At 66.6% G+C, this 49,784-nt stretch carries 43 protein-coding genes and 1 tRNA gene; 33 read left to right on the forward strand and 11 right to left on the reverse strand.

From position 1 onward, the window contains the following. The 18 genes from AB7P10_RS18525 to tolA all read left to right on the forward strand — a co-directional run. Positions 1–3,417, forward strand: a 3,417-nt coding sequence (locus tag AB7P10_RS18525) for a pilus assembly protein (protein WP_428295319.1), incomplete at its 5' end; no start/stop codon positions are given. Between the two features lie 5 nt (positions 3,418–3,422). Next, entirely contained in the window at positions 3,423–3,902 is a 480-nt protein-coding gene (locus tag AB7P10_RS18530; protein ID WP_428295320.1) for a type IV pilin protein, read from the forward strand. After that, positions 3,902–5,065 carry a bifunctional diaminohydroxyphosphoribosylaminopyrimidine deaminase/5-amino-6-(5-phosphoribosylamino)uracil reductase RibD gene (gene ribD / locus AB7P10_RS18535; RefSeq protein WP_428295321.1) on the forward strand — a complete coding sequence of 388 codons (1,164 nt, stop codon included), beginning with the start codon at positions 3,902–3,904 and terminating at the stop codon, positions 5,063–5,065. The genes AB7P10_RS18530 and ribD overlap by 1 nt, the downstream gene beginning before the upstream one ends. 200 nt (positions 5,066–5,265) lie before the next feature. Continuing rightward, positions 5,266–5,832, forward strand: a complete 567-nt coding sequence (locus tag AB7P10_RS18540) for a GspH/FimT family pseudopilin (RefSeq protein WP_428295322.1) — start codon at positions 5,266–5,268, stop codon at positions 5,830–5,832. After that, on the forward strand, positions 5,829–6,452 hold the full coding sequence (pilV, locus tag AB7P10_RS18545) for a type IV pilus modification protein PilV (protein ID WP_428295323.1): 624 nt from the start codon (positions 5,829–5,831) through the stop codon (positions 6,450–6,452). Before AB7P10_RS18540 ends, pilV begins: the two co-directional genes overlap by 4 nt. Next, complete coding sequence (locus AB7P10_RS18550) at positions 6,449–7,225, forward strand: prepilin-type N-terminal cleavage/methylation domain-containing protein (protein WP_428295324.1); 777 nt, start codon at positions 6,449–6,451, stop codon at positions 7,223–7,225. Before pilV ends, AB7P10_RS18550 begins: the two co-directional genes overlap by 4 nt. After that, the gene (locus tag AB7P10_RS18555; protein WP_428295325.1) at positions 7,222–7,935 is read left to right on the forward strand and encodes a pilus assembly PilX family protein; all 714 of its coding nucleotides are present in this window, start codon (positions 7,222–7,224) and stop codon (positions 7,933–7,935) included. Before AB7P10_RS18550 ends, AB7P10_RS18555 begins: the two co-directional genes overlap by 4 nt. Then, positions 7,932–11,276: a pilus assembly protein gene (locus AB7P10_RS18560; RefSeq protein WP_428295326.1), complete on the forward strand. Its 3,345-nt coding sequence runs from the start codon at positions 7,932–7,934 to the stop codon at positions 11,274–11,276. The genes AB7P10_RS18555 and AB7P10_RS18560 overlap by 4 nt, the downstream gene beginning before the upstream one ends. Then, entirely contained in the window at positions 11,276–11,704 is a 429-nt protein-coding gene (locus AB7P10_RS18565; protein WP_428295327.1) for a type IV pilin protein, read from the forward strand. The genes AB7P10_RS18560 and AB7P10_RS18565 overlap by 1 nt, the downstream gene beginning before the upstream one ends. 60 nt (positions 11,705–11,764) lie before the next feature. Further along, positions 11,765–12,409, forward strand: a complete 645-nt coding sequence (locus AB7P10_RS18570; protein WP_428295328.1) for a riboflavin synthase — start codon at positions 11,765–11,767, stop codon at positions 12,407–12,409. After that, entirely contained in the window at positions 12,406–13,536 is a 1,131-nt protein-coding gene (ribBA, locus tag AB7P10_RS18575; RefSeq protein ID WP_428295329.1) for a bifunctional 3,4-dihydroxy-2-butanone-4-phosphate synthase/GTP cyclohydrolase II, read from the forward strand. The genes AB7P10_RS18570 and ribBA overlap by 4 nt, the downstream gene beginning before the upstream one ends. A 45-nt stretch (positions 13,537–13,581) precedes the next feature. Beyond that, positions 13,582–14,046 (forward strand): 6,7-dimethyl-8-ribityllumazine synthase, encoded by a 465-nt coding sequence (gene ribH, locus AB7P10_RS18580; protein ID WP_428295330.1) that lies wholly within the window; start codon positions 13,582–13,584, stop codon positions 14,044–14,046. Positions 14,047–14,048: 2 nt separating this feature from the next. Then, complete coding sequence (gene nusB, locus AB7P10_RS18585; RefSeq protein ID WP_428295331.1) at positions 14,049–14,561, forward strand: transcription antitermination factor NusB; 513 nt, start codon at positions 14,049–14,051, stop codon at positions 14,559–14,561. Then, on the forward strand, positions 14,558–15,778 hold the full coding sequence (locus AB7P10_RS18590) for a pyridoxal phosphate-dependent aminotransferase (protein WP_428295332.1): 1,221 nt from the start codon (positions 14,558–14,560) through the stop codon (positions 15,776–15,778). Before nusB ends, AB7P10_RS18590 begins: the two co-directional genes overlap by 4 nt. Continuing rightward, entirely contained in the window at positions 15,775–16,245 is a 471-nt protein-coding gene (locus AB7P10_RS18595; protein WP_428295333.1) for a YbgC/FadM family acyl-CoA thioesterase, read from the forward strand. The genes AB7P10_RS18590 and AB7P10_RS18595 overlap by 4 nt, the downstream gene beginning before the upstream one ends. 58 nt (positions 16,246–16,303) lie before the next feature. Beyond that, a complete protein-coding gene (gene tolQ, locus AB7P10_RS18600; RefSeq protein WP_428295334.1) occupies positions 16,304–17,002 on the forward strand; it encodes a protein TolQ in 699 nt (232 codons plus the stop codon). A 2-nt stretch (positions 17,003–17,004) separates the two neighbouring features. After that, the gene (locus AB7P10_RS18605; protein ID WP_428295335.1) at positions 17,005–17,448 is read left to right on the forward strand and encodes an ExbD/TolR family protein; all 444 of its coding nucleotides are present in this window, start codon (positions 17,005–17,007) and stop codon (positions 17,446–17,448) included. Between the two features lie 17 nt (positions 17,449–17,465). Then, the gene (tolA, locus tag AB7P10_RS18610; protein WP_428295336.1) at positions 17,466–18,404 is read left to right on the forward strand and encodes a cell envelope integrity protein TolA; all 939 of its coding nucleotides are present in this window, start codon (positions 17,466–17,468) and stop codon (positions 18,402–18,404) included. 121 nt (positions 18,405–18,525) lie between these two features. Here tolA and dnaE read toward each other — a convergent pair whose 3' ends face one another. The 5 genes from dnaE to AB7P10_RS18635 all read right to left on the reverse strand — a co-directional run bounded on the left by dnaE (position 18,526) and on the right by AB7P10_RS18635 (position 24,739). After that, entirely contained in the window at positions 18,526–22,095 is a 3,570-nt protein-coding gene (gene dnaE, locus AB7P10_RS18615) for a DNA polymerase III subunit alpha (protein ID WP_428295337.1), read from the reverse strand. A 37-nt stretch (positions 22,096–22,132) separates the two neighbouring features. Beyond that, positions 22,133–22,846, reverse strand: a complete 714-nt coding sequence (locus AB7P10_RS18620; protein ID WP_428295338.1) for a DUF599 domain-containing protein — start codon at positions 22,844–22,846, stop codon at positions 22,133–22,135. Positions 22,847–22,956: 110 nt separating this feature from the next. After that, positions 22,957–23,511, reverse strand: coding sequence for a flavodoxin family protein (locus AB7P10_RS18625; protein WP_428295339.1), 555 nt, complete (start codon positions 23,509–23,511; stop codon positions 22,957–22,959). A 66-nt stretch (positions 23,512–23,577) separates the two neighbouring features. After that, the gene (locus tag AB7P10_RS18630) at positions 23,578–23,985 is read right to left on the reverse strand and encodes a DoxX family protein (protein WP_428295340.1); all 408 of its coding nucleotides are present in this window, start codon (positions 23,983–23,985) and stop codon (positions 23,578–23,580) included. A gap of 52 nt (positions 23,986–24,037) precedes the next feature. Next, positions 24,038–24,739 carry a pirin family protein gene (locus tag AB7P10_RS18635; protein ID WP_428295341.1) on the reverse strand — a complete coding sequence of 234 codons (702 nt, stop codon included), beginning with the start codon at positions 24,737–24,739 and terminating at the stop codon, positions 24,038–24,040. A gap of 152 nt (positions 24,740–24,891) precedes the next feature. Here AB7P10_RS18635 and AB7P10_RS18640 point away from each other — a divergent pair, with 152 nt between their 5' ends. The 5 genes from AB7P10_RS18640 (at position 24,892) to AB7P10_RS18660 (ending at position 29,770) form a co-directional block, all read left to right on the forward strand. Further along, positions 24,892–25,839 (forward strand): LysR family transcriptional regulator, encoded by a 948-nt coding sequence (locus tag AB7P10_RS18640; RefSeq protein ID WP_428295342.1) that lies wholly within the window; start codon positions 24,892–24,894, stop codon positions 25,837–25,839. Between the two features lie 201 nt (positions 25,840–26,040). Then, positions 26,041–27,168 carry an NAD(P)/FAD-dependent oxidoreductase gene (locus tag AB7P10_RS18645; RefSeq protein ID WP_428295343.1) on the forward strand — a complete coding sequence of 376 codons (1,128 nt, stop codon included), beginning with the start codon at positions 26,041–26,043 and terminating at the stop codon, positions 27,166–27,168. Positions 27,169–27,187: 19 nt separating this feature from the next. Further along, positions 27,188–28,066 carry a tRNA glutamyl-Q(34) synthetase GluQRS gene (gene gluQRS, locus AB7P10_RS18650; protein ID WP_428295344.1) on the forward strand — a complete coding sequence of 293 codons (879 nt, stop codon included), beginning with the start codon at positions 27,188–27,190 and terminating at the stop codon, positions 28,064–28,066. A 35-nt stretch (positions 28,067–28,101) separates the two neighbouring features. Continuing rightward, on the forward strand, positions 28,102–28,830 hold the full coding sequence (gene trmB, locus AB7P10_RS18655; protein ID WP_428295345.1) for a tRNA (guanosine(46)-N7)-methyltransferase TrmB: 729 nt from the start codon (positions 28,102–28,104) through the stop codon (positions 28,828–28,830). A 10-nt stretch (positions 28,831–28,840) separates the two neighbouring features. After that, positions 28,841–29,770 carry a pseudouridine synthase gene (locus AB7P10_RS18660; protein WP_428295346.1) on the forward strand — a complete coding sequence of 310 codons (930 nt, stop codon included), beginning with the start codon at positions 28,841–28,843 and terminating at the stop codon, positions 29,768–29,770. 37 nt (positions 29,771–29,807) lie between these two features. On the opposite strand, the gene AB7P10_RS18665 is transcribed toward AB7P10_RS18660, so the two are convergent. The 3 genes from AB7P10_RS18665 to alaS all read right to left on the reverse strand — a co-directional run bounded on the left by AB7P10_RS18665 (position 29,808) and on the right by alaS (position 34,228). Continuing rightward, the gene (locus AB7P10_RS18665) at positions 29,808–30,932 is read right to left on the reverse strand and encodes a transglutaminase-like domain-containing protein (protein WP_428295347.1); all 1,125 of its coding nucleotides are present in this window, start codon (positions 30,930–30,932) and stop codon (positions 29,808–29,810) included. A gap of 135 nt (positions 30,933–31,067) precedes the next feature. Then, positions 31,068–31,598, reverse strand: coding sequence for a TlpA disulfide reductase family protein (locus AB7P10_RS18670; protein ID WP_428295348.1), 531 nt, complete (start codon positions 31,596–31,598; stop codon positions 31,068–31,070). Between the two features lie 8 nt (positions 31,599–31,606). Then, positions 31,607–34,228, reverse strand: a complete 2,622-nt coding sequence (gene alaS, locus AB7P10_RS18675) for an alanine--tRNA ligase (RefSeq protein WP_428295349.1) — start codon at positions 34,226–34,228, stop codon at positions 31,607–31,609. A 273-nt stretch (positions 34,229–34,501) separates the two neighbouring features. Between alaS and AB7P10_RS18680 the strand changes: the two genes are divergently transcribed. The 4 genes from AB7P10_RS18680 to AB7P10_RS18695 all read left to right on the forward strand — a co-directional run bounded on the left by AB7P10_RS18680 (position 34,502) and on the right by AB7P10_RS18695 (position 39,376). Further along, entirely contained in the window at positions 34,502–35,980 is a 1,479-nt protein-coding gene (locus tag AB7P10_RS18680) for an NAD-dependent succinate-semialdehyde dehydrogenase (RefSeq protein ID WP_428295350.1), read from the forward strand. Positions 35,981–35,988: 8 nt separating this feature from the next. Further along, a complete protein-coding gene (locus AB7P10_RS18685; protein WP_428295351.1) occupies positions 35,989–37,593 on the forward strand; it encodes a gamma-glutamyltransferase family protein in 1,605 nt (534 codons plus the stop codon). A gap of 255 nt (positions 37,594–37,848) precedes the next feature. After that, positions 37,849–38,790, forward strand: coding sequence for a hypothetical protein (locus tag AB7P10_RS18690; protein ID WP_428295352.1), 942 nt, complete (start codon positions 37,849–37,851; stop codon positions 38,788–38,790). 4 nt (positions 38,791–38,794) lie between these two features. Beyond that, a complete protein-coding gene (locus AB7P10_RS18695) occupies positions 38,795–39,376 on the forward strand; it encodes a hypothetical protein (RefSeq protein WP_428295353.1) in 582 nt (193 codons plus the stop codon). Positions 39,377–39,529: 153 nt separating this feature from the next. Here the strand turns inward: AB7P10_RS18695 and AB7P10_RS18700 are convergent. From AB7P10_RS18700 to AB7P10_RS18710, 3 genes are all read right to left on the reverse strand, one after another. Continuing rightward, a tRNA-Gly gene (locus AB7P10_RS18700) sits at positions 39,530–39,603 on the reverse strand. Positions 39,604–39,646: 43 nt separating this feature from the next. Further along, a complete protein-coding gene (locus tag AB7P10_RS18705; protein WP_428295354.1) occupies positions 39,647–42,748 on the reverse strand; it encodes an FAD-binding and (Fe-S)-binding domain-containing protein in 3,102 nt (1,033 codons plus the stop codon). Beyond that, positions 42,745–43,446 carry a GntR family transcriptional regulator gene (locus AB7P10_RS18710; RefSeq protein WP_428295355.1) on the reverse strand — a complete coding sequence of 234 codons (702 nt, stop codon included), beginning with the start codon at positions 43,444–43,446 and terminating at the stop codon, positions 42,745–42,747. Before AB7P10_RS18710 ends, AB7P10_RS18705 begins: the two co-directional genes overlap by 4 nt. Before the next feature lie 119 nt (positions 43,447–43,565). On the opposite strand from AB7P10_RS18710, the gene AB7P10_RS18715 reads away from it, so the two are divergent. From AB7P10_RS18715 to AB7P10_RS18740, 6 genes are all read left to right on the forward strand, one after another. After that, complete coding sequence (locus tag AB7P10_RS18715; RefSeq protein WP_428295356.1) at positions 43,566–44,777, forward strand: pyridoxal-phosphate-dependent aminotransferase family protein; 1,212 nt, start codon at positions 43,566–43,568, stop codon at positions 44,775–44,777. A gap of 80 nt (positions 44,778–44,857) precedes the next feature. Beyond that, positions 44,858–45,883 carry a TRAP transporter substrate-binding protein gene (locus AB7P10_RS18720; protein WP_428295357.1) on the forward strand — a complete coding sequence of 342 codons (1,026 nt, stop codon included), beginning with the start codon at positions 44,858–44,860 and terminating at the stop codon, positions 45,881–45,883. Positions 45,884–45,964: 81 nt separating this feature from the next. Further along, positions 45,965–46,501 (forward strand): TRAP transporter small permease, encoded by a 537-nt coding sequence (locus AB7P10_RS18725; RefSeq protein ID WP_428295358.1) that lies wholly within the window; start codon positions 45,965–45,967, stop codon positions 46,499–46,501. After that, the gene (locus tag AB7P10_RS18730) at positions 46,498–47,781 is read left to right on the forward strand and encodes a TRAP transporter large permease (RefSeq protein ID WP_428295359.1); all 1,284 of its coding nucleotides are present in this window, start codon (positions 46,498–46,500) and stop codon (positions 47,779–47,781) included. The genes AB7P10_RS18725 and AB7P10_RS18730 overlap by 4 nt, the downstream gene beginning before the upstream one ends. Beyond that, on the forward strand, positions 47,778–48,566 hold the full coding sequence (locus AB7P10_RS18735) for an enoyl-CoA hydratase/isomerase family protein (RefSeq protein ID WP_428295360.1): 789 nt from the start codon (positions 47,778–47,780) through the stop codon (positions 48,564–48,566). The genes AB7P10_RS18730 and AB7P10_RS18735 overlap by 4 nt, the downstream gene beginning before the upstream one ends. A 2-nt stretch (positions 48,567–48,568) precedes the next feature. Further along, positions 48,569–49,783: a CaiB/BaiF CoA transferase family protein gene (locus AB7P10_RS18740; protein WP_428295361.1), complete on the forward strand. Its 1,215-nt coding sequence runs from the start codon at positions 48,569–48,571 to the stop codon at positions 49,781–49,783. Position 49,784 lies beyond the last annotated feature (1 nt).

The raw sequence follows: 49,784 nt of genomic DNA on the forward strand, positions 1-49,784 counted from the left end.
CTGGACCAGTTCCGCTCGGTCATGACCGGAGGCACGCGCGACAACTTCGCCAGCAAGAACGCCAGCCACCCCGGAGACACGACCGCCCGCACGGTGCTGATCCGATCGTTCAGCGACCGCAACAGCTACAACCCGATCAAGCGCATCCGCACCACCGACCCCATCCCCAGCACCTTGCGAAGCGCAACGGCCAAGTACGTGCGCTCGGGTGGCTACGGCTCCAAGTTCCTGGTGTCCAACAGCAACAACTTCGCCGACCTGGACGCCGCGCAGCAGCGCGCCACCTGCGCCAGCACCACCCTGCCCAGCACGGGCGTCTGCTTCAACATCCGCGTGTCTGCCTGCGTGTCTTCCGCCGCGCAAGGCGTGACCGGAAACACCCGCGAGGCCAACTGCCAGGCCAGGTACTCCGGCGTGGCAAAACCGGAGGGCCTGATCCAGGAATACGCGAACACGTTGCGCTTCGCCGCCTTCGGCTACCTCAACCAGACCGGCAACGACCGCAATGGCGGCGTGCTGCGTTCCGCCATGAAGAGCGTGGGCCCGGTGGCCGCCACCAGCACCGGCGTGATCCCCAACCCCAATGCCGAATGGAACACCACCACCGGCGTCATCCTGGCCAACCCCGACCCGACCGATGCGACCGCCAGCAGCGTCAGCAACTCGGGCCTGATGAACTACCTGAACAAGTTCGGCTACGCCGCAGGCTACAAGGGCAACGACCCGGTGAGCGAGTTGTACTACGCCGCGCAGCGCTACATGCGAGGCTATGCGCTGCCCGACTCCTACACCAACAACCTGACCGACGCCTACAAGGACGGCTTCCCGGTCATCACCGGCTCGGCGCATGCGCGCGGTGGCAGCCGCGATCCGATGATCAACACCTGCCAGCGCAACTTCCTGCTGGGTATCGGTGACATCTACACCCACCAGGACGGTCAGTTGCCAGGCAGAACCGGCGGGCCGTCAGACCCGGACAGTCTGAACGTCGAAACGCTGTGGACCACCCTCACCACACAGGAGGGCAGCACCTCGTGGACGGGGGGTTCCAGCGGCGGCACGCCCTACATGGCAGCCCTGGCGCACTGGGCCAACACCAACGACATCCGCAGCGACAAGACGGGCACGCAGACCATGGCCACCTACTGGGTCGACGTGCTCGAAAACGGCAACGGCGTCGGCGGTATGCCAGGATCAGGAACCCTGCGCACCCAGTACTGGCTGGCGGCCAAGTACGGCGGTTTCGACACCGACCCCGACACCACCAATGCGCCTGGAACCGACCCCAACATCCGGACGGATGCGACGCAGCCCTACGCCTGGGACAAGAACGGCGATGGCGTGCCCGACAACTGGTTTGCGGGCAGCACGCCCACCTCCTTGAAAGCCGGTCTCTCGGCCGCCTTCAGCAAGATCAATAGTGAAGCGGGCGCGGCTTCCGCGTCCAGTGCCGCAGTGACGTCCAGCCGCCAGACCTCCAACAGCGAAATCATCTACGCCGGCTACAACGCCAGAGAATGGACCGGCAGCGTTCGATCCTGCACACCCGCGCAGACCGCCGCCGAGTGCGCCAGCAATCCGACCTGGAACGCGTCGAACTGGCTGGATCGGGACTCGACTGTGGTGCCCACGGCCAACAAGCTGACGACGGCCACACGAAAGATCTTCACCTCGTTCCGCAATGCCACCACCCCCTTTGCGTTCTCATCCATGGCGTTCAAGTGGAACAGCCTGAATGCCACACAACAAGGTGTGCTGAATGCAGATGGCAACGGAGAGAATCGCGTCGAGTTCCTGCGCGGCAGCAGAACGCACGAGAGCACGCTGTTCCGCACCCGCCCCAGCAACCTGCTGGGCGACGTGGTCAACTCCGGCGTGACCTATCTCGCTGGCGCCGGGCCTGCTCTGACGGGCGCGAACTTCCCTGGCCATGCGACCTACCGCAACACCACCCGCACCCGCCCGGCGGTGGTCTACGTGGGCGGCAATGACGGCATGCTGCATGCCTTGTCCGGCACCGATGGCAGGGAGTTGTTCGGCTACATCCCCGGCAGCTTGCTCGGCAAACTCAATGGCCTGTCCGACTTCAATTTCAGGCACCAGTATTTTGTGGACAGCACGCCAATGGTGGGCGACTTCGAGAGGACCGGCTCCACGGCCGCCGCGCCCAACTGGGGCACGATGCTGGTGGGTGGACTGGGCGGCGGCGGCAAAGGCTACTACGCACTCGACATCAGCAGCCAGAGCACCTTCTCCACCAGCTCCGAGGCCGCCCTCGCGGCTGCCCTGCCCATGTGGGAATTCACGAGCGTTCAGGACCCGGACTTGGGCTTCACTTTCAACGAACCGTCGATCCACCCCGTCACGGGTTCGTACCGGCAAATCGCCAAGATGGCCGATGCCACCGTGGCCACCGGCGTGTGGCGCGTGGTAGTGGGCAACGGGTACGGGGCATCGGGCATGAGCGCGGCCACAAGCGGTCGCGCCGTGCTCTTCATGCTCAATGCCAACACCGGCGCGGCCGAAACCAAGCTGACCGCCGACACTACCGGTGCCAATGGCCTGTCAACGCCGACACCCGTGGACACCGACCGCGACGGCTTGATGGACACGGTGTATGCTGGCGACCTCAAAGGCAACCTGCACAAGTTCCAGTTCTCCAAGGCCGACGGCGCCGACTTCGTGCTCGCCAGGCCCGCCGAGACCGGCGGCGCGTGGCGCTATCTGGGCAGGGTGTACTCCATCCCGCAGGGCACCTCGCCCGCCACCGCCGAGGCCATCACCACGGCGCCATCCGTGGTCCCCTCCTGCGAGGGAGTGGGCTTCAACGTGCTGTTCGGCAGCGGCAAACTCAGCGAAGACGCCGACTATGGTGACAACACCGCCCGGGGCTTCTACAACGTGGTGGACAGATCGCCATCTTCGTCGCTGACCGTCCCCACCAGTGACGTCGAGCCCATTGGAGCGTTCACCGAGGCCGCGATCGGCAGCACCGGCCTGATCGGCCGCAGCTGGACCACGCCCAATTTGAGCGGCAAGCGCGGCTGGCGCATGAGTTTCTCCAATGGCGAGCGCGTGCTCACCAACTCCACGCTGCCACCCGACACCGGCGCCGTGCTTTTCGCCACCACGAGGCCCACCGGCGATGTCTGTACCCCCGGCAACTCGGGTTTCCTGATGGCGGTCAACATCTGCTCCGGCAGAACCGGCGACCTGCTCGTCAACGGTGTCGCGGTTGGCGGTCTGGCCATCGACTCGTCTGGCATCGTGAAGGTGAGCAACACCTACACCAACCAGAACAACCAGCAAACCGTGGTGTGCAACCAGGACGGCTGCAAGGGCGTCAATGCTCCTACACTGCTGGGCACCAGCGCCCCCCGCGGCCGCTACACCTGGCGCGAACTCCTGACCAAATGAATGCCATGAACCACTCCGCCCACACCACCAACCGAGGTTTCACCCTGATCGAGGTCATGATCGTGGTGGCCGTGATCGGCGTCCTCTCCGCGATTGCCTACCCCAGCTACACCGCCTATGTGCTGCGCAGCCACCGGGCGGAGGCCAAGAACTACCTGCAATCGGTGGCGCAGCGGCTGGAGCAGAACTACTCGCTCTCGGGCAGCTACAACGCCAACCAGGCGGGTGGCGCGATCAACAACGCCTTCATCGCAGCGGCGGGTTTCAACGTCGTGCCCGCGGGTGGGCCGGCGCGCTACAACATCAGTTTTGCGGCGGGACAGCCCACGGCTGGTGGCTATGTTCTGCAGGCTGTCCCGACCGGCGCACAGGCCAACGACACCTGCGGCACGTTGCTGCTCAACCAGCAGAACATCAAGGGTGCCGGCAACCCGGCGGTGCTGAACAACCGGGCCCAACTCACGCTGGATTGCTGGGGTCGCTGATGCCCGGCTCCGGCCGGACGGATGCGATGCAGGCCGCGCTGGCGCAGGCCCGCCGGTCACTGCGCCTGTCCAATCCCAACCCGCGCGTCGGCTGCGTCATCACGTCAGCAGACGGCCGTGTCATCGGCGAGGGCCATACCCAGCAGGCCGGCGGCCCTCATGCCGAAGTCATGGCCTTGGGCGACGCGCAATCGCGTGCCGAGTCGGTGGTCGGCGCGACGGTGTTCGTCACCCTTGAACCCTGTTCCCACCACGGTCGCACGCCGCCCTGCTGCGACGCGCTGATCGCGGCCGGTGTAGGCAAGGTGGTTGTCGCGCTGGGCGACCCCAACCCCCAGGTTTCGGGCCGGGGACTGCAGCGCCTGCGCGATGCGGGCATTGATGTCGAGCTGCTGCCGCCGGATCACGAACTCGCGCGGGCCTCGCACGATCTCAACATTGGCTTCTTCAGCCGCATGGTCCGCAAGACGCCCTGGGTGCGGATGAAGATTGCCGCATCGCTGGACGGCACCACCGCGCTTCACAACGGCACGAGTCAGTGGATCACCGGCGAGGCCGCTCGCACCGACGGGCACGCATGGCGCGCCCGGGCCTGTGCCGTGCTCACGGGCATTGGCACGGTGCTGGAGGACGATCCCATGCTGGACGTGCGCTTGGTCGAGACGCCGCGCCAGCCCCATCTGGTCGTGGTGGACAGCCGCCTCGAGACGCCGCTGAATGCCCGGCTCTTCAGCCCGCCAGCAGGCCATATGAAGCGGCAGATCTGGATCTGCCATGCGCTGCAGGACGCGGACCGGCAGGCTGCACTCCAGGCGCGCGGCGCGCAACTGATTCACCTGCCCGGTGTGAATGACAAGGTTGATCTGGCCGCCATGCTCGTGGAACTGGGTCGAAGGGAGGTCAATGAGTTGCACGTCGAGGCCGGTCACAAACTCAATGCCTCGTTCCTGCGCGAGGGCCTGGTCGACGAACTGCTGATTTATCTGGCGCCAGAGCTGCTGGGCCAGGGTGCGGGCATGACATGCCTGGGGCCCCTGCAACGGTTGGAGGATGGCCTGAAGTTGCGCTTCACCAGCTCCGGCCCCATCGGCGACGATCTGCGCATCACGGCCCAGGTGTTGGGGCCCAACAACCTGAATCGCTTTCCCCCGAGCACCGCTTGATGCCTTCGGGAGCGATGCCCGACGAAATGGCGCGACAAGACCGTGTATTTCTCACACCCATCGTTCAGCGAGCTTCACGTTTCGCCGCAAATTTCTCGTCAATACTGCCAATGAAGTAGTAAAACCACCTATCTTTTTAGAACTACATCCCGTCTGAATTAATACCAAATAGATACTTCGGCCGATAGACTGCCGAAGTCATGAATACCCTCCCACGTCCCCGGCGATCACCCCCCCCCAAGCGAGCGGGCTTTACGCTCATCGAACTGCTGGTGGCCCTGAGCGTGCTGGCCGTGCTCGCCGCCATCGCCGCCCCCAGCTTTGCCGACATCACGCGACGCATGCGCGTGGATACGGTGCGCGAACAGTTCATCGGCTCGATGAATCTCGCGCGCACCGAGGCCATCAGGCACGGTCGCAACGTCGTCATGCGGCGCATCGAGCCCTGTGCCGCCGCCAGCGCCGCCACCCAGTGGTACTGCGGCTGGCAGGTCTTCGTCGACCTTGATCAAAGCGACACGATGGACGCGGGCGAACCCCTGCTGCGCGAGGTGCGCGGCGATTCCAACGTCTTGATCCAGCGCACCAACCCCGTCGGAGGCGCATTCGTCCAGTTCACGCGGTTCGGCGTGCCCGACCAGAGCGGCATGAGCTTTCAGATCTTCCCTGCAGGCCAGGAAGCCAATGACCCCACCAACGCCCAGCGCGTCTGCCTGTCGGGCGCTGGTCGCATTCGAACCCAGAAGGACACGGTGGCATGCACATGAGCACGCACACCGCTTCCAAGGCGGAAGGATTCGAGCAGACTCGGTCACGGCGGGTGCAGCGCGGCGCCACCATGCTGGAGGCGCTGGTGTCCCTGCTGGTGCTGGCGCTGGGCGTTCTGGGGCTGGCGCGTCTGCAGGTGGCCACGTTAATGGAATCGCGTACGGCCAACGCCCGTTCGCTGGCAGTACAGGCCGCCAGCGACCTGTTCGACCGCATGCAGGTCAATCGGGCAGCCCGCTTCACGCCGCAGGCTTTCTCTGACTATGAATCTGCTTGGGGCATGCCTGCGAACGGGGCACCGAACTGCCGACAAAACCCATGCTCGGGCGCCGCCATGGCTGCGTACGACATCTGGCAATGGAAGCAAACGCTGGCGCAGCAACTGCCCAATGGCGACGCGACCGTGTTCCGCTCCGACACCGACCCCTCCCAGTTGGGCGTTCTGCTGGCATGGTCCGCCATCCAGGCCAAGAATCAGGCCGGCGCCAGCAATGCGGACGCGTTGCTGTACGCCGCCGCAGACGCACTGGTGGACGCCGCAGGCAATGCAGGCACGGGAGTGGGCGCGGCCGACTGCCCGGCGCAACGCATCTGCCACCTCGTCTACATCCGCCCATGACAACACACCGAGTGCGCGCCGTCCGTGCGTCCCAGCACCTGCAACAGGGTCTGACCTTGATCGAATTGATGATCGGCTTGCTCATCGGCATGCTGGTGTCTCTGGCGGCAGTGACCAGCCTCGGTTTCACCCGCCTGGCTTCGTCCACAGTGGGTGACAGCGCCCGCCTGCACGAAGACGCGTCGACCGCCTTTCGCATCATTGGCCACCACCTGCGCCAGGCGGGGGCGCAACGCTTGATGGATGCAGATGGAAGACGGGTGCACTTCAATGATGCGTATGTAGGGTACGGCAACGCCGCGGTTCCACACTCGATCGAAGGGGCCAACGCCATCAGCGGTACGGACACCCTAAGAGTCAGCCACGACATCGAGCCCTTGATCACGGCGACAGACTGCCTGGGCAATGCGCCCACCCAACAGCAGCAGGACAACGGTTTCACCACGCTCAGCAATGTCTTCTCGGTCAATGGCGGCAACCTGCAATGTGCTGGCTCGGCAACAAGCCTGCCAGCCGCCCTGATCCAGGGCGTGGAAGATTTCCAGGTGCGCTATGCGGTGCGCGACAGCGCCACCGACACCCTCCAGTACCAAGACGCGCCAGTCAACTGGAGCGAGGCCGAAGGCGTGATGGTCTGCCTGCAACTGGTCGGCGAACGCGGCGGCCAGCCCACTGAGCCAGTTCTCGGTTGCAACGGCCAACCCATCGCCCAGGACGGCCGCCTCCGTCGCACCTTCTGGCGCGTGTTTCAGCTCAGGAACGCCGACGCATGAAGCTCAAAGCCCACTCCCTTCGAGGTGCGCAGCGCGGCGTCTCACTCATTGTCGTCATGGTCGTGCTGGTGCTGGGCACGCTGCTCATGCTCGGCAGCACCCGTGTGGGCACGCTGCATGGAGCGCTGGTGGGCAGCGAAAGCGATACCCAGCTCGCCTTCGCCGCAGCGGAGGCCCTGATGCGCGATGCCGAACTTGACATCCTCGGTCAGCGCGCGGATGGAACCGCCTGCAGCAACGATCCGACCGTCGCCGTGGGCTGCCGCGCCCTGGCTGGGCCCTTTTTTCCGGAGAGCGACAACGACCTTGACCTGCTGGCCACCTCCGTGCTCAGTGGTTTCAGGGGTTGCCGGCAGGGCATCTGTCGGTCCGCAGATGTCAAAGCACTCGATTCCACAGCTTGGACGAGGGATCTCGCCGCCATGCAGGCCGTGGGTGCCACCTACGGGCAGTTCACCGGAACCGCCACGGCCGCCGCCAGCAACCCTCTTCTGAGCAACGCACCAGCGCGCGCATGGTACTGGGTGGAAGTGTTTCGCTACGACGATGCAAGCGACATCCTGACGGCCAGGGGCTCCCGACTGTCGCCCGACATGGTCCAGCATCCCTTTGTCTACCGCATCACAGCCTTCGTGCAAGGCAACAAGCCCGGAACACGCGTTCATCTGCGTTCGGTATTTGTCCCCTACCCCAACCCCACCTACCGGTGAGCAGAAACCTGCCCATGCAAACATCCTTTACCCCAGCTCTCGCGATGCTCATGGGCTTCGGCCTTTGCGCCAGCGCTCTCGCAGCGCCTCTGAGCCTGTCGCAAACCCCAAAAGGCGGTGCCAGCGAGCCTGCGCCCAACATCATTGTATCGGTCGACAACTCGTCGAGCATGGGCAGCACCGGCATCTCCCAACTCAAGACGGCTCTCAAGGCCACATTCTCGGAAGCCAACGTTCCGGACAACCGGATCCGGCTGGCCTGGCAATCCATGCACCATTGCCGCGGAATTCCCGGAGACAACTCGATCTGCAAAGGCTTCAACGGAATCCGCCCACTCGGCGGCGCGCATCGCGCCAACTTCATGAGCTGGGTCGACTCCCTGAAATATTCCAGCGGCACCCCATCGCACTTTGTGGTGGACAACGCCGGCAAGTACCTCAGCGAAACAGGCCTGGGCGCGAACAGCCCCTGGGCGGCGGTACCAGGCGTGCAGGAGGCGCCGGTGCTGTCTTGCCGCAAGGCCTACAACATCTTCATGACCGATGGCGAATGGGGCCATGCCTGGCACAAGGACGAGCTGGACACGTCAGGGCCGGACGGCAAACGCATCGTGCGCGGCGGCAACGCCGACGGCACAGCCACGACGCTTCCCGACGGCACCGCGTACACAGTCGACGCCGGCAACATGCAGACCCGCCTGTACCGGGACACTTGGGGCAATGCCGGCCTGAGCACACTGTCCGACCTCGCGTTCCACTACTGGTCGCGCGACCTGCAGCCCAGTATCCCGAACAACGTGGTGCCCACCCCCAGGCAACAGTTTCCAGCACAGAACTTCGGTACCGCTGCGGCCCCCGCCGTGCTCGATACCTACTGGAATCCGCGCAACAACCCCGCCACCTGGCAACACATGGTGAACTACACCATCGGATTCAAGAGCGCGGCGAGTTGGTCTGCGGCGAGCAACACGCCCACCTGGCAGGGTGACACCTTCACTGGGCTGGGCCCTCTGCTGCGCGCGGAGCACAACTGGGATACGCCCTTTTGCAATGCCCAGATCAACGGACCGGGCACTCTGCCTTGTGACGGTGACACCAATTATGAGGAGCGCGACCACGCCCGAAAGGCGGAGCTCTGGCACATGGCGCTCAACAGCCGTGGGCGTTTTATCCCCGCCCCCAATGCACAGTCCCTGGTGGACGCCTTCCAGGGCATCCTGAAGGAAATCATCAACGACAACCTGAGGGGTCTGGTCAGTATCGCCGTGAGTTCAACGCGGCTGCGGGCTGACGGATTGGCTTATCTCGCAGGGTTCGACAGCACGAAGTGGAGCGGACAGCTGAGCGCGCACAAGATCGATGCCAAAACCCATGTGATCAGCGCCACGCCCACGTGGGAGGCCAGTACGTCGCTGGACGCTCCTGGCTTGAACCTGTCCCAACGGCTCATCCTGTCCCATTCGGGTGAATCAGGGATTCCCTTCCTTTGGTCATCCCTGAGCACCGAGCAACAAAACGTGCTCAAAGGTTCCGACAGCGACACAGTCGGTCAATCACGCCTGGCCTACCTGCGCGGTGACCGCTCCAAGGAAGAAAGCCACGCGGGTGGCACCATGCGCGACCGCGCTTCGCGGCTGGGCGACATCGTGAACTCCAATATCTGGAACACGGGCAAACCAGCACGCCTGGCCTTCGAACACAACGGGCATGCTGAGTTCCGTAGCCAGCACGCCACGCGCGCGGACACGCTCTATGTTGGCGCCAACGACGGCATGCTGCACGCCTTCAATGCAGCCGACGGCGTGGAGCGCATGGCCTATGTACCACGCGGCGTGTACAGCAAGCTGCGCGCTTACACCCTGCCCGGCTATGCGCACCAGTACACGGTGGACGGGCACCCCTTCACTGGAGACGCGGACATTTCCGCCGGCGGCCCCAATGCACCTTCCGAGCAGCCCAACTGGCGCACCATCCTCGTTGGATCCACCGGCAGTGGAGCACGGGGCTACTTCGTGCTTGACGTGACCGACCCTACTCAGCTCAGCACCGCGTCCGTGCTAGTGGACCGCACCTTTCCATCCAACTCGACGGGAGCCTTCACTGGACACCAGGATGTTGGCCACATCGTCAGCCCACCAGTGGTCGACGACCCCCTAGAGGGACGAAGCGAACAAATCGTCAAGCTCAACAACAAGCGCTGGGCCGTGGTCATGGGCAACGGCGCCAACAGCTTCAACGAACGCCCTGTGCTGCTGATCCAGTACCTCGACGGCGACCGCGCAATGCTGCGCATCGTGGCCGACTCCACGCTCTCGCAGTCCAATGGCTTGTCGGCGCCGCGACCGGTTGACATCAATGGCGACGGCACCATGGACGTCGTCTACGCGGGCGACCTCCGCGGACAACTCTGGAAGTTCGACCTGACCAGCACCAACCAGGACGAGTGGGGCGTTAGCGACTGGGACGGTTCGGCCATGCCCTGCAAGAATGCGAACAATTGCAAGCCCTTCTACGTGGCCACCGACAACGCCACAACTCCCAATCGCCAGCCGATCACGTCGGCTCCTGTGTGGATGGCCCACCCCCTGGGTGGTGTTCAGGTGATGTTCGGCACAGGCCAGAACCTGCAGGACACCGACCCGCTGAACACCAACGTGCAAACGGTCTACGCCCTCTGGGACAAAAGCACCTACAGCAGGGAGAATGGTCTGGTCGCCGACGATGTCGGGGCCATCAATGCTTCCGCTGGCCGCAGCATGCTTGTGCAGCAGAGCTTCACAGGCGCTGTCACCCGCACAGACCCCGACACCGGCGCGGCACTGGCCACCGAGTACAGCAACTCCACTGCAAGTCCGGTGAACTATTCCCGCACAGATGCCTCGGCCAAGCGCGGCTGGTATCTGGACTTTCCGCTCAGCGGCGAGCGCGTTCTCACCACTCCTTTCCGATTGCCGGGCAACCTCGCCGCCATCTTCAGCACCGTGCCCACCAGTGGCACGGCGGGCGAAAGCTGCGACGAACTCGGCATCAACGACCCGAGTCGCCTGACCGTGCTCAACATGATCACCGGACGACCCTCGTATACGCCCGTGTTTTTCAGCGGTGACGCGACCATGGACATGCGCAGTGCAAGCAGCGTGAAAGTCGCGAGCCATGAAAGCGCCTGGCTGCAGGGGTCCAGGAAGAAGCTGCGATTCATGAATATCAACAACGCTACCGGCTCCAACGGTGACGAAAACGGGGACTCTGGCACACAGGGTGGTTCGAACAAGGTCACGGGGAAGAATCTGAACCTCGATTTCCCTCTCGGTGCACGAGCAGATTGGCGAGAGGTGCGTTGATGCGTCACCCCGAACCACATCAGAGAGGTTTCACCCTGATTGAAGTCATGATCGTGGTGGCGGTGGTAGCGCTGCTGGCCAGCATCGCACTGCCCAGCTACCAGGAGTACATACGGCGCACACACCGTGCCCATGCACAGGCGGCCCTGATACAGGCTGCGCAGTGGATGGAGCGCGCCGCCACGGTCAGGGGCTCTTATCCCTTGACAAACCAGATACCCGCCGAACTGCTGCAGGCGGAAGGTGGGCGCTACAACGTGGTCGCTGCGTCCAATGGCGTCACGTACACGTTGACGGCCATCCCGACTGCGGGGCAGGCAACGGACCCGTGTGCGGCGTACCGCATCAATGAAACGGGCCGGCGCAGCCAGGAAAACGTCAGTTCCCACACTCCCTCGTTGTCCGTGGACGCCTGCTGGGACCGTTGACCCGCACGGCGCGCAAGGCAGGAAAAAGCCTGCCCTGCCAAACCCTGCGAAAATAGCCGGATGTTTACCGGCATCATCACCGGCGTGGGGCGCATCGCCGCCCTCCACGACCTGGGAAGCTCTTTGAACCACGGCAAGCGCCTCACCTTGGAGGCGCCGCCGGGCTACCTCGACGACGTCGGTCTCGGTGACAGCATCGCCCTCAACGGTGCATGCATGACCGTCACTTCGCTGGATCTGCCTGCCCATCGCTTCACCATCGACATATCTGCCGAGTCCCTGGCCCGCACCACCGGTCTGGCGCAGATCGGCCAGCGCCTGAACCTGGAGAAGGCCCTGCGCGCCCACGACCGCCTGGGAGGACACATCGTCTCCGGTCATGTGGATGGCGTGGGCACCGTCACCCGTTTCGCCCGGGTGGGTGAAAGTTGGGAGTTGCGGGTGATGGCACCGCTCCAACTCAGCAAGTACCTGGCCTACAAGGGATCGATCACCGTCAATGGCGTCAGCCTCACCGTCAACGAGGTGGCAGACAACGCCACCGGCTGCGAATTCAGCATCAACCTCATACCCCACACGGTGCAGAACACCGCGCTGGGCACCCTGGCCGAAGGCAGCGCGGTCAATCTCGAAATCGATACCGTCGCGCGCTATGTCGAGCGCATGCTCGGCGGTGCTCCTCTCACTCGCAAGGAATCCGCATGAACGCCCCTGGAACCCTGGCCCCTGTCGCCATTTCGCCGGTGGAGGACATCGTTGCCGACATGCGCGCCGGGCGCATTGTGATCCTGGTCGATGAAGAAGACCGGGAAAACGAGGGCGACCTGGTGCTGGCCGCCGACCACGTCACGCCGGAGGCCATCAACTTCATGGCGCGTTTCGGCCGCGGCCTGATCTGCCTGACGCTCACACGCGAACGCTGCGAGCGCCTGCGCCTGCCGCCCATGGTGCCGCGCAATGGCACCAAGATGGGCACGGCGTTCACCGTCTCCATCGAAGCCGCTGAGGGCGTGACCACCGGCATCTCCGCGGGCGACCGCGCACGCACCGTGCAGGCGGCCGTGGCGCCCGACGCCCAGGCCAGCGACCTCGTACAGCCCGGCCACATCTTCCCGCTGCAGGCCGTCGATGGCGGCGTGCTCATGCGCGCGGGCCACACCGAAGCCGGCTGCGACCTGGCCGCCATGGCTGGCTGCAGCCCGGCCGCCGTGATCTGCGAGATCATGAAGGACGACGGCACCATGGCAAGGTTGCCCGACCTGCAGACCTTCGCTGCCGAACATGGCCTGAAGATCGGCACCATTGCCGACCTGATCGAACACCGCAGCCGGCATGAATGCCTGGTGCAGAAGCTCGGTACCCGCAGCCTGAACACCGCATTCGGCGAGTTTCAGGCCACCGCGTTCAAGGACCAGCCCAGCGGCGCCCTGCATCTCGCGCTCGTCAAGGGCCAGTGGGGGCCCGACGACAGTGTGGCCGTGCGCGTGCACGAACCGCTGTCGGTGCTCGATGCGCTGGAGGTGGGCCGATCCATGCACTCCTGGAGCCTGGAAGCCAGTCTGCGACACATCGCCCAGGCGGGCGCTGGCGTGGTCGTGCTGCTCAACTGCGGCGAGTCGGCCGAGCAGTTGCTGGCCCAGTTCGAGGGCACGGCACGCTCGGCGCAGGCGCCCGAGCGTGGCCGCATGGACCTGCGCACCTACGGCGTGGGCGCCCAGATCCTGCGCGATTGCGGCGTGCACCGCATGCAGCTCCTGGGCAAGCCCCGGCGCATGCCCAGCATGGCCGGCTATGGCCTCGAAATCACGGGCTACCTCGGCCACGACGACTGACCCATTTTTCCCCTACCTCTTTCACCCACAGAAACGGACCTCCTCATGTTCGGCGCAGACAAAGGCAGCCCCAGCGTGCTCGATGGCAAGAAGCTGAGCATCGGCATCGTCCAGGCCCGCTTCAACGAAGCCATCACCGACGCCCTCTTCAACGCATGCCTCACCGAGTTGCTGGCGCTGGGTGTGCAGGACAAGAACATTGCGCATGTCAAAGTGCCGGGCGCGCTTGAAGTCCCCGTGGCGCTGCAGGCCATGGCCGAGCGCGACGACTTCGACGCGCTGATTGCACTGGGCTGCATCATCCGCGGTGAAACCTACCACTTCGAACTGGTGGCCAACGAATCCGGCGCGGGCGTGACGCGCCTGGCGCTGGACTACCAGATCCCCATTGCCAACGCCATCCTCACCACCGAGAACCTGGAGCAGGCAGTGGCACGCCAGGTCGACAAGGGCCGCGACGCCGCCCGCGTCGCGGTGGAGATGGCGCACCTGCTTCAGGAAATCGGTTGATCATGCCCGCAGACACACCTTCTCCCAACCAGGCCAGATCCGGCGCAGCGCCGCGCAAGGCGGCCAACAAATCGGCCCGCACGCGCGCGCGCGAATTCGCGCTGCAGGCCCTCTACCAGCACCTGGTGGGACGCAACGCGGCGGTCGACATCGATGCGTTCACGCGCGATCTCGCCGGCTTCCACAAGGCCGACAGCGTGCACTTCGACGCCCTGCTGCACGGCTGCATTGCCGACGCCGCAGCGCTCGATGCGCTGATCACGCCGCGCCTGGACCGACCGCTGGCCGAACTCTCGCCCATCGAGCACGGTGTGCTCTGGATCGGCGCCTACGAATTCCAGCACTGTCTGGACGTGCCCTGGCGCGTGGTGCTCAACGAATGCATCGAGCTGACCAAGTCCTTTGGCGGCACCGATGGCCACAAGTACGTCAACGGCGTGCTGCACCAACTGGCCTCGCAACTGCGTCCGGCCGAGGTGGCCGCTGCCCCGGCGGTTCGCAAGTCCGCCCCATGAGGATTGCCCAGCGCGCCCAGCGCGTCGAGCCCTTCTACGTAATGGAGCTGGCCAAGGCCGCTGCCTCCATGGCCCAGGGTACGGGCGCGCAGGATCGGCCGATGATCTACCTCAACATTGGCGAGCCTGATTTCACGGCGCCGCCCCTGGTCACCGCAGCGGCCGTGCGCGCCATCGACGCCGGCCGCAGCCAGTACACGCAAGCGACCGGTCTGCCCGCGCTGCGCGAGGCTATCAGTGGCTGGTACGCCTCCCGCTTCGGCCTGGACATCGACCCGGCGCGCATCGTCGTCACCGCAGGAGCGTCGGCGGCCCTGCAACTGGCCTGTCTGGCGCTCATCGAAGCGGGCGACGAGGTGCTCATGCCCGACCCGTGCTACCCGTGCAACCGGCAGTTCGTGCAGGCTGCCGAGGGCCGCGCTGTGATGGTGCCCTCGGGACCAGAGCAGCGCTTCCAGCTCAGCGCCGAACAGGTCGAGGCGTCCTGGCGACCGGCCACCCGCGGTGTGCTGCTCGCATCGCCATCCAACCCGACGGGCACCAGCATCGCCCGCGACGAGCTCGAACGGATTGCGCGTTTCGTGCGCGCGCGTGGCGGCGTCACCCTGGTCGACGAGATCTACCTGGGCCTGAGCTTCGAAGCCGAGTTTGGCCACAGCGCGCTGGGCCTGCCCCATGGGCTGGGTGACGAGGTCATCAGCATCAACAGCTTTTCCAAGTACTTCAACATGACTGGCTGGCGGCTAGGCTGGCTGGTGCTGCCGCCAGCGCTGGTGCCCGCCGTGGAGCGCCTGGCGCAAAACCTCTTCATTTGCGCCAGCACCATCGCGCAACAGGCGGCGCTTGCCTGTTTTGAGCCCCACAGCCTGGCCGAGTACGAGCGCCGCCGCCAGGAGTTCAAGGCGCGGCGTGACTTCTTCATTCCCGCGCTGAACCGGATCGGCCTGAACGTGCCCGTGATGCCCGACGGCGCGTTCTACGCCTGGGCCGACGTGCGCGGGCTGTGCGAACACTGGGGCATTGCGCCGCAGGGCGCCCGGCCCGACGAGGGCGGCAGCTGGTCGCTCGCGTTCGAACTCATGAAGCGCTGCCAGCTCGCCACCACGCCCGGACGCGACTTTGGCCACGCCGAGCCCGGCCGCTACCTGCGCTTCTCCACCGCCAACTCGATGGCCCAGCTCCAGGAAGCTGTGCTCCGCCTGGAGCAAGCACTGTGAGCGCATCGGGCAGCGGCGAAACCCGCGCAGCGGGAAGCCTGAAGGCCCCGTTCACCTGGCCGGTGCGCGTGTACTGGGAAGACACCGATGCGGGCGGCATCGTCTTCTATGCCAACTACCTCAAGTTTTTCGAGCGCGCCCGCACCGAATGGTTGCGCCAGCTGGGCGTGGCGCAGCAGCGCCTGCGCGACGAAACGGGCGGCATGTTCGTGGTCACCGACACCCAGGTGCGCTATCACCGTTCGGCGCGACTGGATGATTTGCTTCTGGTTACAGCGTGTGTCCGGGAAGCAGGCCGAGCCTCCCTGACAATCGGGCAGTCCGCGCTGCTCTCGCCTGCGCGCGATGGCGATGCGCCTTTGCTGCTGTGCGAAGGCAGTATCCGCATCGGTTGGGTGGACGCCCGCCATTTGCGTCCCCAGCGCATACCGACCCGCGTGGTGGAGGCCCTGCAAGGCGCGGGTTGACATCCGCCCGGCAGGCGCACCATCGAACTTTCGTCATTCCTACTGCATCTGATTGCCCATGACACAAGAACTCTCCATCGTTCAACTGATGCTCAACGCGAGCTGGGTGGTGCAGGCCGTCGTGGCGCTGCTGGTGGTGGTGTCCGTGATCAGTTGGGCCGCCATCTTCCGCAAGGTGTTCTCGCTCAAGCGGGTGCGCAGCCACAACGACGACTTCGAGCGCGACTTCTGGTCGGGTACCAACCTCAATGACCTCTACGCGTCCGCTGCGCAGAATGCCAAGCATGGCGGACCGATGGAGCGCATCTTCGCCAGCGGCATGCGCGAGTACCAGAAACTGCGTGAACGTCGCATCACCGACAGCGGAGCCCTGCTTGACGGTGCGCGCCGCGCGATGCGGGCGAGCTTCCAGCGCGAGCTCGATGCCCTCGAAGCCAACCTGTCGTTCCTGGGCACCGTCGGCTCGGTGGCGCCCTACGTGGGCTTGTTCGGCACCGTGTGGGGCATCATGCACGCCTTCACCGGCCTGGCCGCCCTGGCACAGGTGACCCTGGCCACCGTGGCGCCGGGCATCGCCGAGGCCCTGGTCGCCACGGCCATCGGCCTCTTCGCCGCCATTCCCGCGGTCGTGTTCTACAACCGCTTCGCACACGACATCGACCGCGTGGCCAACGGCATGGAGACCTTCATGGAGGAGTTCTCCAACATCCTGCAGCGCAACCTCGGCGTGCACTCGCAGACGCCGTCGGGACACTGACCATGCCCTCCGTCTCCTCCCGCGGCCGGGGCCGCCGCACCATCAACGAGATCAACATGGTGCCCTTCATCGACGTGATGCTGGTGCTGCTGATCATCTTCATGGTCACCGCGCCACTGATCACCCCGAGCCAGATCGCGCTGCCCAGCGTGGGCCAGGCAGGGCGCCAGCCGGACCGCTTCGTGGCGGTGCTCATCGACAAGGACGATCAGATCCAGCTGCGCGAAGGCAGCTCCACGGCGGAGCCGCAGCCGGTGTCGCTGAACCAGCTGGTGCCGCGTGTACAGCAGCTGCAGGCGCTCAAGGGCAGCGCTCCCGAAGGTGGTGTGCCCGTCGTGATCAGCGCCGACAAGAACGTCAAATACGAGTCGGTCGTGCGGGTGATGGATACCCTTCAGCGCGCCGGCATCGCGCGCGTCGGATTGTCCGTACAGACCAGCCGTTGAGGCCGTACAACACCGCCATGCAGACCACCGCCGATCACCTGGACCTCGCACCGCCCCGCAATGGCCGCTGGCTCGGCCCGCTGGGGCTGGCACTGGTGGCGCACGGGCTGCTGGTGATCGCACTCACGCTGGGGGTGCAATGGCAGCATGAAGCCGAGCCGGTGACCGTGGAGGCCGAACTCTGGTCGCGCATGCCGCAACAGGCGGCGCCCCGCGCCATCGAGCCCCCGCCTCCACCGCCCCAACCGCAGACGCAGCCCACGCCACCCCCAAAACCCGCGCCAGCACCCACCCCGGCCCCACCCCCGCCTGCGCCGCCAGCCCCTACCCAGGCGGAAATTGCCATTGAACAGGCCAGAAAGAAGGCCGAGGCCGAAAAGAAGCTGCGCGAGGCTGAGGCCAAGAAACTGGCGGCGCAGAAGGCCGCCGCCGAGAAGCTCGCCGCCGAGAAGAAAGCCGCAGCGGAAAAACTCGCGGCCGAGAAGAAAGCGGCGGCCGAAAAAGCCGCCGCCGAAAAGGAGCGACAGCAAAAGCTGGCCGAGCAGAAGCGCGAGCAGGAGCGCAAGGCCGCGGCTGAAGAGAAACGCCTGGCGCAGATCCGCGAGGACCAGATCAAACGCATGATGGGTCAGGCCGGTGCGAGCGGTAGTCCGCAAAGCACGGGCACGGCCCAGCAGTCCAGCGGGCCCACGCCGGGCTACGGCGCCAAGGTGGCTGCGCGCATCAAGCCCAATGTGGTGTTCACTGACGTGGCGCCGGGCAACCCGCGCGCCGAGGTGGAGGTGCGCACACAGCCCGATGGCAGCATCACCTCCCGCCGCCTGGTCAAGAGCAGCGGCAACGCCGCCTGGGACGAGGCCGTGCTGCGCGCCATCGACCGCACTGCCACCCTGCCCAAGGACACCGACGGGCGCGTGCCCTCTTCCCTGGTCATCGGCCTGCGACCGCTGGACTAGAAAACTTCCCTGCCTCCGGCGCGCGTGTCTGAGTCCAGAGATACCGTGGAACCGGCTTTGCCGGGCCACAGGCGTCATCCCCCTCCGAGGGGAAGCCGCGCAGCGGCGCAGGGGGGCTTCCCTAATCGAACACGATTTCCGCCCGCTGCTCGTGGGCTTGTGCCATCCAGCTGGCCAGCGCGGCGTCGGTGGGAAAGAACAGGGCGCGGTCGTCGAGCTGCAACTCGCACTGCGCCCCCTCGCGCAGCAGCGCCAGCCGCACCGGGAGGCCGCGCACCAGCTCGCCCTGCTCGGTGTGTTCTCGCCGGGGCGGGAACTCACGCACCAGGTCGGCCACCGCGGGGGCCGAGCCATTGACCGCCACGCGCAGGTACTTGCCGAAGCGGCAACGCGCCGCGGCCAGATCCCACACCTGCTGGATCTTCAGGCGCACGCCGCCCGAGAAGCGGTCGGGCTGGGCCACGGCCTGCACGATGATGAGTTCGTCGTCCTTGAGCAGGTTGCGGTGGGCGTTGATGAGGTTCTCGTCCGCGCTGGTCTCGAACACGCCCGTCTTGTCGTCCAGCTTGAACAGTGCGAGCTTGCCGCGCTGGCCGTTGATGACGCGGAAGTCGGTCACGATGCCGGCCAGGATCACCGGGTCGCGGCTCTCGACCACATCGCCCAGCGGTGTGCGGGCAAAGCGACGCACCTCGCGTTCGACCTCGTCGAACAGGTGCCCCGAGAAATAGAAGCCGATCGCGGTCTTCTCCATCGTCAGGCGCTCCTTCACGCCCCAAGGCGTGGTAGCGACCAGATCGGGCTCCTGCGTGCTCGACCCGTGGTCGTCATCACCCATCATGTCGAACAGACCGCCCTGGTTGGCGTTGGCCAGGCTGGCGGCGGCGAACTCGAAAGCGCGGTCCACCGAGGCCAGCAGTTCGGCGCGGTTGAGGTGCAGTGAGTCGAAGGCGCCGGCCTTGATGAGCGCCTCCACGGTGCGCTTGTTCAGGCGCGTGCGGTCCACGCGCACGCAGAAGTCGAACAGGCTCTTGAACGGCCCGGTCTCGTCGCCCCGCGGCCCTTCGCCGCGGCCTTCGCGCGCGGCCACGATGGCCTCGATCGCCTGCTGCCCCGTGCCCTTGATGGCGCCCAGGCCGTAGCGAATGGACTTGTTGCTGATCGGCTCGAAGCGGTGGAAGCCCCGGTTCACGTCGGGCGCCTCGAAGGCAATGCCCATTTTCTGCGCGTCCTCGAACAGCACCTTGAGCTTGTCGGTGTCGTCCATTTCCACCGTCATGTTGGCGCAGAAGAACTCGGCGGTGTAGTGCACCTTGAGCCAGCCGGTGTGGTAGGCCAGCAGCGAGTACGCGGCGGCGTGCGACTTGTTGAAGCCGTAGCCCGCGAACTTCTCCATCAGGTCGAAGACCTCGTCGGCCTTCTCCTGGGTGATTCCGTGCGTGGCCAGGGCGCCCGCGCGGAACTTCTCGCGGTGCTCGGCCATTTCCTCGGCCTTCTTCTTGCCCATGGCGCGGCGCAGCAGGTCGGCGCCACCGAGTGAGTAACCGCCCAGGATCTGCGCGGTCTGCATGACCTGTTCCTGGTAGACCATGATGCCGTAGGTCTCGGACAGCATCTCGGCCACCGCCGGGTGCGGGTACTCCACCTGCTCGCGCCCGTGCTTGCGCGCCACGAAGCTGGGGATCAGGTCCATCGGGCCCGGTCGGTACAGCGCGTTCAGGGCGATCAGGTCTTCCAAGCGCGAAGGTTTGGCGTCTTTCAGCATGCCCTGCATGCCGCGGCTTTCAAACTGGAACACGGCTTCGGTCTGGCCGCGCGAGAACAGGGCGTATACCCGCGCATCGTCCAGCGGCACGTCCTCGAAGCGGAAGTTCTCCTGTCCCGGGTGGCGCTTCATGATGAGCTCGCGCGCGATCTCCAGGATGGTCAGCGTGGCCAGTCCCAGAAAGTCGAACTTCACCAGGCCTATGGCCTCCACATCGTCCTTGTCGTACTGACTCACGGCCGACTCGCTGCCCGGTTGCGCGTACAGCGGACAGAAGTCGGTGAGCTTGCCCGGCGCGATCAGCACGCCGCCAGCGTGCATGCCAATGTTGCGCGTCATGCCTTCGAGCTTCTGCGCCAGCTCGATCAGCGTCTTGACGTCGTCTTCCTTCTGGATGCGTTCGGCCAGCACCGGCTCCATCTCGATGGCATAGTTGTTCTTGTCTCCCTCCTTCTTCGGCACGGGCGGGTACTGCAGCGTGACGGACATGCCGGGCTTGTTCGGGATCAGCTTGGAAATGCCGTCGCAGAAGCCATAGGAGAAATCGAGCACACGCCCCACATCGCGGATCGCCGCGCGCGCGGCCAGCGTGCCGAAGGTGGCGATCTGGCTCACCGCGTCCTTGCCGTACTTTTCCTTGACGTAATCGATCACGCGGTCGCGGTTGGTCTGGCAGAAGTCGATGTCGAAGTCGGGCATGGACACCCGCTCCGGGTTCAGGAAGCGCTCGAACAGCAGGTTGTACTGCAGGGGGTCGAGGTCGGTGATCTTGAGCGCGTAGGCCACCAGCGAACCCGCACCCGAACCCCGGCCCGGGCCGACCGGGCAGCCGTTGTTCTTCGCCCAGTTGATGAAGTCGCCCACGATCAGGAAGTAGCCAGGGAACCCCATCTTCAGGATGGTGTTGATCTCGAACTCCAGGCGCTGCACGTAGCGCGGCCGCTCGGCATCGCGCTTCACGACATCCGGGTACAGGTGCGCGAGCCGCTCCTCCAGACCCTCGAAGGACGACTGGCGGAAGAAGTCCTCCATCGGCATCGGCACGCCATCGATCAGCGGCGTGGGGAAGTCGGGCAACTGCGGTTTGCCCAGCACCAGCGTGAGGTTGCAACGCTTCGCGATTTCCACCGAGTTGGCCAGCGCCGAGGGCACATCGGCAAACAGGGCCTGCATCTGCGCCGTGTTCTTGAAGTACTGCTCGCGCGTGAAACGGCGCACGCGCCGGTTGTTGCCCAGGATCTCGCCCTCGGCAATGCACACGCGCGCCTCGTGCGCCTCGTAGTCGTCGGCTTCGAGGAACTGCACCGGGTGCGTGGCCACCACCGGCAGGTGCAGGCGAGCAGCGAGCTGCACGGCCTGCGTCACATGGCGTTCGTCGTCGGCGCGGCCCGCACGCTGCAGCTCGATGTAGAAGCGGTGGGTGAACAGCGTGGAGAGCTGCAGGGCGATGTCCGCCGCGCGCTGGGCATCGCCCTGCACCAGCGCCTGCCCGACGGGGCCCGCCTGCGCGCCCGAGAGCAGGATCAGCCCGGCATGGCATTCCTGCAGCCACTCGCGCTGCACCAGCGGCTGGCCGCGGCCTTCGTTGCGCGTCCAGGCGCGCGCCAGCAACTCGCTCAGGTTCAGGTAGCCCTGGCTGTCCTGCACCAGCAGCAGCACACGCGGCGCGGCCGGCTGGTGGCTGCCGGGCATGGCGCCCGGGGTCTCCTCGGTGAAGCCCTGCAGCATCACCTCGGCACCGATCAGGGGCTTGACACCCGCGCCGCGCGCGGCCTTGTAGAACTTGACCGCGCCGAACAGGTTGTTGAGATCGGTGATGGCCAGCGCTGGCTGGCCATCGGCGGCGGCGGCTGCCACGACGTCGTCGATGCGGTTGGTGCCGTCGACGACGGAGAATTCGGTGTGCAGGCGCAGGTGAGAGAACATCGGGCCATTTTAGAAGGCGCCGCGTCGCCCGTAAGGCTCATTCCGGTGGCGGCATCTCGTCCTTGAGGATGCCCAGCACCTCGGAGCGGAACTCGCGCGCATACAGGACACCCACCACCGCCAGCGTGGCCACCACCATGGCCAGAGGCGAGACGAACCAGGCCAGCGCCGCAAACGAAAAGTAATACGCCCGCAGCCCGTCGTTAAAGGTGTCGGCCGCGGCGCCGACCATGGCGGCGGCGCGCGCGGCGTAGGCGTCCAGGTCGAACTTGCCGGCGGCGAAGTCCTTGGCCGGCGGCATGGCGCCGATCACGAGCGCGACAAAGGTGTACTGCCGCATGCACCACGAGAAGCGGAAGAAGGCGTAGACGAAGATCGCCACCATCACCAGGATCTTGAACTCGAAGACGATCAGCGTGGTGGTCTGCGCGAACGGGATTTCGCTCATCAACTCGGTGGCCTTGTCGGTCGTGCCCAGCAGGGCGAACAGCCCGCCAATGACCAGGATCGAGGTGGACGAGAAAAAGGCGGGCGTGTTCGACAGCGTCTGCGTGATCAGGCCGTCGAGCATGCGCGGGTCGCGCGCCGCGGTCTGCCGCATCCAGTAGCCGCGGTAGCGGTTGGTGGTGTGGATCAGCGAGCCGATCCTGCGGCCCCAGACCCGGGCAAACCACGCGTACCCGACCCACAGGAAAAAAAAGCAGACCAGCGCGAGCCAGTCTGCCCAGGGGATGATGCTGAGAACCTTCATGCGGCGATGTTAGCCCCCACGCTCCGCCGCTGCCCCCCCGAGGGGGCTGATCCGCCTTGGGGCGGCCCGGCGGCGGATCGTTTCTCCTTGACCGTCGGCTCGGCGGATCATCAGGCCTTGAACTTCGCCGCCACCGAAGCCACGCGCTCGCCAAACAGGCGCGCCGTCTCCAGGTCGCCGGGCAGCATGTCGGCCGCGCCCGCGTCGGACGGGCTCTGCGCGATGGCGCCGCTGTAGCTCACCAGGTAGTTCACGTCGTTGCGCTTCGCCCCCGCCGTGTTGCTGGGCATCAGGCCCTGGCTGACCCAGATCATGCCGTGCTGCATGGCCAGCGTGAACAGCGTGTTGAGCGTGCTCAGCTTGTCGCCGTTCATGCCCGCACTGTTGGTGAAGCCGGCCGCGATCTTGTCCTTCCACTGCTGCGCGTACCAGGGTTTGCTGGACGCGTCGGCGAACTTCTTGAACTGCCAGCTCACGCTGCCCATGTAGGTGGGCGAACCGAACACGATGGCATCGGCCGCGGCCAGCGTCTCCCAGCCCCCTTCGGGCAGGTTGCCTTCGGCATCGATCGCCAGCAGTTCTGCATGGGCACCTTGCGCTACCGCTTGCGCCATGCGCTGGGTATGGCCGTAGCCTGAGTGATAAACCACAACAATCTTGGACATGACGGATCCTCCTTGAACTGAAAACAGGCGGCGCCTGAGCGCCGCCAGGGGTCAATGAAACAGGCTTCAGGCCTTGCGGCGGGCGTCCAGGCTCAGGGCGCCGGCGCCGAAAGCAGCGAAGGCCAGAAGACCACCGGTGATGGCAATATTCTTGAAGAACATCAGCTGCTGCATCATCTGCTGCTCGGCCGGCACGGCCCAGTAAGCATGGAAGTAGAAGCTCGCCACCAGCGTGAACACCGCCAGGGCGATGGCCGCGATGCGCGTGCGGTAGCCGATCAGCAGCGCCAGGCCGCCAAAGAGTTCGATCACCAGCGCGATCGCCACGCCCACGGTGGGCAGCGGCAGACCCATGGCCGTCGCATAGCCCACGGTGCCGGTGAAGCCGGCGATCTTGCCGAAACCCGCCGGCACAAAAACGATGGCCAACAGGATGCGGCCGATCAGGGCCAGGGGATTTTGCAGAGCGTTCATGGTGATTCCTTGAAAAAATGAAAAAGGTTGGTTTGAGGGACGAGGAAAAGGTTCAGGCCGCGAGATCGAACACCAGCACTTCGGCGTCTTCGCCGCCGGAGATCCGGATCACGCTCTCTTCGGCCAGCACGGCGGCATCGCCAGCCCGCAGGCGCTGGCCGTTCACATCGAGGGCACCGCGCACCAGGTGCACGTAGGCCTTGCGATCGGGCCGGATCGCGAGTTCGGCGGTTTCATTGCCGTTGAAGAGCCCGGCGTACATGGACGCATCGGCGTGCACGGTCACCGAACCCTGGGCGCCGTCGGGCGACGCCACCAGGCGCAACTGGCCGCGCTTCTCGGTCTCGGCAAAACTCTTCTGCTCGTAACCGGGCTCGATGCCCGTCACGTCGGGCTCGATCCAGATCTGCAGGAAGTGCGTGGTCGCGTTCGGTGCGTGATTGAACTCGCTGTGGCGCACGCCGGTGCCCGCGCTCATGCGCTGCACGTCGCCGGGCGGAATGCCCTTGACGTTGCCCATGCTGTCCTTGTGGGCCAGGTTGCCCTGCAGCACGTAGCTGATGATTTCCATGTCGCGGTGGCCGTGCGTGCCGAAGCCGGTGCCCGGGGCAATTCGGTCTTCGTTGATCACGCGCAGGTTGCCCCAGCCCATCCAGGCGGGGTCGAAGTACTCGGCAAACGAGAACGAATGGTGGCTCTTGAGCCAGCCGTGGTCGGCATAGCCGCGGGCGTCGGAGCGTCGGATCTGAAGCATGATGAAATCCTTTCGGTCATCGGTGGGGCTGGCCGGGGACCGCTCGCGGATCCGGCTGGCATGGGCTGAATTCTGGGGTGCCGGACCGCCTTCGTGACTGCACGGATTTGATGGCATCATTCAATTCTTTTGAACAATCAACCCGTCGAACCATGCCCACAGCCACGCCCCGCGCCGCCCTGTCCCCGGAGAACCTCGGTCTGCTCGACGCCGTCGCGCGCCTGGGCAGCATGGCCGCCGCCGCGCGCGAACTGGGCATGGTGCCCAGCGCCCTGACCTACCGCGTGCGCCAGATCGAGGACGCGCTGGACGTGCTGCTGTTCGACCGCAGCGCCCGCCGCGCCGTGCTCACGCCCGCGGGTGCCGAGCTGCTGCGCTCGGGCCAGTACCTGCTGACCGAACTTGACGCCGTGGCCGAACGCGTCAAGCGCGTGGCCTCCGGCTGGGAACCGCAGCTCACCATCGCGGCCGACGCCATCATCGCCCGCGCCACACTGTTCGAACTCTGCGAGGCCTTCTATGCCGAGGGCGCCCCCACCCGGCTCAAGCTGCGCGCCGAAACGCTGTCAGGCACGGTCGAAGCCCTGCAAAGCGGACAGGCCGACATCGCCCTGGGCGTGCCCACCGACATCTCGCACACCGACTTCCAGTCCGCGCCCATGGGCACGCTGTCCTTCGTCTACGCGGTCGCGCCTCACCATCCCCTGGCGGGCGCCACCCACAGCCTGTGCGACGAAGAACTGCGCGAGCACCGCGCGGTGGCGGTGGCGGACAGCACGGTGCGCGGGCGCGGCGTCACGCACAACCTGCTGCCCGGGCAGGACGTGCTCACCGTGCCCACCATGCAGCACAAGCTGGAAGCCCATCTGCGCGGCCTGGGCGGTGGCTTCCTTCCCCTGTCGCTGGCGCAACCCTTCATCAACGCCGGGCGCCTGGTGGTGAAAACCGTGCAACGGCCCAACCGCAACCTGCGCGTTTCCTACGCCTGGCGCCAGCCACGCCGAGCGGGCGACACGGGCCGCGCGCTGCGCTGGTGGCTCGATCGCCTGCAGAACCCCAGGACGCGCGGCGCACTGCTGAACAACCACCATCAGGTTTAGGCACCCCCCGCGCCGCCTGCGGCGTCACCCCCCAGGGGGCAACACCTGCGGCCAGGCGGAGCCCGTTCCGCGGTGTTCTTGACGGCGTGCTGCCGCGCGGGGGCGTCTGTCGCTCGTTTCGCTATTGGGGGCAACGCCATCGCGTTCGATGGGGCAACTGATACAGTCGGCAGCACCTCCTCACCCCGAGCGCACCGAGACATGACGAACACCCCACGCCCCCGCGCATCCGCCACCTCGTCCCCGCGTTCCAGAGCCCGCGGCGCTGCGCCCCTGCACATCGCGGTGGTCGGTGGTGGCATGGCGGGCGTGGTGTGCGCGCGCACCCTGGTGCAGGCGGGTCACCGCGTGACGCTGTTCGAGAAGAGCCGTGGATTTGGCGGGCGCATGGCCACCCGGCGCACCGAGTTCGGTGGTTTCGACCACGGCGCGCAGTACTTCACCGTGCGCGACAAACGTTTCGAGACCGCGCTGCGCAGCAACGCCACCAGCGTCGTGCGCCCCTGGAGCGCCAGCACCGTGCGCGTGCTCGACGAGTTCGGCCACGTGCTCGCCAGCGCGCCGCCGCCCACCGAGCCGCACTTCGTCGCCTCGCCTGGCATGAGCGCGCTCGTCAAGCTCTGGGCCCAGCCACTGGCCCAGCCTGAACTGCACGGCGGCCTGCTGGCGCGCACCCTGCTGGAGACCCGTGTCACCCGCATCGAACGCGACGCGCTGCACCCGGCCCAGTGGCAGCTGCGCGCCGAAGACGGGCAAGGCGGCCAGCAGGTGCTGGGCGGATTCGACCGCGTCGTGCTGGCCCTGCCCCACCCGCAGGCGCACGACCTGCTGCTGGCCTCGGGCCTGGCACCCGAGCTGCGCCAGTCGCTCACGCCCGTGCACGTTGCGCCGTGCTGGACGCTGATGGTGGCCTATCCGCAGGCCATGCAGCCCGGCCTGCCCCACCTCGGCCCACAATGGAACGCCGCGCGCAGCACGCACCACCGCATCAGCTGGCTGGCGCGCGAATCGAGCAAGCCCGGCCGTGAACCCATCGAACGCTGGACCGTGCAGGCCAGTCCGGCCTGGTCGACCAAGCACCTGGAGGACGATGCCGAGCGCGTCAAGGCCAAGCTGCTCAAGGGTTTCGCCGAGATCACCGGCATCCGCGCCACGCCCACGCACGCCGTGGCACACCGCTGGCGCTTCGCGCAGACGCAGACGCCACTGGGAAAGAGCCACCTCTTCGACAAGTCGCTGGGCATCGGTGCCTGCGGCGACTGGTGCCTGGGCCACCGCGTGGAAGACGCCTTCGTCTCCGGTCTGGAGATGGCCCTGGCCATCGCCTGAGTCGGTCCGGGCGCAGGCCATGGCGGCCATGTACAGAGGCCGTTTCGCCCCCTCGCCCACAGGCCCTTTGCACGCGGGCTCCCTGGTCGCCGCACTCGCGAGCTGGCTTGACGCGCGCGCCCACGGCGGCGCCTGGCTCGTGCGCATCGAGGACGTGGACACGCCGCGCTGTATCCCGGGCGTGGACGAAATCATCCTGCAACAGCTCGCCACCTGCGGCCTCGTCAGCGACGAACCGGTGGTCTGGCAATCGCGACGTGGGGCGCTTTACCAGCGGGCGCTCGACCGGCTCATCGACACGCAGCGCGCCTACGCCTGCGGCTGCTCGCGCAAGGACATCGAGGCCGCGCTGGTGGCGCAGGGCCTGCGGCGCGAACGCCACCATGCCGCCGTCTACCCCGGCACCTGCCGGCCCGAACAGGGAGGCCTGCAAGGCAAACCCGCGCGCGCCTGGCGATTCGCCATTCACGAGCGCGGCGACGTGCGCTGGACCGACCGGCGACTGGGCCTGCAAACGCAGAACGTCGCCACCGAAGTCGGTGATTTCGTGCTCAAACGCGCCGACGGCCTCTGGGCCTACCAGCTCGCGGTGGTCGTGGACGACGCAGCCCAGGGCATCACACATGTCGTGCGCGGCGAAGACCTGGCCGACAACACCGCACGCCAGATCCTGCTGCAACGCGCGCTCGGCCTGCCCACGCCGGCCTACCTGCACACGCCGCTGGTGCGGGGCGAGAACGGCGAAAAGCTCAGCAAGCAGAACGGTGCGCGGGCGCTGGACCTGGGTGATCCGCTGGCCACGCTGGCGCGCGCCGCGCGGGTGCTGGGGCTGCCCGCGGCACAGGTTGGCACGGTGCACGAGGCGCTCGCGCACTGGGCCGCCCACTGGGCGGCCTAAAATCGCTGCCTTCGCCGACCGATCGCCGCCCCTTCATGACCGACCCCCGCCACGCGCTGCCGCGCACCCCACCGAGCGACGTGCCCTACCTGCGCGAAGTCAAAAGCTACGTGCTGCGCGCGGGGCGCACCACCGTCGGCCAGGCCAGGGCCTACGAGGTCTTCGGCCCGCGCTTCCTGCTCAACTACGTACCGGGTGCCTTCGATGCCGAGGCGGCTTTTGGCCGCTCGGCCCCACTGATCCTGGAGATCGGCTTCGGCATGGGCGGCGCCACGGCGCACATCGCGGGCGTGCGGCCGCAGGACAACTTCCTGTGCTGTGAGGTGCACGAGCCCGGCGTGGGCGCGCTGCTCAAGCTCGCGGGCGAACAGGGGCTGGAGAACATCCGCATCCTGCGCCACGACGCCGTCGAGGTGCTGCAGCACATGCTGGGCGAAGCCAGCCTGGACGGCGTGCACATCTTCTTCCCGGACCCCTGGCACAAGAGCCGCCACCACAAGCGCCGCCTCATCCAGACGCCGTTCGTGAACCAGCTCACGCGCCACCTCAAGCCCGGCGGCTACATCCACCTGGCCACCGACTGGGAGCCGTATGCCCAGCAGATGCTGGAGGTGCTGGGCGCCGAGCCGATGTTGCAGAACACGGCGCAAGCCGGCAGTGGGGGCTTTGTGCCCAAGCCCGACTACCGCCCGCTCACCAAGTTCGAAAACCGCGGTCTCAAGCTGGGCCACGGCGTGTGGGACCTGGTGTTCCGCCGGGTCTGACACCGCGGCTGTGGCGCGCCTGCCCAGGAACCCGCAGATTCCGTCGCGACAGGGCGTTTCGCCCAGTTGCGTGGCGCTGCCCTCCACCAAGCCACCCCCCTGGCCCACCTTGCTGGACTTCCTCGCCGAACGTCTGCACGCCGTGGACCGGGACGACTGGGCGCGGCGCATGGCGCGCGGCGAGGTGCTCGGCGACGACGCCCGGGCGCTGCCGCCCGACGCCCCCTTCCAGCCCGGTGCGCGGGTGTACTACTACCGCCAGCTCGACGACGAGCCCACGGTGCCGTTCGAGGAAGCGGTGCTGTTTCGCGACGCGCACCTGCTGGTGGTCGACAAGCCGCACTTCCTGCCCGTCACACCGGGTGGGCGCTATGTGCAGCAAAGCCTGCTGGTGCGGCTGAAGAACCGGCTGGGCATCGACGCGCTGAGCCCGATCCACCGCATCGACCGCGAAACCGCCGGGCTGGTGGTGTTCAGCCTGCGGCGGCAGGACCGCGACGCCTACCAGGCGCTGTTTCGTGAACGCGCGGTGCACAAGACCTACGAAGCGATCGCGCCCCACGACACGGCCACGGCCTGGCCCGTGCTGCGGCGCAGCCGCATCGTCGAGGAGGACGCTGCCTTCTTCCGCATGACCGAGGTGCCGGGCGAAGCCAACAGCGAGACGCGCATCGAACGGCTGCAATCGCGCGGCGCCTGGGCGCGCTACCGGCTCGAGCCGCTCACCGGCCGGCGCCACCAGCTGCGCGTGCACATGAATGCACTGGGTCTGCCCATCGCGGGCGACCAGTTCTACCCGCGCGTGCTGCGCCGCCCGCACGAAGCCGAGGATTTTTCCAGCCCGCTGCGCCTGCTGGCCAAGGCGATCGCCTTCACCGACCCCGTGACCGGCCAGACGCGGGCCTTCGAAAGCCGGCGGGCGCTGGACTGGCCCGACTGAGCCAGCGCAGCGCCCGCGGGGCGTGGCGGAGAAGCGATCAGGCCTTGATTTCGCGCGCCGTGATCTGGTACTTGAAATCGTCCGGCGCGTAGGAGTCCAGGCGCTGGCCGCCCACCTCGGCCGTGGGGTACATGAAGAAGCCGAGTTCCGGGCCCCGGGCCTGCGGCAATTGCACGTCGTGCGCCATGTTCCAGGCCACCCAGTTGCCCTCCCAGCCACCGAACAGGCCGCGGTTCACCGGCGCCACGACCGGGTGCTGCGTGGTCTTGATCCACTCCGGTGTTTCCTGGCGCATGACCTTGGCCACATCGGCCGGGTCCATGGCCACCCAGCCGTGGCCGGCCAGGTGCACCTCGGCGCGGCAGTGCTGCGCGCCCTTGAGGCTGGCCGGGTTGCCACCGAGTTCCTTGTAGCCAAAGGCCGAAGGCGCCAGGCGCAGGCCGTACACGTCGCGCGCGGGCAGGCCGGCGGCGCGGCACAGGCCGACGAAGACGGCATTGAGGTCGGCGCACTTGCCACCCAGGTTGCCGGTTTCGAGCATGGTCTTGATGTCGCCTTCGCCGCAGCCGCGCACCTTGGGTTCGCGGTAGGTGTTGGTGACCACCCAGTCGTAGATCTGCCGGGCCTTCTGCACGTCGGTGCGCGCGCCGCGCGTGGCCTTGAGCGCGGTCTCGCGCACGATGCCGTCGGTGGGCAGCAGCTCGGTCGGCTGCGTCCAGAAGCGCAGGCTGGCGGCGTCTTCGGCGTGTGCCGTCTTCTGCGACAGGTCGGCCGCGCGGTTGCGCGTCTGCACACGGCTGGTGAGCTCCACATACGGGGCGGCTTCGCCGGCGGCAAAGCTCACATGAAGCATGCGGGCGCCATAGCCACGGTCTTCGGTCAGGCGCGCGCTGCCGTTGCTGCGGAAGTCGCTGGTGAGGGAGCGCTGCCAGTCGCTCTCGACCGAGGGCACGGGCAGCCAGAGCTGGGTGAGGCCATCGGGCTTGACGATGTCCACGCGGGTGGTCACGTCGAAGGTGCGCCAGGCGCCGGGCTGCGGGTTGAATTCGCGCTGCGGCGCGGCGCTGGCCTGCGCCAGGGCGCCGGTGGCGTGGAACAGGGGTGATGCGGCGGCCACGGACGTGGCGGCGCACCGCAGGAAGGTGCGGCGATCGGGGGTCATGAAGAGAACTCCGGAGTGGTGGAACAACGGCGGAATCGCAGACACAGGCTGCGGTGCATCGCCAGGAAACGGCCCGCGCCACGAGGGCGCCGGGATGCTCCGATTATGCGGGCGGGGGCGGTCGGTCCAGCCCGCTCAGCGCGCCATCAAGCGCTCGACCCAGCCCAGCGCCTCGTTGCCGCTCCAGTCGACCTCGCCGCGCACGCGCTCGCGCGCGCGCCCCTGGCGATCGATCAGCACCGTGGTGGGAAACACGCGCACGCCCCAGGCGCGCGCATGCGCCCCCAGCGGATCGAGCCACACCGGCAGGGTGAGGCCGGTCTGCGCCACGAAACGCTGCGCGCGCTGTGGCGGCTCCTTGAAGTTGAGCGCCACCACGGCCAGTTTGTCCTCGCCGAACAGCGGCGGCAGCCCCTCCAGCGTGGGCATCTCGGCGCGGCAGGGCTCGCACCAGCTGGCCCAGAAGTTGAGCAGCACGGCGCGGCCCTTGAGGTCGGCCAGCGAGACCGGCTTGCCGTCCAGGCTGAGCGTTTCCAGCGACGGTGTGGGCGTCTCGAGGGGCCAGTCGCTGCGCTGGAAGGCGGGCGCCTGAGCGTGCGCAGCGCCGCCCGCGGCCAGTGCCCATGCAAAGGCGCCCCCTGCACCGATGCACTGGCGGCGGTTCATCGCATGCATCACAGGCGCTCGGCCACCCAGCCCTGGACCGACTGCAGTGCCTGGGGCAGGCTGCTCGCGTCGGTGCCGCCGGCCATCGCCATGTCGGGCTTGCCGCCGCCCTTGCCACCGACCTGCTGGGCGACGAAGTTCACCAGCTCGCCGGCCTTGAGCTTGCCCATGGTGTCGGCGGTCACGCCCGCGGCCAGCTGCACCTTGCCGCCGTCCGCGGCCGCGAGCACGATGGCGGCGGTCTTGAGCTTGTCCTTGAGCTTGTCCATGGTTTCCCGCAGCGCCTTGGCGTCGGCACCGGCCAGCACCGCCGCCAGCACCTTGACGCCCTTGACGTCGACGGCCTGGTTGACCAGTTCGTCGCCCTGCGCGGCCGCCAGACGGCTCTTGAGCGCGTTCATTTCCCGCTCCAGGTCGCGCATCTGCTCAAGCATGCCGCTCACGCGCGCGGGCACCTCGGACGGTGCCACCTTGAGCGTGCCCGCCACGCCACCAAGCGTCTCTTCCATGCCCTGCACATAGGCCAGTGCATTCAGGCCGGTGACGGCTTCCACGCGGCGCACGCCCGCGGCCACGCCCCCTTCGGCCGTGATCGTGAAGAAGCCGATGTCGCCGGTGCGCGCGACGTGCGTGCCGCCACACAGCTCGCGGCTGGAGCCGATGTCGAGCACGCGCACGGTCTCGCCGTACTTCTCGCCGAACAGCATCACCGCGCCCGTCTTCTGCGCCGACTCGATGTCCATCAGGCGTGCCTGCGTGGCCGCGTTGGCCACGATCTCGGCGTTCACCCGCTGCTCGATGTCGCGGATCTGCGCATCGCTCACCGGGGCGTTGTGGGTGAAGTCGAAGCGCGTCTTGTCGGCATCGACCAGGCTGCCCTTCTGCTGCACGTGATCGCCGAGCACCTCGCGCAGGGCTTTGTGCATCAGGTGGGTAACCGAGTGGTTGCGCACGGTGGCTGCGCGCCGCGCGGTGTCCACTTGTGCATTCACGCTGTCGCCCACGGCCAGCGTGCCCTGCTCCAGCGTGCCGTGGTGGCCGAACACGTCGGCCTTGATCTTCTGCGTGTCGGCCACGGCAAAGCGCGCCGAGCCGCTGGTGATCACGCCCTCGTCGCCCACCTGGCCGCCGCTTTCGGCGTAGAACGGCGTCGTGTCAAGCACCGCCACACCCTGTTGACCGGCCTTGAGTTCGGCCACCGGCGTGCCGTCCAGGTACAGCGCGAGCACCTTGCCCGGCGCTTCGAGCTGCTCGTAGCCCACGAAGGCATTGCCCGCGCCGCTGTAGTCCAGCGCCTTGTCCATCCTGAACTTGCCGGCCGCACGGCCCGCCGCCTTCTGCTTTTCCATGGCGGCATGAAAGCCTGCCTCGTCCACTGAAAGGCCGCGCTCGCGGCAGACGTCGGCCGACAGGTCGAGCGGAAAGCCATAGGTGTCGTGCAGCTTGAAGGCCACGTCGCCGGGCAGCACCTTCTCGCCGTTCGCCAGCGCCGCGTCAAGGATCTCCATGCCGTTGGCCAGGGTCTCGTAGAAGCGCTCCTCCTCGGTCTTGAGCACCTCGGTGATGCGCTGTTCCTGGGCCTTGAGGCGGGGATAGGCGTCGCCCATCAGGCGCACCAGTTCGGCCACCAGCTTGTGGAAGAACGGCGTCTTCTGGCCCAGCTTGTAGCCGTGGCGGATCGCGCGGCGCACGATGCGGCGCTGCACGTAGCCGCGGCCCTCGTTGGAGGGAATCACGCCGTCGCTCACCAGGAAGGCGGTGGCGCGGATGTGGTCGGCGATCACCTTGAGGGAGGGGTTGGCGAGATCGCTGGTGTGCGTCTCGCGCGCAGCGGCCTTGATCAGCGCGTCGAACAGGTCGATCTCGTAGTTGCTGTGAACGTGCTGCAGGATGGCGGCGAGTCGCTCCAGGCCCATGCCGGTGTCCACGCAGGGCGCGGGCAGCGGCGTGACGGCACCGGTCTCGTCCATGTTGAACTGCATGAACACGTTGTTCCAGATCTCGATGAAGCGGTCGCCGTCTTCGTCGGGGCTGCCCGGAGGGCCGCCGGGGATGTGCGGGCCGTGGTCGTAGAAGATCTCGCTGCACGGGCCGCAGGGCCCGGTGTCGGCCATCATCCAGAAGTTGTCGCTCTTGTAGCGTCCGCCCTTGTTGTCGCCAATGCGGATCACGCGCTCGGGCGGCAGGCCGATTTCTTTCGTCCAGATGTCGTAGGCCTCGTCGTCCTCGGCGTACACGGTCGCCAGCAGGCGCTCCTTGGGCAGCTGGTAGACCTCGGTCAGCAGCTCCCAGGCCCACTTGAGCGATTCGCGCTTGAAGTAGTCGCCAAAGCTCCAGTTGCCCAGCATTTCAAAGAAGGTGTGGTGGCGCGCGGTGTAGCCCACGTTCTCCAGGTCGTTGTGCTTGCCGCCGGCGCGCAGGCAGGCCTGCACCGAGGCCGCGCGCACATAGGGGCGCTTGTCGGTCCCGAGGAACACGTCCTTGAACTGCACCATGCCGGAGTTGGTGAACATGAGCGTGGGGTCGTTGCCGGGCACCAGCGGGCTGGACGCCACCACGGTGTGGCCCTTGGAGGCGAAGAAGTCCAGGAAGGTCTTGCGGATGTCGGCAACGGAAGCGGGGCGGGTCATGGTGGCCTTGTGGTTGTCGGTCGGTGTCGGAATGCGCTCGGCGCTCGCGCGCGCAACCCGCTATTTTCCAACATGCGGGGCGCCCCGGGCGCGGCGGGGCGAAATCGGGTGGATCGGGCCGCGCCGTCGCCAGCGGCACTGCAGGCGCCGGAGCATGGGGCTATGCTGGACGACCATTCAGCGGCACAATCCCGGCTCAATTATTTAACAAGTTAAATGATTGCCCCCTGCCCACCCGGTCACGCACCGCATCGCACCGACGGAGACACCCCCATGGACATGAAGACATCCCCCCTGGCCCAGCTCAAGGACCCCACCCTGCTCAAGACCGACGGCCTGATCAACGGGCAGTGGGTGCCGGGCAAGGCCCGCTTCGACGTGCTCGACCCCGCCACCGGCCACAAGCTGGCCGATGTGGCCAACCTTGGCTCGCAGGACGCGGAGGCCGCCATCGCCGCGGCCAACGCCGCCTGGCCGGCCTGGAAGGGCAAGACCGCCAAGGAGCGCAGCATCATCCTGCGCAAGTGGTTCGACCTGCTGATGGCCAACCAGGACGACCTGGGCCGCCTGATGACCGCCGAGCAGGGCAAGCCCTACGCCGAAGCCAAAGGTGAAGTGGCCTATGCCGCCAGCTTCGTCGAGTGGTTCGCCGAAGAGGCCAAGCGCGTCAACGGTGAAACCCTGCCCCAGTTCGACAACAACCGCCGCCTGCTGGTGCTGCGCCAGCCCATCGGCGTGTGCGCGGCCATCACGCCCTGGAACTTCCCGCTGGCGATGATCACGCGCAAGGTCGCGCCCGCGCTGGCCGCGGGCTGCCCGGTGATCATCAAGCCCGCCGAGCTCACGCCTCTGACCGCGCTGGCCGCGGCCGAGCTCGCGATCCGCGCCGGCATTCCGGCCGGCGTGTTCAACCTCATCACCGCCGACAGCGACAACAGCATCGCCGTGGGCAAGGCCCTCTGCGCCAGCGACGTGGTGCGCCACCTGAGCTTCACCGGTTCCACCGAAGTCGGCCGCATCCTGATGGCGCAGAGCGCGCCCACGGTGAAGAAGCTGTCGCTCGAACTCGGCGGCAACGCGCCCTTCATCGTGTTCGACGACGCCGACATCGACTCCGCCGTGGAAGGCGCGATCGCCAGCAAGTACCGCAATGCGGGCCAGACCTGCGTCTGCGCCAACCGCATCTATGTGCAGGACGGCGTGTACGACGCCTTCGTGCAGAAGTTCGCCGCCAAGGTCCAGGCGTTCAAGGTCGGCAACGGCTTCACCGAGGGCGTGGTGCAGGGCCCGCTGATCGAGGACGCCGCCGTGGCCAAGGTGCAGCGCCATGTGGAGGACGCGGTGGCCAAGGGTGGCAAGGTGCTGACCGGCGGCAAGAAGCTGCAGGGCCAGTTCTTCGAGCCCACGGTGGTGGCCGAGGCCACGTCCGACATGCTCTGCGCCCGGGAAGAAACCTTCGGCCCCTTCGCGCCGGTGTTCCGCTTCAAGACCGAGCAGGAAGCCATCGATGCCGCCAACAACACCGAGTTCGGCCTGGCCAGCTACTTCTACAGCCGCGACGTGGGCCGCATCTTCCGCGTGAGCGAGGCGCTGGAGTACGGCATGGTCGGCATCAACGTGGGCATCATCGCCACCGAGCACGTGCCCTTCGGCGGCGTCAAGCAGTCCGGCCTGGGCCGCGAGGGCTCGCACCACGGCATGGACGACTACGTGGAAATCAAGTACCTGTGCGTGGGCGACGTCCTGAAGTGACGCCGCCGATGTTCAAGGACTGGCACAACCCCTACCCTGTCTCCCGCGCGCCGCTGATGGCGCGCAACGTGGTGGCCACCTCGCAGCCACTGGCCGCGCAGGCCGGCCTGCGCATGCTGCTCAAGGGTGGCAACGCCATCGATGCGGCCATCGCGGCCGCCGCCGCGCTCACCGTGGTCGAGCCCTGCTCCAACGGCCTGGGCAGCGACAACTTCGCCATCGTCTGGGACGGCGAGCGGCTGCAGGGCATGAACGCGTCAGGTGCGGCGCCGGCGGGCTGGAATCCCGGGTACTTTCGCCGCAAGCACGGCCAGATCCCCCTGCGCGGCTTTGACGCTGTCTCGGTGCCGGGCGCGGTGGCGGGCTGGGTCGCGCTGTCGGAGCGCTTTGGCGCCCTGCCCTTTGCCGACCTGCTGGAACCCGCCATCGAACTCGGCGAAGCGGGTTATGCCGTCACCCCGGTGATCGCGCACAAGTGGGCCATGGCCCGACCGCTGCTGAAAGACCAGCCAGGCTATGCGCAAGCCTTTCTGCCCCGGGGCCGTGCACCGCTGGCGGGCGAACGTTTCGTGTTTCCCGACGCCGGCCGCGCCCTGCGCCGCATCGCCGAGACGCGGGGCGAGGCGTTCTACCAGGGCGAGATCGCCTCAGCCATCGACGCCTTCGCGCGCGAACACGGCGCGCAACTGCGGGCCAGCGACCTGGCGGCCCACACCGTCGAGTGGGTCGACACCATCCGCGTGCCCTTTGCCGGCCACGAGGTACACGAACTGCCACCCAACGGCCAGGGCATTGCCGCGCTGATGGCGCTGGGCATGCTGCAGGCGCTGGACATAGGCCAGTACGGCGTCGATAGCGTCGAAGGCCAGCACCTGCAGATCGAGGCCATCAAGCTCGCGTTCGCCGACACCTACCGCTGGGTGGCCGACCCGCGCTCCATGACCGAGGTGCGCGCGGCCGACCTGCTCGACCCCGCGTATCTGCGCGAGCGCGCAAAACGCATCGACCCGAAGCGCGCGATCGACCCCGGCCCGGGCCAGCCACCGCGCGGCGGCACGGTGTACCTGACCACCGCCGACGCGCAGGGCCGCATGGTGAGCTTCATCCAGAGCAACTACCTGGGCTTTGGCAGCGGCGTGGTCGTGCCCAGCTGGGGCGTGAGCCTGCACAACCGCGGCCACGGCTTCACGCTGCAGGACGGGCACCCCAACCAGGTCGCGCCGGGCAAGCGCCCGTTCCACACCATCATCCCCGGCTTCCTCACGCGCGACGGCCAGCCGGTGATGGGCTTTGGCGTGATGGGCGCGAACATGCAGCCGCAAGGCCACGTGCAGACGCTGGTGCGCATGCTGGTGCACGGCCAGCAACCGCAGGCCGCGAGCGATGCGCCGCGCTGGAAGTGGGGCCAGGGCCTGGACGTGGACTTCGAACCCACCATGGCCCCCGAGCTGCGCGACGGCCTCAAGGCCCTGGGCCATCGTTTCGAGCCCACGGCCGACACGTACCTGGATTTCGGCAGCGGTCAGTTCGTCGCGCGCCTGAGCGACGACCTCGCCGACGGCTACGTGGCCGCGAGCGATTCGCGGCGCGATGGGCAAGCAGTGGGGTTCTGAGGCGGGGTGCACACCACGCGCGAAGGGTGGTGCAGAGCGGGTGAAGGGAATCGAACTGTTGCGTGTAAGCCGCAGAAACCCATGGGATTGACGTATAGGGAGTCACATTCACTCCATCCACTTCCCCCGACAAGCAGGTTCGCATCCTGGCGGCGTCGGTCACACTATCGATCATCGCGAGAACTAAACGCCTGTGCTAGCTCCCAGGTGTTCGTGCGCGACCGGTGTGGAAACTTAACTTACTCTGAGGCTTGAGTGCGCAAAACACCTACCACCTTGATTCTCGGTGCTGGCTCAAGTTGTGCCTTTGGTTTTCCAACCGGCGAAGGGCTGAGACGGCTCATCATCAGCTACAGAGATCGTGAAGATGTCTGCATGCACATCGGTTATGGGCAACAGTCGGTGCGTCGATTTGTTGACGCGTTCGCCGAGTCGCAGCTGAATTCAATCGACGCCTTTTTGGGACGGAATGTTGCGGATTCGGAAGTCGGCAAACGCTTGATTGCATTTGCGCTGCTGGATCGGGAGAGTGAAGCTAAGTTGTTCGACGACGTGAATGATCATTGGTATCGATACATGCACAACGAGATCGTCAACCCAATCTCTGAATGGGAAAACTTGGACTTGTCATGGTTATCGATCGTCACCTTCAACTATGAGAGATCGCTGGAGCACTTTCTTTTCCGCTCTTTGGCTCGCGCGTATTTGCGCAAGCCCGCTGAAGTCTGGGAGAAGCTCAAGCAACTTCAGGTCGTACATGTGTACGGGAAACTGGGTAGTCTCGACAATGGTGATCAGACGGCTTGGGCTCCATTCGGTGAAATACAGACGGATCACCTAGACACGTTTGTGCAACGTGCCGCAAAAGGCATCCAGGTTGTTCCTGAGGGCCGCGTGGATTCGCCAAGCTTTCTCGAGGCTCAAAGGTTGATTCGTGCAGCAAAGGCGATATTCTTTTTGGGGTTCGGCTTTGACAAGGTAAACATCGAACGCCTTGGCGCTCCTGACGTATTTCTCATCGAGCTAGGAAGACCAAAAGCTATCCACAGCACCGTGTACGGATTGACCAATGCTGAGATTACCCTCGCTTGCCAGCGCGTTGTGGGTGCACCTCAAGCGCCAACCATGAGATCAAACACTTTGAATGGCAATTGCTTGGCACTCCTGCGCGAGACCTTGCCCTTCACAGAGGAGTAGGTGCATGTCCGACGCGCTCTTGGCCGCCATCATTGCTGGTTCGGTTGCAATCTCTGTGGCGCTTCTTACGCAGTTCGCAGCAGAGGCGTACCGCAGGCACCGTGAAGGAAGCTCGGTTGCTGCAGCGCTTGCGGGTGAACTTGCCGCCTATAGCCCTGCAATCAACACACTGTCCGAGGAGTTGGGGCGTTGGCTCAAAACAGTGGCTGCCGGTGATCGAGAGTTCTTGGTTATTCGTACGATCGAGCGCCCGACTGACGTAGTTTTTCCGGAGATGGTGGAAAAGCTCGGATTACTCGGGGTAGTTCTGGTTGAAAAGGTTGTGTTCGTTTACGGGCAGATTCACGCATTCCGCGTTGGCCATGAACTGATCAGTCAACACCACTTGACCATGGATGACGATGAGCTGATGGGACGGCTCACTTCTTGCGTCTTCGCTCTAATGGCAGCCCACGAAGAAGGTGAACAACTAATCAACCTGCTGAAGGCACGAGCGCAAAGGCGCTTTGTCCCAGGCTCGCGTTCCTTTTGGTGGACGGTGTGCCCGCTGCTTGTGGTGGGTTCCGCGTTGCTCGTCTATCGGTGACGGAGCATCTCTGCGCAACTATGTGCTGGGACATGCCCCACGCGCGCAAAGCATCCACTGTGGTGGCGTTGCGAGCATTCAAAACGCCTCGGCCTCGTCATCTTTCATACCGACTTGAAGGCTTATGACGCCATATGGGAGTCAGAAAATAATTGGAGCGGGTGAAGGGAATCGAACCCTCGTATGAAGCTTGGGAAGCTGCCGTTCTGCCATTGAACTACACCCGCGTCTGGCCGCCGATTCTAGCGGCTTGCCGCCGCCCTGCCCCACTCAGTCCTTCAGCAGTCCCGCCAGCAGCCGGCTCACGTGCACCGCCTCGCGCTGCGCGCCGTCGTGGATCTGGTGGCGGCAGCTGGTGCCGTCGGCGACCACGATGGCGTCGGGCGTGGCGCGCACGGCGGGCAGCAGGCTGAGTTCGGCCATCTGCATCGAAACGTCGTGGTGCGAAGCGTCGAAACCGAAGCTGCCGGCCATGCCGCAGCAGCTGCTCTCGATCAATTGCGGCTTTGCGCCGGGGATCCAGCGCAGCACCTCCAGAATGGGCGAGACGGCGTCGAAGGCTTTCTGGTGGCAGTGGCCGTGCAGCAGCACCGGCCGGGTCACCGGCTTGATCTTTGCCTTCAGGTCTTGCAGCCGCCCGGCCCGGGCTTCACGCGCCAGGAACTCCTCGAACAGCAGCGCGTGATCGGCGATCTGCTGTGGCGCCTCGCCCAGGCCCATCACCAGCATCTCGTCGCGCAGGGTCAGCAGGCACGAGGGCTCCAGCCCCACGATGGCGATGCCCTGCTGCGCGAAGGGCAGCAGGCTCTGCACCACCTCGCGCGCCTTCTCCCTGGCCTGTTCCACCATGCCGCTGGCCAGGTAGGTGCGGCCGCAGCACAGGTGCTGGCCATCTTCCGGGGCTTTGGTGGCCACATGCACGGTGTAGCCCGCGGCCTGCAGCACGTTCACGGCGGCGTGCGCGTTCTCTGATTCAAAGTAGCCGTTGAAGGTGTCGACGAACAGCACCACGCCGCGCTCGGCGGCCAGGACTTGCTCGCGCGTCGCGGTCTTCATGGCACCGTTGAAGAAGTGGCGCATGCGCCATGCCGGCAGGCTGCGCCGCGCCGAGATGCCCAGCCACTTTTCGGTCAACAAGGCCAGCAGCGGCACGCGGTTGCGCAGGTTGAGCACGGGCGCCAGGCGCGCCGCCCAGCGGGCGTAGTTCGGCAAGTGCGCCACCAGCCGGTCCTTGAGGGTGTGGCCGTGTTGCGCCTTGTAGTGCTGCAGGAATTCGACCTTCATGCGCGCCATGTCCACGCCGGTGGGGCAGTCGCGCTTGCAGCCCTTGCAGCCGACGCAGAGGTCCATGGCCTCGTGCACCACCTCGCTGGCGAGCGCGTCCGCGCCCGAAAGGCCGGGAATCTGCCCGCTGAGCGCCAGGCGCAAGGTGTTGGCGCGGCCGCGCGTGAGGTGTTGCTCGTCACGCGTGACGCGGTAGCTTGGGCACATGGTGCCGGCGTCGAACTTGCGGCAGTGGCCGTTGTTGTTGCACATCTCCACCGCCTTGGCCAGGCCGCGCGCCGGGTCGCCGCCGGTGCCGGGCGCGGTGGTCACTTCGGTCACGGGGTCGGCCTGCACGTCCCACGCGCTCCAGTCCAGCGCGGGCGTGATGGGCACGACCTTGTAGCCCGGCGGAAAGCGCATCAGGCGCGTGTCGTCCATCTTCGGCGGGTTGACGATGCGGTTGGGCGAGAACAGGCCGGTGGGGTCGAGGTGCTGCTTGATGCGGGCAAAGGCCTCGTTGATGCGCGGGCCGAACTGCCATTCGATCCATTCGCCGCGGCACAGGCCGTCGCCGTGTTCGCCGCTGTAGGCGCCCTTGTACTTGCGCACCAGTTCACTGGCTTCCTCGGCGATCGCGCGCATCTTGCTCGCGCCCTCGCGCCGCATGTCCAGGATGGGCCGCACGTGAAGCGTGCCCACCGAGGCGTGGGCGTACCAGGTACCCCGGCTGCCGTGCTTGTGGAACACCTGCGTGAGCGCGTCGGTGTACTCGGCCAGGTGCACCAGCGGCACGGCGCAATCCTCGATGAAGCTCACCGGCTTGCCGTCGCCGCGCAGGCTCATCATGATGTTCAGGCCGGCCTTGCGCACTTCCCACAGGGCCTTCTGCGGCGCGTCGTCCACCATTTCGACCACGCTGCCGGGCAGGCCCAGGTCCCCCATGAGTTCAACCAGCTCGCGGATCTTGTGCGCGATGTCGGCCTTGCTCGGGCCGCTGAATTCCACCAGCAGCACGGCCTCGGGCTTGCCGCCGTTGATGTGGGGCGAGAGCGCGGTGCGGATGGTGGGCGCAAACGCCGGGTTCCGCAGCGAGAGCTCGATCATCGTGCGGTCCACCAGCTCCACCGCGGTGAGCTGACCCACGGCCATGCCCTCGCCCAGCTTGACGATGTGCTGCGCACTGTCCATCGCCTGGAAGAAGGTGGGGAAGTTCACCACGCCCAGCACCTTGGCGCGCGGCAGTTCGCTCAACCGCAGCTTGAGTGAGTGCGTGAGCGCGAGCGTGCCTTCGCTGCCGATGAGCAGGTGGGCCAGGTTGACCGAGCCGTCGTGCGTGTAGGGCCGCTCGTTCTGGTTGCGGAAGATGTCCAGGTTGTAGCCCGCGACGCGGCGCAACACCTTGGGCCAGCGCGCGTCGATCTCGTCGGCGTTCTCCATCGCGAGATCACGCACAAAGTCACCAATGGCTTTCGCTTGCGGGCCGGCCGTGGCGTGGTCGCCGAAGTCCACCAGGCTGCCGTCGGCCAGCCAGGCCTGCGCGCCCAGCACGTTGTGCACCATGTTGCCGTAGGCCACCGAGCGGCTGCCGCAGGAGTTGTTGCCCGCCATGCCGCCCAGCGTGGCCTGCGCGCTGGTGGACACATCCACCGGGTACCACAGGCCGTGGGCTTTCAGCTGCGCGTTGAGGTGGTCGAGCACCAGGCCGGGTTCCACGGTGGCGGTGCGCTCCTGAGCGTTCACATCGAGCACGCGCCGCATGTGCTTGCTGTGGTCGATGACCAGGCCTGCGCCCACCGTCTGCCCGCACTGGCTGGTGCCGCCGCCGCGCGGCACGATGGGCACGGCCATGTCGCGGCAGATGTCGAGCGCCAGGCGCACGTCGGTGGCATCGCGCGGCACGAACACGCCCACCGGCATCTGCTGGTAGATCGACGCGTCGGTGGCGTAGCGGCCGCGGTCGGCGGGCGAGAACAGCACCTCGCCGCGGGTCTGTACGCGCAGGCGCCGCGCGAGCTCGCCGGCCACTTCATTGCTGGCGCGGGCCACGGCCTCGTAAGCCGCGTCGGGCGTGCCGCCGGCCACCTTCAGGGGCAGGGGCGCGTTCATTCGGCGCGGCCCCCGTGCTGCAGGGCCTGGGCTTCCTGCTCGCGCAACTGCTCCAGCACCACGTCGCGCTTGTTGTTGAGGTGGCTGGTGAGCACGCGGCGCAGCGCGGCCGGCTCGCGCGCCTCCAGCGCCTGGACCATGGCTTCGTGCTCCTGCACCGCGCGGCTCCACTTCTCGCCGTCCTGGTTGGAGCGGAAGCGCAGCGCCTGCAGCCGGGCGTTGACCTGGTTGTAGGTGCTGGTGAGCACCGGGTTCTTGGCCGCGGCGTTCATGCAGCGGTGGATGGTCGCGTTGAGCTGGTAGTAGGTGGAGAGGTCGCGCCGCGTGTACGCGGCCAGCATCTCGTAGTGCAGGGCCTTGATCTCGGCCAGTTCGGCATCGGTGATGCGCTGCGCCGCGAGTTCGCCCGAGAGCGCTTCCAGCCCCGCCATCACCTCGAAAGTGTTGTGCACGTCGGCCACGCTGAGCTGCACGGCCACCGAACCGCGGTTGGGCAGCAGCTCGACCAGGCCCTCGGCGGCGAGCATCTTGATCGCCTCGCGCAAGGGCGTGCGCGAGATGCGCAGCTCTTCACACAAGGTGCGCTCGTTGAGCTTGGCGCCCGGTGCAATGCGCCCTTCCACCAGCATCTGGCGCAGCCGGCTGGCGACCTGTTCGTGCAGCACGGGGCGCGGAATGGAGAGGATCTCTGCGGTCATGTCGGCAATTTTGTATTCAAAAAAACCAAAAGAAAAGAGGATTTTAGGGGTGATTACCCTTGACACTTGTATTTTGAATACAAAAAATAGGCTGCAATCTTCAACCAAGGCCGCCGCGCATGCTGATCACCAACTCCCACCCCACCGGGCGCCACTTCCTGCAGATCCCGGGGCCATCGCCCGTGCCGGACCGCATCCTGCGCGCCATGAGCCTGCCCACCATCGACCACCGCGGCCCCGAGTTCGGCCGCCTGGGGCTGAAGGTGCTGGCCGACATGCAGAAGATCTTCAAGACCAGGCACCCCGTCATGATCTACCCGGCATCGGGCACCGGCGCCTGGGAGGCGGCACTGGTGAACACGCTCAACACCGGTGACCACGTGCTGATGTACGAAACCGGGCATTTCGCCTTTCTCTGGCACCGCCTGGCCACCCAGCTCGGCCTGAAGGCCGAGGTGCTGAGCCTGCCGGGCCTGGAGGGCTGGCGCAACGGCGTGCAGGCCGACCTGATCGAGCAGCGCCTGCGGCAGGACAGCGCGCACGGCATCAAGGCGGTGTGCGTGGTGCACAACGAGACCTCCACCGGTGTCACCAGCGACATCGCCGCGGTGCGCCGCGCGATCGACGCCGCGAAGCACCCGGCCCTGCTGCTGGTCGACACCATCTCCGGCCTGGCCGGTGCCGACTACGAGCACGACGCCTGGGGGATCGACGTGTCCATCAGCGGATCGCAAAAGGGCCTGATGCTGCCGCCCGGCATCAGCTTCAACGCGCTTTCGCCCAAGGCCATCGAAGCCAGCAAGGCCTGCAGGACGCCGCGCAGCTACTGGGGCTGGGGCGAAATGCTGGAGATGAACAAGAACGGCTACTGGCCGTCCACGCCCAACACCAACCTGCTCTATGGCCTGAGCGAGGCCTGCGACATGCTGCAGGCCGAGGGCTTGCCCGCGGTGTTCGCGCGCCACCAGCGCTGGGCCGCGGGCGTGCGCGCCGCGGTCAAGGCCTGGGGGCTGCCGATCCAGTGCGCCGACCCGGCCGTGTATTCGCCCATCCTCACCGGCGTGATGACGCCCGAGGGCGTGGACGCCGACGCGGTGCGCAAGATCGTTTACGAGCGCTTCGACTGCTCGCTGGGCACCGGCCTGGGCAAGGTCAAGGGCCGCATGTTCCGCATCGGCCACCTGGGCGACAGCAACGACCTCACCCTCGTGGCCACCGTCGCTGGCTGCGAAATGGGCCTGCAGCTCGCGGGCGTGAAGCTCGCCGGCTCGGGCGTGGCGGCCATCACCGACCACTTCAGCCGCCACCCGGGCGGCCTGCTCATGGCCTGAGCGCCTTCGTGTTCTTCTGCCTCGTGTCGTCCGTGGGCGAGGCAATCTTTTCAGCGGACATCAACGACAAGGAGACAGACATGCCGACACAGACCTTCAAGTTCCTGGCCTTCCGAGGCCCCCTGCGCAAGGTGGCCGCCGCCATGTTGCTGGGCGCCACATCGTTGCTGGGCACCACCGCGGCGCACGCGCAGATGGAGATCAAGCTCGGCCACGTGGGCGGGCCCGGCTCGCTGTTCGAGCGCTCGGCCAACGAGTTCGCGCGCGTGGCCAACGAACGCCTGGGCACCAAGGCCAAGGTGGTGGTGTTCGGCTCCAGCCAGCTCGGCGGCGACGCCGAGATGATGCAGAAGCTGCGTCTGGGCACGCTCGAACTCGCGCTGCCCTCCACCGTGATGTCGTCCACCGTGCCGGCCTTCGGCATGTTCGAGATGCCCTACCTGGTGAAGAACCGCGATCACATGAAGGCCATCGAGCAGGCGGTGGTCTGGCCCGCGCTGGCGCCCATGGCCGACGAGAAGGGCTACAAGATCCTGGGCGTGTGGGAAAACGGGTTCCGCAACGTGACCAACAACGTGCGCCCCATCAACAAGCCCGAGGACCTCAAGTCCATGAAGCTGCGCGTGCCGCAGGGCGTGTGGCGCGTGAAGATGTTCCAGGCCTACGGCGCGAACCCGTCGCCCATGGCGCTGTCCGAAGTGTTCGTGGCTCTGCAGACGGGCGTGATGGACGGGCAGGAAAACCCGCTCACGCAGATCTACTCGTCCAAGTTCCAGGAGGTGCAGAAGTACCTCTCCATGACCGGCCACGTGTACACACCGGCCTACCTCACCGCCGGCTCGCGCAAGTTCAGCTCGCTGCCGGCCGACGTGCGCGAGGTGCTGGAGAAAACCGCCAAGGACGTGCAGCCCTTCGTCTACAAGACCGCCGCCGAGCTGGACAAGGAACTGGTGGACAAGATCAAGGCCGCGGGTACCCAGGTGAACGACCCCGACAAGAACGCCTTCATCGCCGCGAGCAAGGCGGTCTACACCGAGTTCGGCAAGGAAGTGCCCGACGGCGCCAAGCTGGTCGACAAGGCGGTTGAACTGGGCGCGAAGTTCTGACGCGCGCCTGAGCCGCCATCCGGACCCGCCGCTGGGCGGGCCGGATTTCCCCCATCCTCGTCGCACCCACCAGGGCCCACCGTGCTGCAAACCCTAAGACTCGCATTCGAACGCGCGCTCACCGCCTTCGTCGTCCTCCTGCTCGGCTCGCTGGCGGTCATCGTCCTCATGGGCGTGGTCTACCGCAAGCTCGGCATTCCCATGGTCTGGTACGACGAGGTGGCCTCGATCGCGCTGGCCTGGCTCACCTACTACGGCGCCGGGCTGGCCGCGCTCAAACGCGCGCACATCGGCTTTCCCGGCCTGGTCAACGCCATGAAGCCCACCCTGCGCGTGCCCCTGGTGCTGCTGGGCGAGGGCATCGTCATCCTGTTTTTCGCGCTGCTGGGCTGGTACGGCTTCCAGGTGCTGGTGATTCTTGAAGGCGACGCCATGGTCAGCCTGCCCTGGGTGCCCACGCGTCTGACGCAGTCGGTGATCCCGGTCGGATCCCTGATCTTCATCGTCGCGCAGTTGCTCACCCTGCCCGAGCTGCTGCGCCAGGCGCGCGGCGCGGGCGTGATCGACGCCGAAAAACAGGAAATGCAGCGCGAGATTGAAAAGGCGATGCAATCATGATGCCCCTGCTGATGTTCCTGGGCCTGGTGGCCCTGATCCTGATCAACGTGCCCATTGCCATCGCGCTGGGCTCGGTGGCCATGGTGGCCATGGTGTGGCACGGCGGCGCCGAATCGCTGCTGAGCGCGGCCATCACCATGTTCAACGGCGCGACCAGTTTTCCGCTGCTGGCGATTCCGCTGTTCGTGCTGGCTGGCGCCATCATGAATTCGTCCAGCCTGTCGCGTCGGCTCATTGCCTTTGCCTCCGCGCTGTTCGGCTTCATCAAGGGCGGCCTGGCGATGGTCAACATCGGCACCTCGCTGTTCTTCGCCGAAATATCCGGCTCCGCCGTGGCCGACGTGGCCGCCATGGGCTCGATCCTGGTGCCGGCGATGAAGAAGAAGGGTTACCCCAAGGAGTTCGCGGCAGCGGTGACCTCGTCGTCCGCCACGCTGGCCATCATCATCCCGCCCTCGATCCCGATGATCCTGTACGCGGTGATGGCCGAGACCTCGGTGGTGCAGCTCTTCGTGGCCGGCATCGTGCCCGGCATCCTCGGCGGGGGCGGCATGATGGCACTGGCCTACTGGTACGCCAAGCGCTACAACTACCCGGTGGAAGAGGTGTTCAGCTGGCAGCGCGTGAAGAGCACCTTCAAGGACGCGGCCTGGGCCTTCCTGCTGCCCCTGATCATCCTGGGCGGCATCTTCGGCGGCGTGGTCACCGCCACCGAGGGCGCGGCGCTGGCGGTGGTGGCCGCGCTGTTCATCGGCGCGGTGATCTATCGCGAACTCAACCTCAGGCACCTGATGGACTCGATGGTCGAGGGCAGCGTGCAGACCGCGGTGGTGATGCTGCTGGTGGCCGCCTCCGCCCTGCTCGGCCACCTGCTCACCGAGCAGCAGATGCCGCAGCAATTGGCCGCGTGGATCGCTTCGCTGACCGACAACAAGTGGGCGGTGCTGGCCATCCTGAACGTGTTCTTCCTTCTGGCGGGGCTGTTCCTGCACTCGGCGGCGGCCATCATCCTGGTGGTGCCCATCGTGATGCCGCTGGTCAAGGCGGTGGGCATCGACCCGGTGCACTTCGGCCTGATCGTCACGCTCAACCTGGGCATCGGCCAGCAGACGCCGCCCGTGGCCAGCGTGCTGGCCACGGCCTGCTCCATCGCCAAGGCCGACATGTGGAAGGTCACGCGCGTGAACCTGCCCTTCATCGGCGTGCTCATGGCGCTGCTGCTGCTGGTGACCTATGTGCCTGCGGTGCCGATGTTCCTGGTGGAGGTGTTCTACCGATGAGTGCCACCGACGACAGCGGTCGCGTTGTACTGCACATCGATGGCGGCATTGCCACGGTGGTGTTTCACCGCCCTGCCGCGCGCAACGCCATGACCTGGGTCATGTACCAGCAACTTGCCGAAGCCTGCGAGCGGCTCGCCGCAGACACCACGGTGCGCGCGGTGCTGCTGCGCGGCGCTGGAGGCCAGGCCTTTGTGGCAGGCACCGACATCGCCCAGTTCGCGCATTTTCACGACGGTGAAGATGGCATCGCGTACGAGCGCCAGATCGACGCCGGCATCACGCAACTGGCCAGCCTGCCCATGCCCACCATCGCCCTCGTCGAGGGCTGGGCCGTGGGTGGTGGCCTGGCGATCGCCACCGCCTGCGACTTCCGCCTGGCCACACCGGGCACGAAATTCGGCGTGCCGATCGCGCGCACGCTGGGCAATGGCCTGTCAATGGCCAACATCGCGCGGCTGCGCGCGGCCTGGGGCCACGAACGCGTCAGGCGCATGCTGCTGCTGGCCGAGATGGTGGGCGCCGACGAAGCGCTGGCCTGCGGCTACCTGCTCGCCACCGCACCATCCGAGGCGCTGGGCGACGAAGGTCTGGCGCTGGCACAACGGCTGGTCGCGCTCGCGCCTGTGACGCAGCGCGTGAGCAAGGTCGCGCTGCAGCGCCTGGCAGTGCACGACCTGCCCGATGGCGACGACCTCATTCGGGCGGTTTACGGCAGCGAGGATTTCCGCGAGGGTGTGAGCGCCTTTGTCGAGAAGCGCACCCCGGTCTGGAAAGGCCGGTGAACATGTCACAGCCCACCCGCAGCGGCCCCCTGGCGGGCGTGCGCGTGCTCGAGATCACCCAGATCATGTCGGGCCCCACCTGCGGCCTGTTGCTGGCCGACATGGGCGCGGACGTGATCAAGATCGAGAAGTTGCCCGGCGGCGACGACGCGCGCGGCTACCGCGATCCGCAGGTCGGGGGGGTGTCGGCGCCGTTCATGATGATGAACCGCAACAAACGCGGGCTGGCACTGAACCTCAAGAACCCGGCGGGCCGCGAGCTGCTCAAGCGCATGGTGCGGGACGCCGACGTGCTGGTCGAGAACTTCCGCGGCGGCACCATGGACAAGCTCGGCCTGGGCCCCGAGGTGCTGCTCGCCATCAACCCCGCCCTCGTCTACTGCGCCATCACCGGCTACGGCCGCACCGGGCCTTACGCGGACAAGGGAGGCTTCGACCTCATCGCGCAAGGCTTTGCGGGCCTGATGTCCATCACCGGCGAGCCGGGCCGGCCTCCGGCCAAGAGCGGCAGCGCGGTCTCGGACATGAATGCCGGCATTCTCGCGGCGCTGGGCATCCTGGCGGCCTACATCCATCGTCTGAAAACCGGTGAGGGCCAGGTGGTGGACACCTCGCTCGCCGACGCCGCCCTGCAGCAGACCTACTGGCACGCCGCGGTGTGGTTCGCCACGCAGCGCTCGCCGCAACCCACCGGCTCGGCGCACATCCTCACCGCGCCCTACCAGGCCTTCGAGGCGAGTGACGGCTGGATCAACATCGGTGGCGCCAACCAGGCCAACTGGGAACGCATCTGCGACGTGCTCGGCCACCCCGAATGGCGCAGCGATGCGCGTTTCGCCACCAACAGCGACCGCATGGCCCACCTCGACGAGCTGGTGGCCCTGATGAACGCGGTGGTGCGCCAGCGCACGCGCGCGCAGTGGCAGGCCGACTTCGACGCCGCCGGCGTGCCCGCCGGCCCGGTGCACACAATTGGCGAAGCGCTGAGCCATCCGCAGACGCGGGCGCGGGGCATGGTGGTGGAACTGCAGCACCCCCAGGCGGGCACCACGCACGCCATCGGCTGCCCCATACATTTTTCGGCCACGCCCACGCAGACCGATGCGCCGGCGCCGCTGCTGGGCCAGCACACCCGGGAGGTGCTGGGTGGCTTCGGGTTGACGGACGCGGAGATCGACACCCTGATCGACGAGGGCGTGGTGGGCACGCCCGCCTGAT

Origin of the sequence: Hydrogenophaga sp. (assembly GCF_050182545.1) — a bacterium.
In the GTDB taxonomy this organism is placed as follows: domain Bacteria; phylum Pseudomonadota; class Gammaproteobacteria; order Burkholderiales; family Burkholderiaceae_C; genus Hydrogenophaga.

Coding starts and splice junctions, on each gene's coding strand:
- AB7P10_RS18720 (WP_428295357.1), top strand. CDS start 44,858: ATGCCGACACAGACCTTCAAGTTCCTGGCCTTCCGAGGCCCCCTGCGC.
- AB7P10_RS18685 (WP_428295351.1), top strand. CDS start 35,989: ATGTTCAAGGACTGGCACAACCCCTACCCTGTCTCCCGCGCGCCGCTG.
- AB7P10_RS18570 (WP_428295328.1), top strand. CDS start 11,765: ATGTTTACCGGCATCATCACCGGCGTGGGGCGCATCGCCGCCCTCCAC.
- trmB (WP_428295345.1), top strand. CDS start 28,102: ATGACCGACCCCCGCCACGCGCTGCCGCGCACCCCACCGAGCGACGTG.
- AB7P10_RS18635 (WP_428295341.1), bottom strand. CDS start 24,739: ATGCTTCAGATCCGACGCTCCGACGCCCGCGGCTATGCCGACCACGGC.
- AB7P10_RS18735 (WP_428295360.1), top strand. CDS start 47,778: ATGAGTGCCACCGACGACAGCGGTCGCGTTGTACTGCACATCGATGGC.
- AB7P10_RS18695 (WP_428295353.1), top strand. CDS start 38,795: ATGTCCGACGCGCTCTTGGCCGCCATCATTGCTGGTTCGGTTGCAATC.
- tolA (WP_428295336.1), top strand. CDS start 17,466: ATGCAGACCACCGCCGATCACCTGGACCTCGCACCGCCCCGCAATGGC.
- AB7P10_RS18620 (WP_428295338.1), bottom strand. CDS start 22,846: ATGAAGGTTCTCAGCATCATCCCCTGGGCAGACTGGCTCGCGCTGGTC.
- AB7P10_RS18640 (WP_428295342.1), top strand. CDS start 24,892: ATGCCCACAGCCACGCCCCGCGCCGCCCTGTCCCCGGAGAACCTCGGT.
- AB7P10_RS18670 (WP_428295348.1), bottom strand. CDS start 31,598: ATGAACCGCCGCCAGTGCATCGGTGCAGGGGGCGCCTTTGCATGGGCA.
- ribBA (WP_428295329.1), top strand. CDS start 12,406: ATGAACGCCCCTGGAACCCTGGCCCCTGTCGCCATTTCGCCGGTGGAG.
- AB7P10_RS18665 (WP_428295347.1), bottom strand. CDS start 30,932: ATGACCCCCGATCGCCGCACCTTCCTGCGGTGCGCCGCCACGTCCGTG.
- dnaE (WP_428295337.1), bottom strand. CDS start 22,095: ATGTTCTCTCACCTGCGCCTGCACACCGAATTCTCCGTCGTCGACGGC.
- ribH (WP_428295330.1), top strand. CDS start 13,582: ATGTTCGGCGCAGACAAAGGCAGCCCCAGCGTGCTCGATGGCAAGAAG.
- AB7P10_RS18740 (WP_428295361.1), top strand. CDS start 48,569: ATGTCACAGCCCACCCGCAGCGGCCCCCTGGCGGGCGTGCGCGTGCTC.
- AB7P10_RS18530 (WP_428295320.1), top strand. CDS start 3,423: ATGAACCACTCCGCCCACACCACCAACCGAGGTTTCACCCTGATCGAG.
- gluQRS (WP_428295344.1), top strand. CDS start 27,188: ATGGCGGCCATGTACAGAGGCCGTTTCGCCCCCTCGCCCACAGGCCCT.
- AB7P10_RS18550 (WP_428295324.1), top strand. CDS start 6,449: ATGACAACACACCGAGTGCGCGCCGTCCGTGCGTCCCAGCACCTGCAA.
- nusB (WP_428295331.1), top strand. CDS start 14,049: ATGCCCGCAGACACACCTTCTCCCAACCAGGCCAGATCCGGCGCAGCG.
- AB7P10_RS18590 (WP_428295332.1), top strand. CDS start 14,558: ATGAGGATTGCCCAGCGCGCCCAGCGCGTCGAGCCCTTCTACGTAATG.
- AB7P10_RS18715 (WP_428295356.1), top strand. CDS start 43,566: ATGCTGATCACCAACTCCCACCCCACCGGGCGCCACTTCCTGCAGATC.
- alaS (WP_428295349.1), bottom strand. CDS start 34,228: ATGACCCGCCCCGCTTCCGTTGCCGACATCCGCAAGACCTTCCTGGAC.
- AB7P10_RS18710 (WP_428295355.1), bottom strand. CDS start 43,446: ATGACCGCAGAGATCCTCTCCATTCCGCGCCCCGTGCTGCACGAACAG.
- AB7P10_RS18645 (WP_428295343.1), top strand. CDS start 26,041: ATGACGAACACCCCACGCCCCCGCGCATCCGCCACCTCGTCCCCGCGT.
- ribD (WP_428295321.1), top strand. CDS start 3,902: ATGCCCGGCTCCGGCCGGACGGATGCGATGCAGGCCGCGCTGGCGCAG.
- AB7P10_RS18625 (WP_428295339.1), bottom strand. CDS start 23,511: ATGTCCAAGATTGTTGTGGTTTATCACTCAGGCTACGGCCATACCCAG.
- AB7P10_RS18705 (WP_428295354.1), bottom strand. CDS start 42,748: ATGAACGCGCCCCTGCCCCTGAAGGTGGCCGGCGGCACGCCCGACGCG.
- tolQ (WP_428295334.1), top strand. CDS start 16,304: ATGACACAAGAACTCTCCATCGTTCAACTGATGCTCAACGCGAGCTGG.
- AB7P10_RS18680 (WP_428295350.1), top strand. CDS start 34,502: ATGGACATGAAGACATCCCCCCTGGCCCAGCTCAAGGACCCCACCCTG.
- pilV (WP_428295323.1), top strand. CDS start 5,829: ATGAGCACGCACACCGCTTCCAAGGCGGAAGGATTCGAGCAGACTCGG.
- AB7P10_RS18730 (WP_428295359.1), top strand. CDS start 46,498: ATGATGCCCCTGCTGATGTTCCTGGGCCTGGTGGCCCTGATCCTGATC.
- AB7P10_RS18565 (WP_428295327.1), top strand. CDS start 11,276: ATGCGTCACCCCGAACCACATCAGAGAGGTTTCACCCTGATTGAAGTC.
- AB7P10_RS18630 (WP_428295340.1), bottom strand. CDS start 23,985: ATGAACGCTCTGCAAAATCCCCTGGCCCTGATCGGCCGCATCCTGTTG.
- AB7P10_RS18540 (WP_428295322.1), top strand. CDS start 5,266: ATGAATACCCTCCCACGTCCCCGGCGATCACCCCCCCCCAAGCGAGCG.
- AB7P10_RS18605 (WP_428295335.1), top strand. CDS start 17,005: ATGCCCTCCGTCTCCTCCCGCGGCCGGGGCCGCCGCACCATCAACGAG.
- AB7P10_RS18555 (WP_428295325.1), top strand. CDS start 7,222: ATGAAGCTCAAAGCCCACTCCCTTCGAGGTGCGCAGCGCGGCGTCTCA.